Genomic DNA, 56,688 nt, shown 5'->3' with positions numbered 1-56,688 from the left:
CCGCGAGCCAGTTGTCGGGGTCGTGGAAGACGACGACCTCGCCGCGCTCGGGCTCGGAGCCGAACCACGGGGTGAGCTTGTCGACCAGGACGCGGTCACCCTGCTGGAGGGTGTTCTGCATCGAGTCCGAGGGGATCGAGAACGCCTGCACCAGGAACGTCTTGATCAGCAGCGCCAGTACCAGCGCGATGCCGATCAGGATGGGCAGCTCCTTCCAGAAGGAGCGCGGCTTCTTCGCCGTGGGGGTCGGGTCGCCCGGCCCCTGGGTCCCGGACCCGCTCCGCTCGTCCGCTGTCATGCCGTCGCCGGCCGCCCCGGAGTCACTCCCGGGGGTCACGGCGCTGTCCGCGGCCGGGACAGCTGCTTCCACGGGGCGCCCGCGGTCCTCGCCGTCTTGCCCGGACCGTGCGCCAACCGCCACATCCCCCACGCCAACTCCTTACTCTGTGCCGCCGCCTGCCCCATGCGCGGCGCAGGCCCACCACTCCCATAACGAGCGGGAGTTCCGCAGGGGTCGGGAGTTGGATCGTTCCGTTCGGATCGTCGGGTGCAACCCTATGCGACAGCTGGGGAGCCGCGGTCGACCCGGACGTCGAGTCGGACACGGAAGCGTATGTATTTGGTTCGTCCAGGCTGTTCCAGTGGTTGAAGGGCCAGGCGATGACCATGGCCCGGCCCACCACCTCGTCCTCGGAGACCGTGCCGCCGTAGTCCTGGTCCTGGTGCGAGCGGGAGTCCGCGGAGTTGCTCCGGTGGTCACCCATCACCCACAGCCGTCCCTGCGGGACGGTGATGTCGAACTCGGCCTGGGACGGGGCGTTCCCGGGATAGAGGTAGTCACTCTCCTCCAGGGGAACGCCGTTGACGGTCACCCGCCCTTGCGCGTCACAGCACTTGACGCGGTCGCCGCCGACGCCGACGACCCGCTTGATGAGGTCCTTCTCGTTGTCGGACGGCAGCAGGCCGATGAAGGTGAGCCCTTCCTTGACCTGCTTGACGACGATCGGGTCTTCCTTCTTCGTGGTGGTCTGCTCGTCCTGGAGCCAGCCACCGGGGTCCTTGAAGACGACGACGTCACCGCGCTGCGGCTTCGACCCGAACCACGGGGTGAACTTGTCGACCAGGACGCGGTCGCCGATCTGGATCGTCTGTTCCATCGAGCCGGACGGGATCACGAAGGCCTGGACGAGGAACGTCTTCAGCACGAGGGCTATGAGGACCGCGACTCCGACGAGGAGGGGTATCTCCTTGACCGCGGAGCGCCTGCGGCGCCGCTTGACCTTGCGCTGGAGCTTGCGCCGCTCGGCGCGGGTCCGGCCGCTGCCCGCACTGGCGGCGCGCCGGGAGCCGGTGGGCAGCAGGTTGTCGGCCGCGTGTCCGGAGACACCGCGCGGCCTGCCGCGGTTACCCATGGGCGCCCTCCGCGGCGGGCACACGCGCGTAGGCGTCGGGGCGGTGCAGTCGGATGGCGTGTCCGGCGGGCCAGACGATCCAGTCGGCCCGGCCCACGACGTCGTCCACGGGGATCATGCCGCCGCCCGGTGAGCCGAGGTGGTCGCGGGAGTCGCTGGAGTTGCTGCGGTGGTCGCCGAGGACGAACAGGGTGCCCTCCGGAACGGCGACGTCGAAGGACACCGTGGACGGGCTGTCGCCGGGGTACAGGAACGACGACTCATCGACCGACCGGCCGTTCACCACGATCCTCCCCTTCTTGTCACAGCAGACCACGTGGTCTCCCCCCACACCCACAACGCGTTTGATGTAGTCCGCGTCCCCGAAATACCCGGTTCCGTCGAACACGATCACATCACCGCGGCGCGGCTGAGCACCGAAACGGTACGCCAACTTATTTACGAGAACGCGGTCCCCGATCCTCAATCCGCTCTCCATGGATCCGCTGGGAATCTGGAACGGCCGCACCACGAACGCGTTGAGCAGGAGCAGAAACAGCAGGCAGACGAGCAAGGTCAGGCTGATCCGACCGCCCGGGAGCCAGTCGGCGATCCACGACACCAACGCGAAACGCGACCGTCCCTCCTGCCCTTCTGTGTCCGAGATCTCCTCGGAACCGTCCGAGTTGTCCTCGGCAGCGTCCGAGCTCTCGGATTCGAAAGGGTGGGAGGAGCGGTCGCGCTCCGTCTGCTGTGCTTCGGTGTCCATCGGGGCCAGATGCTATCCGGCCCCGCTGTGACCCCCGAGAAGCGCTCAGTTCTCGCGCTTCTCCTTGATCTTCGCGGCCTTGCCGCGCAGGTCGCGCAGGTAGTACAGCTTGGCGCGGCGCACGTCGCCCTTGGTGACGAGCTCGATCTTCTCGACGATCGGGGTGTGCACCGGGAAGGTGCGCTCGACGCCGACGGAGAAGGAGACCTTGCGGACCGTGAAGGTCTCGCGGACACCGGCGCCCTGGCGGCGGATGACGACGCCCTTGAACTGCTGCACACGGGAGCGGTTGCCCTCGATGACGCGGACGTGGACGTTCACGGTGTCACCCGGGCGGAAGGCCGGGATGTCGGTGCGCAGCGACGCGGAGTCGACGGTGTCGAGCAGGTGAGACATTTCGTCTGCTTTCCTCGCTGATGCCACAGGTCATCAACGGAAACTAGGTGTTCTGAATGAGAGCCGTGCTCGTCGGGGCGGGCGTCGTGTCCCCCTGTGGCAGGGGCGCACGCCGGACGGCGCACAGCAGCGGCCTATTCTTCCACGGCCTCCGGCCTGCGCCAAAATCGGCCGTACGGCTCCCCCTCCGGATCGGGCATCCAGCCCAGGATGGAGAGCATCTCGCGGTCCTTCTTGTCGAAGGCCTTGGGGTCACAGCGCTCGATGAGGTCGGGCCGGTGGGCCGTCGTACGCTTCAGCGCCTCGTCCCGGCGCCAGCGGGCGATCTTTCCGTGGTGCCCGCTGAGCAGCACCTCCGGGATCTCCCGGCCGCGCCACTGGGGCGGCTTGGTGTAGACGGGCCCCTCCAGGAGGTTGGCCATGGCGCCGGGCGCGAAGGAGTCGTCCCGGTGGGACTCGGCGTTCCCCAGGACGCCGGGCAGCAGGCGTGCCACGGCTTCCGTGATGACGAGCACGGCCGCCTCGCCGCCCGCGAGGACGTAGTCGCCGATGGACACCTCGTAGACGGGCATCCTGGTCGCGTACTCGTCGATGACGCGGCGGTCGATGCCTTCGTAGCGGGCCGGCGTGAAGATCAGCCAGGGGCGCTCGGAGAGTTCGACGGCGAGTTCCTGGGTGAAGGGGCGGCCGCTGGGCGTCGGAACGAGGAGCGCGGGGGCGTGGGAGCCCGTCTCGTAGCCGTCGGCCAGGGCGGAGTCCAGGGCGTCGCCCCAGGGCTCGGTCTTCATCACCATGCCGGGGCCGCCGCCGTACGGGGTGTCGTCGACCGTGTTGTGGCGGTCGTACGTCCAGGTCCGCAGATCGTGCACGTGCACATTCAGCTGTCCACGCGCGCGTGCCTTGCCGACGAGGGAGACGTTCAGGGGCTCCAGGTACTCGGGGAAGATCGTGACGACGTCGAGCCGCATCAGGCGTCGTCCCGGGACGAGACGATCTCCGCCTGATCGTCGATCAGACCGGGCGGCGGGGCGATGACCGCGCGCTGCTCCTCCAGATCGATCTCGGTGACGATCTCCTCGACGAAGGGGATCAGCACCTCGCTGCCGTCGGGGCGCTCCACGATGAACAGGTCCTGCGAGGGCAGATGGGAGATCTCGGTGATCCGGCCGACCTCGGTGCCGTCCTCGGTGACCACGTCCAGGTCCATCAGCTGGTGGTCGTAGTACTCGTCCTCGCCTTCGGGCAGTTCCTCCGGGTCGATCTCGGAGATCAGGAGGGTGTTGCGCAGGGCCTCGGCGCCGCTCCGGTCGCGTACGCCCTCGAAGCGCAGCAGGAGGCGGCCGCTGTGCACCCGGCCCGTCTCGATGGTGAGCGGGCCGGTGGAGGCCGGTTCGGTGGCCAGGACGGCGCCGGGGGCGAGCCGGAGTTCCGGTTCGTCGGTGCGTACCTCCACGGTGACCTCGCCCTTGATGCCGTGGGCACGGCCGATCCGTGCGACTACGAGCTGCACTGTGCTTGATCTCCTGTCGGAACTGCGAGTCTGCGACGGACTCATACGACTACGGGCCGGGGACGGCCCAGTGGCCCTCCCCGGCCCGAGCCGGTGTTGCTGTTTGGCGTCAGCGGACGTGGTCCACGTCGACCAGGTCGACGCGGACACCGCGGCCGCCGATGGCGCCCACGACGGTGCGCAGAGCGCGTGCGGTACGGCCGTTGCGGCCGATGACCTTGCCGAGGTCGTCGGGGTGGACCCGGACCTCGAGCACGCGTCCGCGGCGCAGGTTGCGCGAAGCGACCTGCACATCGTCAGGGTTGTCGACGATGCCCTTCACGAGGTGCTCGAGAGCCTCCTCGAGCATGCTCAGGCCTCGGTCGACTCGGACGCGGCGGGAGCCTCGTCCTTCTTCTCAGCCTTCTTCTTCTGGGTGATCGCCTCACCCTTGCCCTCGTCGTCGCCGCCGAGAGCCTCGAAGGACGGACGCGCCGCCTTCTCGGCCGGCTGGAGCAGCGGCGCCGGGGCGGGCTCGCCCTTGAACTTCTGCCAGTCGCCGGTCTTCTTCAGGATGGCGAGCACGGGCTCGGTCGGCTGGGCGCCGACGCCGAGCCAGTAGGCCACGCGCTCGGCGTCGACCTCCATGCGCGACGGGTTCTGCACCGGGTGGTACAGACCGATCTCCTCGATCGCACGACCGTCACGACGGGTGCGGGAGTCGGCGACGACGATGCGGTAGTGAGGCGAACGGATCTTGCCCAGACGCTTCAGCTTGATCTTGACTGCCACGGGAGTGGGTTCTCCTGGATTTGACGTGGTTGGGCACGGCGAGATGGCCGCGTGGGGTTGCGGTACCCGAGTGCCCGATGGACGCGTCAGCCGGAGGAGAGAGGGGTCCTGTGCGGCTGTCGAGTACAGCTAGCCATTGTGCCATACCCTGCGGGCCGCTTCGGACCGACGGTGCATGTGCCCGGGCAGGCCGGACCGGCACCCGGCGTCGGTCGCCTACGTCGGGTGCACGGCGCGGCACGGCGGGGCGGCGAACTGGGTACGGCTGCCACGAGCAGCCGTCGTCTCAGCTCGCTACCGCGCCCACCACCTCCGGGATCCGGAACGGCTTTCCGCAGCCGCCGCACACGATCGGTGCCTGGGCCAGTACCGACGGGACGACCCGGACGTTGCGACCGCAGTCGCATACCGCCTTGACCCTGACGCCGCCGCCCGAGGAGCCGTGGCGGGCCGCCGGGCCGCGGAAGGTGCTGGACGTGTCCGCGGACGTCGCTGCCGTATGGGCCTTCAGGGCGCGCTGGAGGCGCTCGATCGTCGGGCGGTAGCGCCGCTTGGCCTCGGGGTTGAGCGCGACCAGGGAGAAGCCGCTGCTCGGGTGCGGTTCCTCCGGGTGGTCCAGGCCCATCTCCTCGGCGATCGCGAGGAATCTGCGGTTGTGGTAGCGGCCGGCGCGCGAGGTGTCGCGAATTCCGCGGGCGGCGGCGATGCCGTGGACTGCCTCATGGAGCAGTCGCTCGAAGGAGAGCTCGTGCCCGCAGGCGGACGACGACTCCCCGATCAGTGACTCGGGCGCGGCAAGATCCGGCAGCTCGGGGTGGTACCGCTGAATGTCGGCCCACGCCTGCGCCAGTTCTGCGGCGAGAACAGGTGGTGTCTGTGTCGTGCTCACGTAATGACAACGAGCCAGGGTGCCGCTGTGTTCCTATTCCGGGGCATCCCAAATAATTTGCACGTACCCGTCAGTTGCCGCTGATGCGTCCGGACGAGGGCGGGTGCGCTGATCTGCGGAGAAGCCTCGCAGCTCACCACAAGCCGGTACGTAGGCTGACGTACGACCCGGCGCGTAGACGATGTCCGCGCGCCGGGGCACGTGAGTTCGCGCGATGCGCAAGGGGCGTTTCGGTCGCCTGGACCCATGCCTCAGTAAGCGCGTGCGACGATCGCGACGTTACCGGGTGCGTCATCGGCGTGCGGCACCGACCCGTCCTCGGCGACCAGACACCGTACGGTCACCGCGTGCTCACCCAGCCTGGCCTCGCCTTCTTCGCCGAGCGTCGCCCAGGGGATGCGCGCCCAGCCGCCGGCGGCCGTCGCTTCGACGGCCTCCTCGACGGTCGACACATCGGCCGTACGGGACTCACGGCGCTCGCGGGACTGGGTCAGCAGCAGCGCCTGATCCTCTTCGAGGATCGTGGGGAGAATCCCTACGACCGACTCGATCGCCACCGGCTCCTTGCCACCGGGGATGCGGCGGACCAGCATCGCGGTGCCGTTCTCCAGGTCACGGGGGCCGACCTCGATCCGTACGGGCACGCCCTTGAGCTCCCAGTCGACGGCGCGGCGCCCGAAGGGGGTGTCCGTGCGGTCGTCGACGTGGACGCGGATGCCCGCCGCCTTCAGCTGGTCGCCGATTTCGCGGACCTTGGCCAGAACCGCGTCATCGCCCTTGATCGCGAGGACGACGGCCTGGATCCGGGCCAGGCGCGGCGGGACCCGCAGTCCGTTGTCATCTCCGTGAGTCATCACCAGGGCGCCGATCATGCGGGTCGTGGACCCCCAGGACGTCTGCCAGACGAGCTCCTGCTTGCCGTCCTTGGACAGGTACTGCGTCTGGAACGCCTTGGCGAAGTTCTGGCCCAGCTCATGGCTGGTGGCCATCTGGAGGGCCTTGCCGTCGCCCATCATCGCTTCGAGGGTGAGGGTGTTGACGGCGCCCGCGAAGCGCTCCTTGAGCGTCTTGCGGCCGGGGACGGAGTCGATGGCGAGGACGTTCACCATGAAGTCCTCGTAGACCTTCCGGTGGATGTGCGCGGCGAAGTCGCGGGCGTCCTCGTACGTGGCGTGCGCGGTGTGGCCCTCCTGCCACAGGAACTCGGTCGTGCGGAGGAAGAGCCGGGGCCGCAGCTCCCAACGGACCACGTTCGCCCACTGGTTGATCAGCAGGGGCAGGTCGCGGTAGCTCTGCACCCACTTCGAGAAGTAGTCGTTGATGATCATCTCGGAGGTGGGGCGGACCACGGCCGGCTCTTCGAGGTCCTTGCCGCCGGCGTGGGTGACCACGGCGAGCTCGGGCGCGAAGCCCTCGACGTGCTCGGCCTCCTTGGCGAAGTACGACTGCGGGATCAGCAGGGGGAAGTACGCGTTCTGGGTGCCCGTCTCCTGGATGCGGGCGTCCATCTCGGCCTGCATGCGCTCCCACAGTCCGTACCCGTACGGTCGGATCACCATGGTGCCGCGCACCGGGCCGTTGTCGGCCAGCTCGGCCTTGGTGATCAGATCCTGGTACCAGCGGGGGAAGTCGTCCGCCCGCGGTGTGAGAACGGGTGCCTTTGCCATGGCGCGATGGTACGGGCCCATGTTGCTGGGACGTGAAATCTTTTCGCCCGCCCGGCCAACCCGCAAGACAGGCCCGGCAACCCACTGGACGAGCGGTCGAGTGCGGAGTTTCCTGGCATACGGGGGGAGAGCGAGCGCGCGTCACGGGGGCTACGGAATCGGGCACAGTGGCAACTCTCGGCGGATTGGGGCGCATTCGATGACACCTACGCTCGTGCGGCAGCACCTGTCTCCAGGGGGACTCGGGTCCCGCGTGGATCTGTGTGCACGCGCGCGTGACTGGTCCGAGATCCAGGAGCGGATGCTGGTACCGCTCTACGAAGCCGCCTACCGGCGACTGGACGTGGGCACCGGCACCCGGCTCCTCGGCCTCGGCTGCGGATCCGGTCTGGCCCTGCTGCTGGCGGCCTCCAGAGGCGCCGCCGTCACCGGTGTCGAACCCTCGTCCCCGCAGCGGCTCGCCCTTGCGCGGGAGCGGCTGCTGCCCGAGGCGCCGGGCGCACGCGCGCGTGCGGGCACCCGGCTCGTCGACGGCGCACCGAAGGACGCGGCCGACGCGGAGACGCCCGCGTACACCCTGGTGACCGCTTTCGAGCCCATCGGGTGCCTTGCGGGCGACTCGGAGGGGCTCGGCGAGCTGCTCGAGGCAGCGACACCGCTCGCCGAGCGGGGGGCGCCCGTGGTGCTGGCCGGCTGGGGTCCGCCGGAACGCTGCACCACGTCGTCCGTACTGCGGGTGGCCGCCAAGCTGGCGGATCCGCTGCGCAGCACGGGCAGTTGGCGCCCCGCCCTTCGCGACGACCTGGAGGAGGTCGCCCAGCGTGCGGGCCTCAAGCCCGACGGTTCGGGCCGGGTGGCGTGTCCCTTCGGGTACGCCGACATGGACAGCGCGCTGCGCGGACTGCTGTCCACGGGGCTCTTCGACGCGGCGATCACCGCGACCGACCAGGCGCAGGTGGACAAGGAGCTGACGGAGGCCCTGCATCCGTATCTGCGGCCGGACGGCACGGTGTGGATGCCGAACGTGTTCCGCTATCTGATCGCCCGTACGCCCTAGGCGTCCGTTTCCTTCGCCAGTCGCGGGATCCCCGCGATCCGGTACGCGTCCGCCTCCTCCAGCGTCTCGTCCGCCAGCAGGGCCTGGGCGAGGGCGTCCAACTGGCCGCGGTGGTCGACGAGTTTGCGGCGCGCCTCGGCGTAGCACTCGTCGACGATCCGGCGCATCTCGTCGTCGATCACGTCGAGGGTGTGCGGGGCGGCGGCGAGCCCGTACGCCTGCTGGGCGTCGCTCGGCAGGGCGGAGAGCCGGCCGACGCGCTCGCTCATGCCCCAGCGGGCCACCATCGCGCGCGCGATGTTGGTGACCTGTTCGAGGTCGTTCTCCGCGCCCGTGGTGACGACGCCGTAGACCACCTCTTCCGCCACCATGCCGCCCAGTGCGCCGATAATGCGGCCGCGCAGGTACTCCTCGGAGTGCGCGTACCGCTCCACCTCGGGCGTCGACATCGTCACCCCGAGCGCCCGGCCGCGCGGCACGATGGTGATCTTGCGGACGGGGTCGGCGCCGGGCTGAAGCATGCCGAGGAGTGCGTGTCCGCTCTCGTGATAGGCCGTGCGCCGGCGGTCCTCCTCGGGCATCACAAGGGTGCGCTCGGCGCCCAATTGCACCTTCTCCAGGGCCTCGGACAGGTCCGAGGCGGTCACCTGCTCCTGCTTGCGCTTGACCGCGAGCAGAGCCGCCTCGTTGGCGAGGTTGGCCAGATCCGCACCCGTCATGCCCGGGGTCGTACGGGCCAGCCGGGTCAGATCCACGTCCTCGGCGAGCGGGATGCCGCGGGTGTGGATCCGCAGGATCGCCTCGCGTCCGCCGCGGTCCGGCGGGGAGACGTTGACCACCCGGTCGAAGCGGCCGGGCCGGGTGAGCGCCGGGTCCAGGATGTCGGCGCGGTTCGTCGCCGCTATGACGACCACGCCCTCCGAGCCGGAGAAGCCGTCCATCTCCGTGAGGATCTGGTTCAGCGTCTGCTCCCGCTCGTCGTGACCGCTCACCGACGCGCCGCCGCCGCGTACCCGTCCGATGGTGTCGATCTCGTCGATGAAGATGATCGACGGCGCCACCTTGCGGGCCTCGGCGAACAGTTCCCGGACCCGGGACGCGCCGACTCCGACGATCATCTCGATGAACTCGGACGCGGACGCGGAGAAGAAGGGCACCCCCGCCTCGCCCGCCACCGCCCGCGCCAGCAGGGTCTTGCCGGTGCCGGGGGACCCCGCGAGCAGCACGCCGCGCGGCATCTTCGCGCCCATCCTGCGGTAGGCGTCGGGGTGCTCCAGGAAGTCGACGACATCGTCCAGCTCGCCCTTGACCTCGTCGATGCCGGCCACGTCGGCGAACGTCGTGCGCTGGGTCCCCGGTCGGAGCTCGACCGGCTTGGGCGGCGCCCTGCGGCCGAGCATGCGCCCCGCACCGCCCCCGGCCATCCTCCGCGAGATGAAGATCCACGCCACGACGAGGATCACGATCGGCACCAGGGAGATCAGCGCGTTGGACAGGAGGCTGCGCTGCTGCACGACGGGCCGCGCGGTCACGGTGACGTCGTGACTGCTCAGGTTCCGCCAGAGGTCGTCGTCCGCGAAGGCCGGGCGCTGTGTCCTGAACTTCGTGTAGTCGCCGCTGCCCTCGGGGTTGTCCCGGGCGTTCTTGAGCTGGCCCTGGATCGCGTCGCCCTTGGAGTAGATCTTCGAGACGTTGCCGTCGTCGACCTGCTTGCTGAACTCGGTGTACGAGATCGTCGGCTCGTCGCCCGCGCCGAGGTACGTCAGCCCCACGTAGGCCAGCAGGAACACGATCGCCGCGGTCAGGAGCAGGCCCCACCAGCGCGGGCGTATGCGTCGGCCACCGGACCGTCCGGTCGGCTCGTCCGGTGTGCCCTCGGTGCGCCACGGCTGGTCAGGTGCCTTGCGTGGTGGCGCGGCATTGCTCATATCTGGACGTTAAGGCAGATGTCGAGCCATGGCACGCGCTGAGGGCACCTCCACGAAGAGAGGTGCCCTCAGCGACGTACGCGACGAGATTCTCGTACGGGAGAGTCGTCAGCCCATGAACTTCTTGAACTCGTCCGGCAGCTCGAAGTCCTGCGCGCCCTGCTGCGGCACACCGAACGCGTTGCCGCCCTGAGCGGCGGCGGCGCGGCGCTCGGCCTCCTCCTGCTCCTGCTGCTTGCGCTTCATCGGGTTGCCGGAGCGCTGCTTGCCCTTGGCCTTCTTGGGCTGCTTCTTCGACCGGCCGGGGCCGCCGCCCATGCCCGGGGCTCCCGGCATACCGGGCATGCCGCCGCCCTGGGCCATGCGGGACATCATCTTGCGGGCCTCGAAGAACCGCTCGACGAGGTTCTTCACCGCGCTGACCTCGACACCGGAACCCTTGGCGATACGGGCCCGCCGCGAGCCGTTGATGATCGTCGGCTCCTGGCGCTCGCCCGGCGTCATCGACTTGATGATCGCGGCCGTGCGGTCGACGTCACGCTCGTCGAGGTTGTTGATCTGGTCCTTCATCTGGCCCATGCCGGGCAGCATGCCGAGCAGCTTGGAGATGCTGCCCATCTTCCTGACCTGCTCCATCTGGGCCAGGAAGTCGTCCAGGGTGAAGTCCTGGCCCTTCTTGGACGCCAGCTTGGAGGCCATCTTCTCGGCCTCTTCCTGGCTGAACGTCTTCTCCGCCTGCTCGATCAGGGTGAGCAGGTCACCCATGTCGAGGATGCGGGAGGCCATCCGGTCAGGGTGGAAGGCGTCGAAGTCGTCGAGCTTCTCGCCGTTCGACGCGAACATGATCGGCTTGCCGGTGACCTGGCGGATCGACAGCGCGGCACCACCGCGGGCGTCACCGTCGAGCTTGGAGAGCACCACGCCGTCGAAGCCGACGCCGTCGCGGAAGGCCTCGGCGGTGTTGACCGCGTCCTGGCCGATCATCGCGTCGACGACGAAGAGGATCTCGTCCGGCGAGACCGCGTCCCGGATGTCCGCGGCCTGCTGCATCATCTCCTGGTCGATGCCCAGGCGGCCGGCGGTGTCGACGATCACGATGTCGTGGACCCTGGACTTCGCGAAGTCGATGGAGTCCTTGGCGACCTTCACCGGGTCACCGACGCCGTTGCCGGGCTCCGGCGCGAAGACCGCGACACCGGCGCGCTCGGCGACGACGCTGAGCTGGTTCACGGCGTTCGGACGCTGGAGGTCGGCGGCGACGAGCAGCGGCGAGTGGCCCTGCTCCTTCAGCCAGTGGCCGAGCTTGCCCGCGAGGGTCGTCTTACCGGCACCCTGGAGACCCGCCAGCATGATCACGGTGGGCGGCTGCTTGGCGAAGCGGAGACGACGGGTCTCGCCGCCGAGGATCGTGACGAGCTCCTCGTTCACGATCTTCAGGACCTGCTGGGCCGGGTTCAGCGCCCGGGAGACATCGGCACCGAGGGCACGCTCCTTGACGTTCTTGATGAACGTCCGGACGACAGGCAGCGCCACATCCGCCTCGAGCAGCGCGATCCGGATCTCGCGCGCGGTGGCGTCGATGTCCGCCTCGGAGAGCCGTCCCTTGCCGCGCAGGTTCTTGAAAGTCGCTGAGAGGCGATCGGAGAGAGTATCGAACACGGCGCTCGCGGTCCTCAGGGTCGGTGGCTGGCTGATGAATCGCCCTCCAGGGTATCTGGCCGGGCGCGGTGGGGTCTCCACCCGTGCGGGAGACCCTGGTCATGACCGACCTCAGCCCCTCAGCGTCTCCTCCAGCTTCCGCGCCACGGACCCCGCGTCCTCGGTGGGCAGGGGCGCCCCTTCCGACCCGGTCACGTAGAACGCGTCCACCGCGTTCGCGCCCAGCGTCGACACATGCGCACTGCGCACCCGTACGTTCGCGTCCTCCAGCGCCCGACCGATCCGGTGCAGCAGACCCGGGGCGTCATGGGCCCGGACCTCGATCACCGTGGCGAGCCGGGACGCGGCCGGGGCGACGGTCACCCGGGCCGCGGGCGCCACCACTCCCCGGCGTCGCGGATAGGCGGCGTCCCGCTCGGCCAGGCGGCCGGCGATGTCCAGCGATCCGTCCAGCGCCCGTACGAGATCGGCCCGCAGCCGGGCGGCCTGCGGCAGTGAGCCGTATTCGGCGGCGACCCGCCAGTCCAGCAGCAGCACTGACCCCTCGACGCCGTCGGGCAGGTCCAGGGCGCGCAGTTCCGCGGTCCGTACCGTCAGCCGGTGCATCGCCAGCACACCGGCCACGGCGGGCAGCACGCCCTTCTGGTCGGGGACGGCGATGAGCAGTTCCACACCGAGCGGCTCCGGATCGCCGGACGGCTGGTCCTCGGTCGGCGGCTCGGTCTGCGCGCGCAGCGACAGCACCGGGCTGCCGGTCGCGATCGCCTCGATCGCCAGCCGCTCCTGCTCGGCGGTGGGCGCGCCCGCCTCCGGCTCCTCGGGAACGTCCCCGGCGAGCACGGCCGAGACCCGCTTCACCAGGTCGGCGACCAGGGAAGCGCGCCAGGAGGACCAGGCGGCCGGGCCGGTGGCCAGCGCATCCGCCTCGGTCAGCGCGTGCAGCAACTCCAGCGTGCCCTGCGTCCCGACCGCCTCGGCGACCGCGCGCACGGTGGCCGGGTCCTCCAGGTCGCGCCGGGTGGCCGTCTCGACGAGCAGCAGGTGATGCCGTACGAGCGAGGCGAGCACGGCGACCTCCTCGCGGTCGAAGCCGATCCGGCTCGCGACGTCCCGCGCGATGATCTCGCCCGCCACCGAGTGGTCACCGGGCCAGCCCTTGCCGATGTCGTGCAGCAGCGCGGAGACCAGCAGCAGGTCGGGGCGGCTGACCCGGCGGGTGAACTCGGAGGCGCGGACGGCCGTCTCGATGAGATGCCGGTCGACGGTCCAGATGTGCACGGCGTTGCGCTGCGGGCGGCAGCGGACCCGCTCCCAGTCGGGCAGGAGACGGGTGATCAGGCCTTCGGCCTCCAGCGCCTCCCACACGTCGACGGTCGGGGGTCCGGAGCCCAGCAGGGTCACGAGCTGTTCGCGCGCCTCGGCGGGCCAGGGCGTGGGGAGGGGGCGGGTGGTGGCCGCCAGGCGCCGTACGGCGTGCAGGGAGAGCGGGAGGCCGGCCTCCGCGGCGGCGGCAGCGGCGCGCAAGGGGAGCACGGGGTCGCGTTCAGGGCGCGCGGCACGGGCGAGCACCACCTCGCCGTCCTGCTCCACCACGCCCTCGGCGAGCGGAGAACGCTCGGCGACCGGCTTCCCGCCACCCAGCATGGCGCGCAGCCTCGGCCGCACGGCGCGCGACCGCAGCACGCGCCCCACTTCACGCCAGGTGACATCGCTTGCATACGACACGACACGCGCCGCCTCGTACACCTGCCGCAGGAGGGTGTCGGCGTCGAGGAGCCCGAGCTCGGCGGCGACCTGGTCCTGCTCCTGGAGGGACAGCCGGTCGGTCGCCCGTCCCGTCGCCAGATGCAGGGCGTCGCGTACGTCGAGGAGACGCCGCCGGGCGTCGTCGAGGCCCTCGCGCGGGGCGTCGGCCAGCCAGGAGGCGGCGACGGCGCGCAGCGCGGTGGCGTCACGGAGGCCGCCGCGGGCCTCTTTCAGATCGGGCTCCAGCAGGTACTGCAACTCGCCCTGGCGCTCGGCGCGTTCGAGACACAGCTCTTGGAGTTCGGGGAGACGTTTCGGCGCCTGGTTGCGCCAGTCGGCCAGGATCGCCGTGCGTAGTCCGGCGGTCAGGCCGAGGTCGCCCGCGAGGTGCCGGGCGTCGAGCAGACCGAGCTGGACCTTGAGGTCCTCGCCTGCGGTCTTGCGGGCCTCGGCCGGCGTACGGACCGAGTGGTCGAGGGCGAGGCCGAGGTCCCAGACGGGGTACCAGATGCGGTCGGCCAGCGCGGCGATCGCGTCGGAGTCGCTGCCGTCGTGCAGCAGGAGCAGGTCGAGGTCGCTGCGTGGGGACAGCTCGCCGCGGCCGTAGCCGCCGACCGCGACGAGGGAGACGCCCTTGAGCCCGTCGGCGCCCGCGCCGAAGAGGCCCGACAGCCAGTCGTCGGTCAGTTCGGCGAGGGCCGCACGGCGCGGCGGCCCGGACCGCGCCCCCTCCTGGAGGAGGCGCAGCCGGGCCGCCGCGTAGCCGCTGGGTCCCGAGTCCTCTGCTTCTTCCCGTACACCCGTACTCGTCACCCAGCGACTCCTGTTCCTTTTTCTTTTAGAGCGCGTCCGGGCCGCGCTCGCCGGTCCGGACCCGTACGGCCGTCTCGACCGGGAGGGACCAGACCTTGCCGTCACCGATCTTGCCGGTGCGGGCCGCCTTGACGATGACGTCGATCAGCTGCTCGGCGTCGTCGTCCTCGGCGAGAACCTCGATGCGGATCTTGGGGACCAGGTCCACGGTGTACTCGGCACCCCGGTAGACCTCGGTGTGGCCCCGCTGACGACCGTAGCCGCTCGCCTCGGTGACCGTCAGACCGTGCACCCCGAAGGCCTGGAGGGCTTCCTTGATCTCGTCGAGCCGGTGGGGCTTCACGACGGCGGTGATGAGCTTCATGCGTCCACCTTCTTCGCGTCCGCGGCCGGGGTCGGGACGGCGGTGCGGGCAGCGCCGCCGCCGGCGCCACTGAAGTCGTATGCGGTCTCGGCGTGCTCGGCCTGGTCGATGCCGGCGACCTCTTCGTCCTCGGAGACCCGCATACCGATGGTCTTGTCGATGAGGAAGGCGAGGATCGCGGAGACGATCAGGGAGTAGGCGAGGACCGCGCCGACACCGGCGAGCTGCTTCCACATCTGCGTCATGCCGCCGCCGTAGAAGAGGCCCTCGACCTCGGACTGGCCCTTGCCGCTGGCCAGGAGGCCGATGAGCAGGGAGCCGACGACACCGCCGACGAGGTGGACGCCGACGACGTCGAGCGAGTCGTCGTAGCCGAGCTTGTACTTCAGGCCGACGGCCATGGCGCACAGCAGACCGGCGACGACACCGACGACGATCGCGCCGATCGGGGAGACCGCGCCACCCGACGGGGTGATGGCGACCAGGCCGGCGACCGCACCGGAGGCGGCGCCCAGCGTGGTGAACGCGCCGTGGCGGATCTTCTCGTAGATCAGCCAGGAGAGCATCGCGGCGGCGGTGGCGACCTGCGTGTTGACGAACATCAGCGAGCCGATGCCGTCGTCGTTGCCGAGCCAGGAGCCGGCGTTGAATCCGAACCAGCCGAACCACAGCAGACCGGCGCCGAGCATGACCAGCGGGAGGCTGTGCGGGCGCATCGGGTCCTTCTTGAAGCCGACCCGCTTGCCGATGACCAGGATCACGCCGAGCGCCGCGGCACCCGCGTTGATGTGGACCGCCGTACCACCGGCGAAGTCGATGACGCCCAGGTCGAACGCCCAGCCGCCCTCGCCCCAGACCCAGTGGGCGACCGGGAAGTACACGATCGTGGCCCACAGGGCGACGAACAGCGCCCAGGCCGTGAACTTCACGCGGTCCGCGAGAGCACCGCTTATCAGGGCGGGAGTGATGATCGCGAACATCAGCTGGAAGACCAGGAAGGCGAGCACCGGGATGTTGTAGGTGCCCCACAGGTCACCGGTCCCGATGCCGCTGAGTCCGACGTAGTCCGACGTCCAGCCGATGATGCTGCCGTTGTCCGTGCCGAAGGCCAGGGAGAAGCCGTACAGCACCCACAGGATGGTGACGATGCCGATGCTGATGAAGCTCATCATCAGCATGTTCAGGGTGCTCTTGACCCGGACCATACCGCCGTAGAAGAAGGCGAGACCGGGGGTCATGAGCAACACCAGGGCCGAACAGATCAGCATGAACCCGGTGTTGGCGGCAGACAGCGTGGGAGCGTCTGCGGCTAGCGTGATGGCGGCTGGTGCCATCGGCGTCTCCTCGTCGTTGGTACGGCCCCGTGCGGGCGAAGCCTTGAGCGGATTTGAGGCGTGGGCCGGTTTATGCGCCATGAGATTGGCGCAGCGCGGTTTCGGTCGAAGCCCCTAGTTGTTTCACCGCCGTGACGAAGGCGCCCTGCGTGTTACGCGTTGATGAACTGCGAGATGTCCGGCCAAGCGATCGTTATCGTGGCGCAACCTTCAGGTCCGGCCGCGGTCGGTCCTCCGATGACCTGGCATGGGGGAGCCGAGTCGGGCTGTTCGGGAGGGCCGGCCGCGGCCGGGGTTCTGGGGTGTCAGACCGCTTCGGCGGTCTCGGGCAGCTCGATGGCGAGCCGGTCGGTGAGGTCCACGACCTCGGCGAGATCCCCGAAGTCGCGTACGGCCGTGTCGACCGTCTTTCGAATACGAGTGTTCACGCGCTCGGAGCGGACCTTCTTGGCGATCCGCATGGCGTCGGCGGCGAGCACCGAGGCCTGCTCCGGTTCCCGTCGGAGCAGATGGACGGTGGCCATCCCGATCGCGTTCAGCGCATACGACCGCTGGTGCTCGGTGTCCTTGGCGAAGAGGTCGACGGCCCGCTGCATCAGGGGCTCGGCGAGGGACGCGTAGGTGGGGCTGCGGCCCGCGACATAGGCGAGGTCGCGGAAGGAGTGGGAGTTCTCGCCGTACAGCTCGGCCTCGGAGAAGAAACGGATCCAGTCGGGGTCGGGATCGTCCCACTCGTCGGCCTCGCCGAAGGTGTCCTCGGCCATCCGCACCGCCCGCTTGCACTTGCCTGGCTGGCCCATATTGGCGTAGGCCCGGGCCTCCATCGCATACAGCATCGACTGGGTGCGGGGGCTCGCGCAGTCCCGGCTGCCGTACTGCGCGAGGTGGATCAGCTCCAGGGCGTCCTCGGGCCGCCCGAGGTGGATCATCTGGCGGCTCATGCTGGACAGGATGTACGAGCCGAGCGGCTTGTCGCTCGCTTCCTTGGCGGCGTGCAGGGCGAGGACGAAGTACTTCTGCGCGGTGGGCTGGAGTCCGACGTCGTACGACATCCAGCCGGCCAGCTCGGCCAGCTCGGCGGCGACCTTGAACAGGACGCGGGTGGTGGCCCCGGGCTGGGGCTCCTGGAGGAGGTCGGTCACCTCGTGCAGCTGGCCGACGACGGCCTTGCGGCGCAGGCCGCCGCCGCACTGGGCGTCCCACTGGCGGAACATCACGGTGGTGGACTCGAGGAGCTCCAGCTCGGGCTTGGACAGCCTCCCCCGCGCGCGGGAGGCCGGCACCGGCTCGCTCTCCTGCTGCGCGGCCTGCTGCGCCGGCACCAGCCAGCGCTGCATCGGCTCGATGAGGGACGGGCCCGCGGAGAGGGCCAGCGAAGTCCCGAGGAAGCCGCGCCGCGCCAGCATCAGGTCGCTGCGCGAGAACTCGCTGAGCAGGGCCACGGTCTGCGGGCCCGTCCAGGGCAGGTCGACTCCGGTCGTGGACGGTGCCTGGCGGGCGGCGCGCAGACCGAGGTCCTCGACGGAGACGACACATCCGAACCGCTCGGAGAACAGCTCGGACAGGATCCTGGGGATCGGCTCGCGCGGGTTCTCGCCGTCCAGCCAGCGGCGCACCCGCGAGGTGTCCGTGGAGATGTGGTTGGCTCCCAATTGGCGTGCCCTGCGGTTCACTTGCCGCGCGAGCTCACCCTTGGACCAGCCGCTGCGCACGAACCACGAGCCGAGCAGCTCATTGGGGCGCTTGTCCGTGCTGGTCGCGGTCGTGCCGCTGCCGCCGTTGCCGCCCACTGGAACGCCCCCATCCCTGAGACCACTTGTCGCCGAGTGCGCCAAGCCCTATCAGAATGCCGGTAAATACGGCCGTCCGTCCGGTAGTTGTCACCCTTCGAACGGAAAGCCGAGTTGCCTCCGGCATACCCACGAGTGCATGTGCCCCCAGGACTCGTGCACTCACGGTAATCCTACGATCACGCCTCCAGCCATGGCGATCCCGGAAACGCCACCATTCGCCACCCCTTCGAATGAACTCATGGTCGCTCGTACGCGATTCACTTGACATAGGACGGCCAGAAGTGGGCGGAGCGGAGCACTCGGGGGCGCAAGAAACCGAGCGCACCACCCGAGACGCTCGAAGGCGCCGGTTGCACGGAAGCGAGGACACGGTCAGTCACATTTCGGGTGGTCTCGTAACCACCGGCGCGTCGGACCCGTTGGAGGGGGCATGGGCTTCACGATCGGCAGCAGTCGGGGCATCCGCGACATCCGGTCCGGCTCGCGCCGCCGCGGCCGCACCTCGGACTGCACCGCCGTGGCCGAGTTCACCGGGCTCTGGGGCTGGGACGTGGTGCCGGGCGCACGGGCCGCGGCGGGCGCCTGCTCCTGCGGCCACTCCGACTGCCGGGCACCGGGCGCGCACCCGCTGGACTTCGCGCCGGAGGTGCCCGCCGGTGCGACCCTCGACGAAGTGACCGAGTCCTGGGGTGAGTTCCCCGGCGCCTCGGCGATGCTGCCGGTCGGCCGGACGTTCGACGTCATCGAGGTCGCCGAGCCCGCCGGGCGGCACGCCCTGGCCCGGCTGGAGCGCATGGGTCTCCCCGTCGGCCCGGTGACCGCGACCCCTGAGGGCCGCGCCCACTTCTTCGTCGCCCCCGGCGCCGCAGCCGAACTCCCCGAGCTCCTCTATCGCATGGGCTGGGACGACCCGACCTCCCTCGACCTGCACGGCCTGGGCCCGGGCGCCCACGTCACGGCCCCACCGTCCGACCGGGGCGGCCTGGGCCCGGTGCGCTGGCTGCGGCCCCCCGAGCTGGACTCGGCCACTCGGCCGCCGGAGGCGCGATTGCTGCTGGGCACGCTGGCTTACGTGGCACATCGCTCGCGGGCGTGAGCCGGAAAAGCCGAAGCGCCCGTCCCCAACTGCATCCTGGGGGCGGGCGCTTGTCCGTGGTTGACGTGTGACTCACTCTCCGATAAGCGCATCCACAAACGCCTCCGGCTCGAACGGCGCCAGATCGTCCGCACCCTCACCGAGGCCGACCAGCTTGACGGGCACGCCCAGCTCGCGCTGCACCGCGACGACGATGCCGCCCTTCGCCGTGCCGTCCAGCTTGGTCAGGACGATGCCGGTGATGTCGACGACCTCGGCGAAGACACGGGCCTGTACGAGCCCGTTCTGACCGGTGGTCGCGTCCAGCACGAGCAGCACCTCGTCCAGCGGAGCGTGCTTCTCGACGACGCGCTTGACCTTGCCGAGCTCGTCCATGAGGCCGGTCTTGGTGTGCAGACGCCCGGCGGTGTCGATGAGGACGACGTCGGAGCCCATCTCCTTGCCCTCCTTGACCGCGTCGAAGGCGACGGAGGCGGGGTCGCCGCCCTCGGGCCCGCGCACGGTGTACGCGCCGACCCGTTCACCCCAGGTCTGGAGCTGGTCGGCGGCGGCTGCACGGAAGGTGTCGGCGGCACCGAGGACGACGCTGTTGCCGTCGGCGACGAGGACGCGGGCGAGCTTGCCGGTGGTGGTGGTCTTGCCGGTGCCGTTGACGCCGACGACCATCACGATGCCGGGCTTGCGGTCCTCCGGCTCGGTCTTCACGGTGCGGTCCATGTCGGTGCCGATCAGCTTGAGCAGCTCCTCGCGCAGCAGGCCGCGCAGCTCCTCGGGCGTGCGGGTGCCCAGCACCTTCACACGCTCACGCAGCCCCTCGACCAGCTCCTGGGTGGGCTGCACGCCGACGTCCGCGGTGAGCAGGGTGTCCTCGATCTCCTCCCAGGTGTCGTCGTCGAGGTGCTCGCGCGCGAGCAGCGTGAGCAGCCCCTGACCGAGCGCGCTCTGGGAGCGGGAGAGTCGGGCGCGCAGACGCACGAGGCGCCCCGCGGTGGGCTCCGGGACCTCGATCTCGACCGGCGGGAGCTCTTCGACGGTGGCCGGGGCCGAGCCGTCAGGGAGGTCCACCTCCTCTATGGTCCGGCGCGGTTCGTCGCGCGGGGTTTCGGCCTCGTCGCCGACGTGCGGCTCGGCCGGAGGGGCGGTGATGTCGGGCGCGGCGGGCGGGGGCGGGGGCAGCGACTTCTTGCGTCGGCTGCCGATGACCAGCCCGCCGAGCGCGCCGATCACGACCACGGCGATGACTACAGCAAGGATGACGATTTCCATAACCCGTCCAGTATCAGCCATGGGCCTCGGCCGGACCCAGCTTGTGTTTTCCTCCAAGGAACATAAGTCATGCCAGAGGAGGGATCGGACCGACGCACGATCGCTCCCCATGAGCGCCACCGGCCCCACACGACGATGCCCCGGCGCCGAACCCCTGGCTGTCTGACGCCCCGTCAGCTACCGTCCCCCTTCGCAGCCACCGGCAAAGGGGGACTTCCCATGCCCGTCACGGTCGTACGTTTCAACCTCGTCGAGCCCGGCGCGACCCCAGCCTCGCTCAGCGCCCGCTACCGGGCGGCGCTGGAGATGGCGGCGTACGCCGACGACCGCGGGATCACCACCGTGCAGACCGAGGAGCACCACGGCGCCGCGAACAACTGGCTGCCGTCGCCGTTCGTCTTCGCGGGCGCCGTCTTCGGCGCGACCAAGCGCATCGCGGTGACGGTCTCGGCGATCATCGGCCCGCTGCACGACCCCCTCCGGCTCGCCGAGGACATCGCCGTACTGGATCTGCTGAGCGGCGGACGGCTGGTGACGGTCGCCGGAATCGGTTACCGGCCCGAGGAATACGCCCTGTTCGACGTGGAGTGGAAGCGGCGCGGGCGGCTCCAGGACGAGCTCCTCGAAACGGTCCTCAAGGCCTGGACCGGCGAGGAGTTCGCGTACCGCGGCCGTACCGTACGGGTCACCCCGCGCCCGTACACGGACCCGCACCCCCTCCTCCTGGTCGGCGGCTCCTCGCAGGCCGCCGCCCGCCGGGCCGCCCGGCTCGGCCTGCCCTTCTTCCCCAGCGCACATCTGCCGGAGCTGGAGGCCTACTACAAGGAACGGCTCGTCGAGTACGGCACCGAGGGCTGGACCATGATGCCCGCGGCCGAGCAGCCGCTGCTGCACATCGCCGAGGACCCGGAGCGGACGTGGGCGGAGCACGGCCGTCACTTCCTGCACGAGGCACGGACGTACGCCTCCTGGCAGTCCGGCGCCATCCGGTCCGCGGTGAAATCGGCGGCCACGACCGTGGACGAACTGCGCACCGAGGGCGTCTACCGGATTCTCACGCCGGACGAGTGCGTGGCGCAGGGGCTGGACAACTACGTCCTGCATCCGCTGTCGGGCGGGATGCCGGTCGACGAGGGGTGGCGCAGCCTGCGGCTGTTCTGCGAAAACGTACTGCCCCGACTGGGTGGCCTCGAGGGCTGAGCCGGGGCAGTACGTCTCTTACGAGTACGGGGAGAGGAGCAGCGGGGACTTGGCTCTTCTCCCCGAGTTCATCGGGGGCCGGGTCAGCCCATCTCCTCCAGCGCCTTGCCCTTCGTCTCCTTCACGTACTTGAGGACGAACGGGATGGAGAGCGCCGCGAAGACCGTGTAGATCACGTAGGTCACGGAGAGGTTCCAGTCGGCCAGCGACGGGAAGCTCGCGGTGATGGCCCAGTTGGCGATCCACTGCGCGGAGGCGGCCACACCCAGGGCGGCGGCACGGATCTTGTTCGGGAACATCTCGCCGAGGAAGACCCAGACGACCACACCCCAGGACAGGGCGAAGAAGAGGACGAAGATGTGGGCGGCGATCAGGGCGATCCAGCCCTGCGTGGCCGGCAGCTTGCCGTCGACGAGGTTGAAGGAGAACGCCCAGGCCTCCAGCGCGAGACCGATCACCATGCCGACGGAGCCGATCAGGGCGAGCGGCTTACGGCCGACGCGGTCCACGAGGAGCATCGCGATCACGGTGCCGATGATGTTGATGATCGACGTCGTGAAGGAGTAGAAGAACGAGTCCGTCGGGTCGACGCCGACCGACTGCCACAGGGTCGAGGAGTAGTAGAACGCGACGTTGATGCCGACGAACTGCTGGAAGACCGACAGCCCGATGCCGACCCAGACGATCGGCTTGAAGAAGAAGCCGCCACCGCCGAGCAGGTCCTTGAACGTCGACTTGTGCTCGCTGTTCATGCCGTGCTCGATCTCGGTGATCCGGGCGCCGAAGTCGACGTCCGTGCCCTCGACCTCGGCGAGCACCTCGCGGGCCTGCTCGTGCTTGCCGACGGAGATCAGGAAGCGCGGGGACTCGGGGATCACGAAGGACAGCAGGCCGTAGATGACGGCCGGGATCACCATGACGCCGAGCATGACCTGCCAGGCTTCCAGGCCCAGGATCTGGCCGCGCTGGTCGCCGTCGGCCGCGTTGAGGAGACCCCAGTTGACGAGCTGCGAGACGGCGATGCCGATGACGATCGCGGCCTGCTGGAAGGAGCCGAGCCGCCCGCGGTACGCGGCAGGGGCGACCTCGGCGATGTAGGCCGGGCCGATCACGGAGGCCATGCCGATGGCGAAGCCGCCGACGACGCGCCAGAAGGCGAGGTCGTACAGCGCGAAGGGCAGCGCCGAGCCGACGGCGCTGATGGTGAACAGCACGGCGGAGATCTGCATGCACCGGATGCGGCCGATACGGTCGGCGATCCGGCCCGCGGTGGCGGCACCGATGGCACAGCCGATCAGCGCGATGGCGATGACCTGCGCCAGCGCCGCGGAGCCGATGTCGTAGCGGTCACGGATGGCCTCGACGGCGCCGTTGATCACGGAGCTGTCGTAGCCGAAGAGGAATCCGCCCATCGCGGCCGCCGCCGCGATGAAGATGACGCGCCCGAGATGTTCGGGATGAGCCGTTCCGGCTCCTGACTTGGGTGCCTGCGCTGTGCTGGTCACGTGTACTCCTCGGGCCACCGGCAACGCTGCCGGTTGGGGTCAGCCCTTCGAGGTCCACCAGAAGGTACCTGAAGGTAAAAGCAACGTTAGTCAGGCTATGCCTTCAAGTTTCGAAGTCAATATGACGTTGTTAAGAAAATGTACCCCCCAAGCGAGGGGCATGCGTTCAAGAGTTGAATGGATGGTTCCCAAACCGCTGGTCAGAACCGGTGTAGGTGGCACGCATCTAGCGCAGGCGCTGAGAGATGACCTTCGACACACCGTCGCCCTGCATGGAGACGCCGTACAACGCGTCGGCGACCTCCATCGTGCGCTTCTGGTGGGTGATCACGATCAGCTGCGAGGCCTCCTGCAGCTCCTGCATGATGCGGATCAGCCGCTGGAGGTTGGTGTCGTCGAGCGCCGCCTCGACCTCGTCCATCACATAGAACGGGCTGGGCCGCGCCTTGAAGATCGACACCAGCATCGCGACCGCGGTCAGCGAGCGCTCACCACCGGAGAGCAGGCTGAGCCGCTTGACCTTCTTGCCCGGGGGACGCGCCTCGACATCGACGCCCGTGGTGAGCATGTTGTCGGGATCGGTGAGGATCAGCCGTCCGTCGCCGCCCGGGAAGAGCCGGCTGAAGACCCCTTCGAACTCACGGGCCGTGTCCCTGAAGGCCTCGGTGAAGACCTGCTCCACACGCTCGTCGACCTCCTTGACGACCTGGAGCAGGTCGGCGCGGGTCTTCTTCAGGTCCTCCAGCTGCTCGCTGAGGAACTTGTGCCGCTCCTCCAGCGCCGCGAACTCCTCGAGCGCGAGCGGGTTCACCTTTCCCAGCTGCTGATAGGCCCGCTCGGCCGCCTTCAGCCGCTTCTCCTGCTCGGCCCGGAAGAACGGCTTGGGCTGGTTGCGGGGATGCTCGGGATCCTCCGGCAGCACCTCGCCCTCCGCGGGGAGCGAGGGCGGGACGAGCTGATGCGGGCCGAACTCGTCGACGAGCCCGGCCGGCTCGACGCCCAGCTCCTCCAGCGCCTTGGTCTCCAGCTGCTCGATCCGCATCCGCTTCTCGGCGCCGAGCACCTCACCGCGGTGGACGGAGTCCGTCAGCTTGTCGAGCTCGGCCTTGAGATCGCGCCCCTCGCCCCGGGCGACGGTCAGCTCCTGCTCGCGCCGCGCCTTGGCGGCCTCGGCGGCGGTGCGTTCCTGGTCGGCGCGGGTGAGGGAGACCTCGACATGGGCGAGCAGCTGCCGGGCACCTGAGGCCACGGCCTCCGCGACGGCCGCCTCGTGTCTGAGACGCGCCCGCCGCTGCTCGGCACGCGCGCGTGCCTCACGTTCCGCGCGGGCGGCGCGGTCGAGGGAGTCGGCCCGGCCGGCCAGTCCCTTGACGCGCTCCTCGTGCGTACGGACCTGGAGGCGGGCCTCCATCTCGGTCTGCCGGGCGTTGGCCCCGTCCGCGGCGAGCCGATCCCGTACGGACGTGTCGGGCTCCTCCTCGACCGGCATCTCCTCGGCGACGGCGAGCCGCTCGGCCAGTACCTCGGCCTCCTCCACGGCCTTGTCGAGCGCGTCCTGCGCCCGCGCCGCAGCCGCGGCGGACCGCTCGGCCTCCCCGGCGGCGCCGCGCGCCTGCCCGGCGAGCCGCCCGAGCTGCTGTGCGACGGCCGACTTCTCCCGGTCGGCGGACCTGCGCCGCTCCCCCACCTCTTCGACGAGCGCGGCACACTCCTTGCGCCGCGCGGTCGCCGCGTGCTGCGCCTCGGTGAGTTCCTCGCACCGTACGGCCAGCTCCTCCAGCTCGGCGGCGGCCTCGTCCACGGACGCCTGCACTTCGAGCAGACTGGGTGCCCCGGCGGAGCCGCCGTGCGCGAAGTGCGCGCCCAGCAGGTCGCCTTCGGCGGTTACGGCGGTCAGCTCGGGGCGCGCGTATACAAGTTCCTCGGCATCTTCGAGGGTCCCGACGACGACGATCCCGCGCAGCAGCCGTCGTACGGCGGGCATGAGCTCGGCGGGGCCACGGACGAAGTGCGCCGCAGGGGGAGCCGATTCGGGAAGTCGAGCGTCTGCGGGTTCAACGTGGCTGGTCGCGCCGTTTCCCGCGCCCCTTTGGGGCGCTTCCGGCTCCCCCGCCAGCAGTAGGGCCGCCCTCCCTGCGTCCTGTTTGCGCAGCAGTCGGATCGCCTGCGCCGCGGCTGACGGGGACGTCACCGCGATCGCGTCCGCCGCCGCACCGAAGGCCGCCGCCAGCGGTACCTCGTAACCCGGCGTCACCGTCAGCAGCCCTGCCGCCGGGCCGAGGAGGCCGGTGAGCCGGTCCTTTGCGCCCAGCAGCGCGCCGGTTCCGTCCTTTCGCCGGAGTCCCAGAGACAGCGCCTCGTGGCGGGCCTGGGTGGCGGCGCGTTTGCGTTCCGCGGCTGTGGCCGCCTCGCGGGCTGCCGTCAGGGCCGCCTCTGCCTCGGCGAGCGCTGTCTTGGCCGCGTCGTGCTGTTCGGCGAGTTCGGCGTCGTCCGCGTCGAGGCCGTCGACCTCGGCCTTGAGGGTTTCGTACTCCTCCTGGGCGGCGACGGCCCGCTCCTGGGCCTCGTCACGGGCCGAGGCCAGCCGGTCGATCTCGGCCTGGGCGGAGGCGGCGCGCGAACGGGCGGCGTTGACCTGGCCGTTCAGCCGGGCGAGTCCTTCCCGGCGGTCGGCGATGGAGCGGGCGACATCCTTCAGCCGCCGTTCCTCCATGGCCAGTTCGCGCTCCAACTCGGCCCGGTGCGCGACCGTGTCCTCCAGCGCACGCTCGGCCGCCTCCAGGGCCGCTTCGAGCTCGGCCTCCTGCTCACGGATGCGGAGGGCCTCGCGCTCCATGTCCTCGGGATCACGGCCCCGGCGCTCCTCGGGAGGCGTGGACGTGGCGCTCTTGACCCGGGCGTCGGCCAGCGAGATCGTGCCGCGCACCCGCTCGGCGAGCTGGGACAGCTCGTACCAGGTCTGCTGGGCGCGCTGAAGGCGCGGCGTGAGCTGCCGTACCTCGTCCTCCAGGAGAGCCTCCCGCTGGAGTGCCTTCTTCAGCTCCAGCTCGGCGGCTTCCTTGCGTTCCTTCAGCGCGGCCTCGTCGGCGACCTCGGCGTTGAGCGCTTCGCGCAGTTGTACGAGGTCGTCGGCGAGGAGACGGAGGCGGGCGTCGCGCAGGTCGGCCTGGATGACAGCGGCCCTGCGTGCGACGGCGGCCTGCCGGCCCAGGGGCTTGAGCTGCCTTCGGAGTTCGTCCGTCAGGTCCTGCACGCGCGCGAGGTTGGCCTGCATCGCGTCCAGCTTCCGGAGCGCCTTCTCCTTGCGCTTGCGGTGCTTGAGGACGCCGGCCGCCTCTTCGATGAAAGCGCGGCGGCCCATGGGGTCGGCGTGCAGGACGGAGTCCAGCTGGCCCTGGCCGACGATGACGTGCATCTCGCGGCCGATGCCGGAGTCGGAGAGGAGTTCCTGGATGTCGAGGAGACGGCAGGTGTCGCCGTTGATCTGGTACTCGCTGCCGCCGTTGCGGAACATGATCCGCGTGATGGTGACCTCGGCGTACTCGATGGGCAGCGCCCCGTCGGAGTTGTCGATGGTCAGGGACACCTCGGCCCGGCCCAGCGGCGGGCGGCCGGTGGTGCCGGCGAAGATGACGTCCTCCATCTTGCCGCCGCGCAGCGACTTGGCGCCCTGCTCACCCATGACCCAGCTGAGCGCGTCCACCACATTGGACTTGCCCGAGCCGTTCGGTCCGACGACACACGTGATACCCGGCTCGAACCGGAGCGTGGTCGCCGAGGCGAACGATTTGAACCCACGGAGGGTCAGGGCCTTGAGGTGCACGCCGCTGGACTCTACCTCCCGCCGGTATCTCACACGTTGAACCCTGGGGTACCCCGCGGTTTCACCCATGAACGTGCAGGGCACACCAGACGTTAAAGAGAGTGAAAGGATGCGCGGGGGCAAGAAAGAAGGGACGCCGAAGCGTCCCTTGCAAACTCTGACAACTTAGCGGTTGATTCAGGCCGCCCAACCACTGCTGTCGTTGTGTGATGCAGTGATCAGGTGAGCGCAGGCTCCGCCTGGTGTGCGTCGATGCTCTCCATGATCCTGTCGTGAGAAGCGGCAGCCGTCAGCGCGTCGTTCTCCGCCTGGATCCGTCCGAGCTCGGATTCCAGGTCCTGGACGCGCTGCTGGAGCCGTCGCATCTCGGCGAGGAGTCGAGGGTCGGAGCCGCCGACGTAACCGAGAAGCGCCTTTGCCATGATGGATGGTCCTCCACACTGAGTGACCGACCGATGCGGTGTGGGTCGTGAGGGAATCGCACCCGCGGTGCTTGGCACTTTTGAGTTTGTGCTGCCGTTCATCCATGCCAAACAGCTAAGGTGCGCGGGGCTTTCAGCGTCTCACCAAAAAGTTTGACGGTCAACACGATCACACCCTGTATTGGTGGGCATCCCGGGGGCGCGCGGCCGGGAAACGGCGGCGCTGCTGCTCCTGCGGGCCTCTCAGGGCGTGACGATCATTCTTAGGTGCGGAGCCTGCCACGACCCGCGGTTCTTGGCAACCACCAGGCCCTTTCTGCTCGGGGCAGCTGCCGGTGGCATGTCCCTCCGCTTCCGCCTGGGGCGCTTTACAGAAATCGCTCAGCGGATGGCGAAGCCGTCGTAGCCGCCGCGAGGTGTGTCCCAGATCTCGGTGACTCCGTCCACGCGCCCGGGCGTGTCGGCACCCTGAAGCCAGTCGAGGAGCCCTTGGCAGGCCCCGCGCGGGCCCTCCGCGACCACCTGGACCCGTCCGTCCTCCAAATTGAGAGCAAAACCACTCAGGCCACCGAGCTCGAGGGCCTTGGCCCGCGTGAACCAGCGAAAACCCACACCTTGGACGCGTCCACGCACCCAGGCGACCAACCGCACATCCTCGCTCATGGGTGCAACCTAACCGGCCAATGTCTCTCGAGACACTTCCTCACCCAGCGCCATGCGGTACCGTCCAGCCCCAATGAATCTCATATGAAACTCACTCGATCGAGTGAGTTGCGTTGACCGCTCGGGCGAGTCGACCGCAGAGGACGAGGAAGGCAAGGACATGGGACGCCACCGACGCTCAGCCGCCGGCCGCGCCGCCACGGGCCGCGCCACGGGGGTCACAGAAACGTACGGTTCCCGCACGGGGAGCCACGGTCCGCAGGACTCGTACGACGGACATGACGCATACGCGGGTGACCGTCGGACGATGGGCATGGCGCCTTACCTGAACACGGAGGCCTACGCCGAGACCACCGCGCGCAGCGAGCGCTACCTCTTCGCCTCGGACGAGGACTACCGCGTCGTCTTCCCGGACGCGGCATCCGGCGAGGGCGCACGACGGGCAAGCGGGCACCGCAAGAAGAAGGCAGTGCATCCGGTGCGCACCGGACTGCTCGGTGTCTCCGCCGCGGTCGCCATCGGCACGGTCGCGGTCGCCGCGGGTGTGGTGCCCGGCGTCGACAACTACAAGCTCGGCGGCGGGAGCGACGGCGGCGACAGCGTGCAGGCCGTGGACACCCCGACCAACTCCGCCACGGAGCAGGGCGGCACGTCCGGCGCCGCCGAGAGCCGCGACACCGACGAGTCGACGAGCCGTGACTCCGAGCGTTCGGCCTCGCCGACGCCGTCCGTCTCGGCCTCCTCCTCGGCACCGACCAAGACTCCGCCGAAGAAGCCTCAGGCCACGCCGTCGAAGAAGCCGAAGACCACGCCGAAGCCGTCGCGTACGGCCACGAAGGCGCCGCCGAAGGACAACAGCGCCCCGGTGACGGTCTCCGCGGAGGCCAAGGCCGAGGCCGAGGTGCTCACGCTCGTCAACCAGGAGCGGGCGAAGGTGGGCTGCAGCCCGGTGGCCGCCAACAGCGCGCTGGCCGAGCTGGCCCGGGACTTCAGCGACGCCATGGCCGAGCAGGGCTTCTTCGACCACACCGACCCCAGCGGGGCCACTCCGTGGGACCGGGCCGAGGCGGCCGGGATAACCGACCTCGGCGGCGAGAACATAGCCCGCGGCCAGGCCGACGCGGCAGCGGTCATGGAAGCCTGGATGAACAGCCCCGGCCACAAGGCCAACATCCTGAACTGCGACTTCAAGACCCTGGGCGTGGGTGTCCACATCGGGTCCGGTGGACCTTGGTGGACGCAGGACTTCGGGTACTAGCAGCGCATACGACGAGGGGCTCCCATCCGGTCACGATGACCGGTGTCGGGAGCCCTTCGTGCGTCAGTGCCTACGCGGCGACCGCGGCACGTCCCCGCGCGAACACGTCGAGCGTCGCCCACTGCACCTCGGTGATCTCGTCCACCTTGATCAGGCGCACGACAACAGGTAGGCACCTCGCTGGGGGCAACCAAAGGAACGCGCTAACTTGTAGTTAGTGCAATCTACGGGTTAGCGCTGTGCCCGAGTACGCTTGAGGGATGGACACCATTCAAGGGCGCACGGAGGCGCAGGACCTCCCGTACAACGTGTTCGACAGGGCATGCCCTTCGCGCGACACCCTGGAGCACACCACCGGCCGTTGGGGCACACTCACGCTGGGCGCCCTGCACGAGAGCTCCCTGCGCTTCAACGAGCTGCGTCGCCGCGTCGACGGCGTGAGCGAGAAGATGCTGTCCCAGACTCTGCACGCGCTGGAGCGCGACGGCCTGGTGCACCGCGAGGCCCAGCCGACGAACCCGCCCCGCGTGGACTACGAACTGACCCCGCTGGGCCGCGAGGTCGCCGAGCGCCTGCTGGCCCTCATCCACTTCGTCGAGGGCCGCATGGACGACGTGCTCACCGCACGGGCGCGCTACGACGAGACGCGCGGCGCCCGCTGACACTGCGGGCAGAAGTAGCTGGACCGGTTCATCCAGGCGCGGCGGCGCATCGGCGTACCGCACCTCTTGCACGGCAGTCCCTCGCGGCCGTACGCGTCGAGCGAGCGGTCGAAGTAGCCCGACTCCCCGTTGACGTTGACGTAGAGGCTGTCGAAGCTGGTGCCGCCGACGGCGAGCGCCTCGTTCATCACATCCCTTACGTGGCCGAGGAGTTCGGCGGTGCGGGGGCGGGTGAAGCCGGCCGTCGGGCGTTCGTAGTGGACGCGGGCGCGCCAAAGGGCCTCGTCCGCATAGATGTTGCCGACGCCGCTGATCAACGACTGGTCGAGCAGGGCCCGTTTGATGGTCGTGCGCTTGCGGCGCAGCGCCTGGTGGAAGGCCTCGTCGTCGAAGAGCGGGTCGAGCGGGTCGCGGGCGATGTGCGCGATGACGTCGGGCAGTCCTTCGGCGGTGTTGTCGTGCAACGACAGTCCGCCGAAGGTGCGTTGGTCGACGAAGCGGAGTTCCGTGGCGAGGTCGTCGGCGAATCTCACCCGGATTCTGAGGTGCTTCTCGTCGGGTGCGATGTGCGGCTGGACGAGAAGCTGGCCGCTCATCCCGAGGTGGGCGAGGACCGACTGGCCGGTGTCCTCCAGCGGCAGCCACAGGTACTTGCCGCGGCGGCTGGGGGTGCCGATGCGGTGGCCCTTGAGGCGGTGCGCGAAGTCGTCGGGGCCGGCGAGATGGCGGCGTACCGCGCGCGGGTGGCGGACCTCGGCGTCGGCGACGGTCCGGTGGGCGACCCACCGTTCCAGGCCTCGCCGTACGACCTCGACCTCGGGCAACTCGGGCATGGGATCCCCCGTAACGAGCCGGTGTACGAGCCGAGCGCCCGCCCCACGAACCGGGGCGGGCGCTCGGGTTGCGCTGTTCGTCAGGCGGAGGCCTGAGCCTCGTCGGCGCCCCCGGCGGCTTCCGCCACCTCGGGCTCGGCCGCCTCGGCCTTGGCCGCGTCGGCTACCTGCGCCGCGTCGGTCTCAGCCGATGCGGCAGTCGCAGCCGCATCGGCCTTGGCCGCGGCATCGGCCTTGGCAGCCTTGGCGCGCTCTTCCGCCGCGGCCTTGATGGACCGCCACGCGGATTCAGCGGCCTGCTGCTCCGCCTCCTTCTTGCTGCGGCCGGTGCCGGTGCCGTACGAGACGCCTCCGACGCGGGCGGCAGCAGTGAAGGTCTTCTCGTGATCGGGGCCGGTCTCCGTGACCAGGTACTCGGGCACGCCGAGCCCTTCGGTCGCGGTGAGCTCCTGGAGACTGGTCTTCCAGTCCAGGCCGGCTCCGAGGTTCGAGGACTTCTCGATCAGCGGGTCGAACAGGCGATGCACCAGTTCGGAGGCCGCATCGAGGCCCTGATCGAGATAGACCGCACCGATCACCGCTTCCAGGGTGTCGGCGAGGATGGACGCCTTGTCCCGGCCGCCCGTGCCCTCTTCACCACGGCCGAGCCGGATGAAGGAACCCAGGTCGAGGCCACGGCCGACCTCCGCCAGCGCACGCGAATTGACCACCGCGGCCCGCAACTTGGCCAGTTGGCCCTCGGGCAGGTCCGGGTGGGTCGTGTACAGCGTGTCCGTGACCACGAGACCGAGCACGGAGTCCCCGAGGAACTCCAGCCGCTCGTTGGTCGGCAGACCGCCGTTCTCGTACGCATAGGAACGGTGGGTCAGCGCACGCACCAGAAGGGCGGACTCGAGTTTGTACCCGAGCCGCCCTTCCAACAGCGTGTGGGACGAGGCCGTGTTGTCCGCCGGGTCACTCCCGCTCGCACGGGAGGAGTTCTTCTTGGGCGTGGACACAGTGCCTCTCACCAGCCGCTCAGACCTCGAGGACCTGGCGCTTGTTGTAAGTGCCGCAAGACGGGCACGCAATGTGCTGCTGCTTCGGCTCGTGGCAGCGCTCGCACGCAACCAGGGGGGTGACCGCAGCCTTCCACTGCGACCGGCGGTGGCGCGTGTTGCTGCGCGACATCTTCCGCTTCGGAACAGCCACGGCTACTTCTCCTGCTTCTCGTTGGCGCGCGCCGGTCGGGGCGCTTCGCCACTGATCTCGTCCTTCTCGCCGTCTTCGAGTGAACCGGCGAGTCCCTGCAATGCCGCCCAACGGATGTCGACGGCGTCATGGTGGTGGTCCGGGTCGTCCGTGAGCCGCGCTCCGCACTCGGAGCACAGGCCCAGACAGTCGTCCTGGCACACCGGCTGCATCGGCAGTGCGAGCACCACCGCATCACGCAGCACGGGTTCGAGGTCGAACAAGCCGTCCTCGATGAAGAGCCTGTCCTCGTCGTCTTCCTCGGCGTCGTCGGCCGGCTCCGCCTTGGGGCGGCCCCGGTCGTCGGCGTCAGGGTACGAGAACATCTCCTGGAAGTCCGCTTCGAGCGCCAGCTCCAGCGGCTCCAGACACCTTACGCACTCCCCCTCGGCCTGTGCACGGGCGGTGCCTGTGACAAGCACACCTTCCATGACCGACTCAAGGCGGAGGTCGAGCTTCACCGGGGCGCCTTCCGGCACCCCGATGACTCCCTGGATCCCGAGATCCTTGGGGGCGTCGATCTCACGGGTCAGACGCTGCAGCGCACCAGGTCGCCGGCCCAGCTCGTGCGTGTCGAACACGAGAGGGTTGCGGTGGTCCGGGCGGGCTGTCACGCCAATTCCTGCTTTCGATCTGCTGAGCTCAGAGGGTCACTGCCGGATGCAAAGACATCAGCTGTCTTCAGCTGTCTTCTTGCACCCAGGGCAGCGTTGATCGCGGACGTACACGCGACCGAAGAGCCAGGATACTGGACCTTTCGCTCTCGGCCCAATCCGGTACCGGCCTACTGACCGCGCCCCTGCTCATAGGCCCGCAGCTGCTCGGCGCTGATCATTCCGGTGTCGAACAGGCTGGTCTCGTCGAGGGCGTAGCCCTGCTGGGCCTGCTGAGCCTCCTGGGCCTGCTGCGGCACCTGGTTCGGGTCGTACGCCTGCTGCTGGGCGTCGTAGCCCTGGTAGGCGGCGTAGGGGTCGGCCTGCTGGTAGCCGTAGGGGTCCTGCTGGGCGTAGGCCTGCTGCTGGTAGCCGCCGCCGTACGGGTCCTGCTGCGCGGTCTGCTGATAGCCGTACGCCGGCTGCGGCTGGCCGTAGTCCGGCTGCTGGGGCTGCTCGGGCTGCTGCGGGGCCGCGGTGTCCTGCTCCGCGAGGGCCGCGAGGTCGGCCAGGTAGTCGGCGTCGCTGGAGTGCTGGACGGTGCTGAGGTCGTCGGCGAGGGCGCCGAGGTCGTCCGAGGCGATACGGCCGTGCAGCTTCTGCCGGCCGCGGCCGACGGCGTCCAGGGTCTTGGCGAGGACGGCCTCGAAGGCGCCCAGCTTGACGTCCACGTACTCGTCGGCGGAGCGGCGCAGGGTCTCGGGGTCGTGGCTGCGCTCGGGGGCGTCCTCGTCCTCGTAGCCCTGCTCGTCGAGGCCGGGTCCGGTGCCGAGGAGCTTCTCGCGGCCGCGGCCGACCGAGCCGAGGGTCTTGGTGAGGACGACCTCGAAGTTGGCGAGCTTGGAGTCGACGTAGTCGTCGGCCTCGGCGCGGACCTCCTCGGCCTCCTTGCGCGCCTCGGCGACGATGCGGTCCGCCTCGTTCTGCGAGCGGCGGGCGACCTCGGTGTCGGAGATCAGCGAGCCGCGCTCGGCGTGCGCGGTCTGGATGATCCGCTCGGCTTCCTGACGTGCCTGCTCGACCATCTGCTCACGGCCGCCGATCAGCTCCTGGGCCTGCGCGAGGGAGCCGGGCAGGGCCTGGCGCACCTCTTCGAGCAGCGCGAGCAGGTCGGCGCGGTTGACCACGCACGAGGCCGACATGGGCATCGACCGGGCACTGGAGACCGCGGCGACGATCTCGTCGAGCTTCTTCTGCACGTCCACCGTGTGCTCGCCACTCTCTACAGCTGTGATGGAGACGGACGGGTCGACTGTACGGCCATGGGGTGCCCGTCGGACACCGGGTGACGGATTGTCAGCTTCCGAGGGGTTTCCGGGGTGATTTCCCGAGGTGATTCCCGGGGTGTTTCGCCCGGCCCCGCGATCCGGTCGCTCAGTCCTTCTTCAGGCGCTCGGCGAGGGCGTCGAAGACCACCGGAGGAACCAGGTGGGAGACGTCTCCGCCCCAGGTCGCGACCTCCTTGACCAGGGAGGACGACAGGAAGCTATAGGTGGGGTTGGTCGGCACGAAGAGCGTCTCCACACCCGACAGGCCGATGTTCATCTGGGCCATCTGAAGCTCGTAGTCGAAGTCGCTGACCGCGCGCAGGCCCTTGACGATGGCCGGGATGTCGCGCTCCTTGCAGAAGTCGACGAGCAGGCCGTGGAATGCCTCGACCCGGACGTTCTCGAATTCGGCGGTGACCTGGCGGATCAGGTCGATCCGCTCCTCGATCTCGAACAGGCCCTTCTTGGCCTTGTTGATCATCACCGCGACGTAGACCTCGTCGTACAGCCTGGAGGCACGGCCAATGATGTCGAGGTGTCCGTTGGTGATCGGGTCGAACGACCCGGGACAGACGGCGCGGCGCACTTGTGATCCCTCGCTCTCCGGTCCGGTCATCGTGCGTCTTCGCACGTAGAGGCGGCGCGACCGTACCAAAACGTCCCTTCGCCGTAACGACGGGCCCGGATCGCGTCGAAGCGGGGCGGCCAGCTGAACTCGCCGCCTCTGGTACTGCGCTCCACGGTGACGAGAGCCTCCGGCGCGAGCCAGCCCTCGGTACGGAGTGTGAGGAGAATCTCGCGAAGATCGTCGTCCGAGACGGCGTACGGAGGGTCGAGGAAGACGATGTCGTACGGCTGTTCAGGCGGCGTTGTGCGGATGATCTGTTCCGCTTTACCTGCCCTGACCTCGGCCCCGGGGAGGCCGAGGTTCTTCACGTTCTCCCTGACGGTGCGGGCGGCTCGCGCGTCGGCCTCGACCAGGAGGACATGGCCCGCGCCGCGGGAGAGGGCCTCCAGGCCCACGGCGCCGGAACCCGCGTAGAGGTCGAGGACGCGTTCGCCGGCCAGAGGGCTGCCGAGGAGGGACTGCCAGGTGGAGAAGAGACCTTCGCGTGCGCGGTCGGAGGTGGGGCGGGTGCCATTGCCTGGCGGCACTGCGAGTCGACGGCCGCCGGCTGCGCCGGCGATCACGCGGGTCATCTTGGGTCCTTCATCGTAGGCGGCTTTACGTTCAGTGTGGCTGGTCGCGCAGTTCCCCGCGCCCCTTGGTGGGTCCCCTCTAGCCCTTTTCCAGGTACTGCTCTCTCTCGTCGTCCAAAAGGGCGTCCAGCGCTGTTCGTAGACCCGGCAGGTAGGTCAGCTCCGGGTCGGCCGCCACCACTTCAACCGCCTCCTCCCTCGCCTCCGCGATGACGTCCTCGTCCTCGATGACGGCAAGCATGCGCAGGCTGGTACGGGCCCCGGACTGGGCCTGGCCCAGGACGTCGCCCTCGCGGCGCTGTTCGAGGTCGATGCGGGAGAGTTCGAAGCCGTCCAGAGTGGCCGCCACGGCGTTCAGCCGCTGGCGGGCCGGGCTCGCCTCGGGCATCTCGGTGACCAGGAGGCACAGGCCCGCCGCCGAGCCACGGCCCACCCGGCCGCGCAGCTGGTGGAGCTGGGAGACGCCGAAGCGGTCGGCGTCCATGATCACCATGGCGGTGGCGTTGGGGACGTTGACGCCGACCTCGATGACCGTCGTGGCGACCAGGACCCGGGTCTCGCCGGCGGCGAAGCGGCGCATGACCGCGTCCTTGTCGTCGGGGTGCATACGGCCGTGCAGGACCTCGACCCCGATGCCTTGCAGGGGGCCCTTGGCGAGTTGGTCGGCCACGTCCAGGACGGCGAGGGGCGGGCGCTTCTCGGCCTCGTCCTCGGCGGACTTCTTCTTGGGGTCCACCTCTTCGTCGCCGATGCGCGGGCACACGACGTACGCCTGATGTCCCTTGCCGACCTCCTCGCGCACCCGCTCCCAGGCCCTGGCGAGGAAGTGCGGCTTGTCGGCGGCCGGGACGACATGGCTGGCGATCGGCGAGCGTCCGGCCGGGAGCTGGTCGAGGACCGAGGTCTCCAGGTCGCCGAAGACGGTCATCGCGACCGTCCGCGGGATGGGCGTCGCGGTCATGACGAGCAGGTGGGGCGGCTGCTTGCCCTTGCCGCGCAGGGCGTCCCGCTGCTCGACACCGAAGCGGTGCTGTTCGTCGACCACGACCAGGCCGAGGTCATGGAACTGCACCTTGTCCTCGATCAGCGCATGGGTGCCGATCACGATCCCGGCCTCTCCGGTGACCAGGTCGAGCAGCGCCTGGCGCCGCGCGGCCGCCCCCATGGACCCGGTGAGCACGACCACCTTCGTCGCCTGCTCGGCGCCGCCCAGCATTCCGCCCTCGGCCAGTTCCCCCATCATCTCGACGATCGACCGGTGATGCTGCTGGGCCAGCACCTCGGTGGGGGCCAGCATGGCGGCCTGTCCGCCGGCGTCGACCACGGCGAGCATGGCGCGGAGGGCGACCATGGTCTTCCCGCTGCCGACCTCCCCCTGGAGCAGCCGGTGCATCGGATGCTCGGTCGCCAGGTCGTCGAAGATCTCCTTGGAGACCTTCTGCTGGCCGTCGGTGAGGGTGAAGGGGAGGCGGTCGTCGAAGGACGTGAGGAGGCCGTCCGGCTTGGGTTTGCGGGCCACCGCCGGGAGTTGGGCGTCCGCGTGGCGGCGGCGGGCGAGGGCGACCTGGAGGACGAAGGCCTCGTCCCACTTGAGGCGGGAGCGGGCGTCGGCGATGTCCGCCTTGGTGTGGGGGCGGTGGATCTTGAGCAGGGCCTCGGGGAGCGGGACCAGACCGCGGCCTTCGCGGAGCGCGTCCGGGAGGGGGTCGAGGGCCTCCTGGGCGCTGGGCAGCACCGTCTGGATCGCCTTGCCGATCTTCCAGGACTCCAGCTTGGCGGTGGCGGGATAGATGGGGATGAGGGCGCCGGCCCACGTCTCGACGGTTTCCTCCGCGTCACCACGGAGCAACTCGTATGCCGGGTGTGCCAGTTGGAGGCGGCGATTGAAGACGGAGACCTTGCCCGCGAACATCGCGCGTGTGCCCGGCAGCAGTTCCTTGTGGGGCTTGTGCACGCCGTGGCCGAAGAAGACCAGCTGGAGTCGCCCGCTGCCGTCCGTGATGGTGACTTCGAGGCGCTGGCCCTTGCCCCGGGGCGCCTTGGACGAGGCGAAGCTGTGCAGACGGGCGTCGGCGACCATGGCGACCACGGTCACGTGCTCGTCCAAGGGGAGGTCGGCGAGGTGGGTGAGCTGACCCCGCTCCTCATATCTGCGCGGGTAGTGGTGCAGGAGGTCACCGACGCTGTGCAGGCCGAGGTGCTCGGCCATCACCTTCGCGGTGGCGGGGCCGAGCACTGACTTCAAGGGTTGATTCAGTGGTTCTTCCAGTGCGGGCACGAGATCCATTGCACACCACCGCACTGACATTGCCGTATACGTCTCGGGAAACCCCTGGTCAGACGCGTCGTTCGGGTCATAGGATGACGCGCTCCGGCCATCCTTCCGCGGTCACCGCCTCACCGGGACCGCCCGACCCCGCGCCGTCGACAGTCCCCCCACCGGCGCTGCGACGATGGACTCCCAGACCTCACAGTCATCCCAGGCACCCCAGTCACCTCATACGTTCCAGGTCGACCTGCGCGGTCTCGTGGACCTGCTCTCGCATCATCTGTACTCCAGTCCCAAGGTCTACCTGCGCGAGCTGCTTCAGAACGCCGTCGACGCCATCACGGCGAGACGTGCCGAAGAACCCGACTGCCCCGGCCGGGTACGGCTGTACGCGGAGGGCGGGACCCTGCGCGTGGAGGACTCCGGGATCGGGCTCACCGAAGCGGACGTGCACAACCTCCTTGCCACGATCGGCCGCAGCTCCAAGCGGGCCGAGGGGTTGCAGGAGGTCAGGTCCGACTTCCTGGGCCAGTTCGGGATAGGCCTGCTGGCCTGTTTCGTGGTCGCCGAGCGGATCCGGGTCGTCAGCCTGAGCGCCCGTACGCCCGGTGCGGCGCCCGTGGAGTGGACCGCGACGGACGACGGCTCGTACACCGTGCGGACGCTGGAGCCGGACGCCCGCACCGAACCGGGCACCACCGTCCACCTGGGGGCGCGGCCCGGCGTCGGGGAGTGGCTCGCCGAGGAGCGGGTGCTCGCGCTGGCGCGGGACTTCGGGTCCCTGCTGCCGTACGACGTCCGGGTCGGCGACGAGGCGATCACGGACCTGCCGGCGCCCTGGGACCGCGCGTACCCCTCCCCCGCCACACGGCGGGTGGCCCTGGCGCGGCACTGCCATGAGCTGTTCGGCTTCACCCCACTGGACGCGATCGAGCTGAACGTGCCGCTCGCCGGTGTCCGCGGCGTGGCGTACGTGCTGCCGTCCGCGGTCAGCCCGGCCCAACGGGCGAGTCATCGCGTCCATCTCAAGGGCATGCTGCTGACCGAGCGGGCCGAACAGCTGCTGCCCGACTGGGCGTTCTTCGTGCGCTGTGTGCTCGACACCGACAGTCTGCGGCCCACGGCATCGCGTGAGTCGCTGTACGAGGACGAGACGCTGGCCGCCGTACGGGAAGCGCTGGGAGAAAGGATTCGGTCGTGGCTGACGAGCCTGGCGGCCGGTGATCCGGAGCGACTTGCCGCCTTCCTGTCCGTGCACTTCCTGGGCGTGAAGTCGCTGGCGCGGCACGACAAGGAGATGCTGCGCACGATGCTGCCGTGGCTGCCCTTCGAGACGACCGACGGTCGGCTGTCCCTGGAGGAGTTCGCGCAGCGGCACCCGGTGGTGCACTTCACGCGGACCGTCGAGGAGTACCGGCAGGTCGCGCCGATCGCGTCCGCACAAGGCGTCGGGGTGATCAACGGCGGTTACACCTACGACAGCGAACTGGTCGAGGCGCTGCCGTCGGTGCGGCCCGGGACCGTGGTCTCCGAGCTGGACGCCGACACCGTGACGGCCCATCTGGACGCGGTCGACCCGGCGGAGGAGCTGGCGCTGTCCGGCTTCCTGGCGGCGGCGCGGGCCACGCTGGACCCGCTGGGCTGTGACGTCGTACTCCGTGCCTTCCATCCGCTGTCCGTGCCCGCGCTGCACCTGGACGACCGGGCGACCCGGCACGAGCAGGCCCGGGCCGAGGCGGAGGAGCAGGCCGACGACCTGTGGGCGGGCATTCTCGGCTCGCTTCGGGGCAGTGCCCCACGCGCGCGGCTGGTGCTCAACCATCTCAGCCCGCTGATCCGCAGGATCAGCTCCCTGAAGGATCCCGAGCTGATCGGCACCGCCACGGAGTCGCTGTACGGGCAGGCCCTGCTGATGGCTCAGCGGCCGCTCAGGCCCACCGACTCGGCGTTGCTGAACCGGGCGTTCATCGGCCTCCTGGAGTGGGCCACGCACAGCGAGGACGGTCAGCGATGACTGAGATCACGGACTTCGACTCCCTGCGCCACGCCATGGCGGAGAACGGCGGGCAGCCGGAGGGTCCCGCCCGCAACGCGCGCGCGGAGCAACTGCTCGCCGAGGCCGAGAAGCTGAGCATTCCGCTCGCCGTGATCGAGGCGCTCGGGCACCAGCTGAAGGTCTACAACTACAGCTCCGAGAAGGACAAGATGTTCGTCCCCTTCGCGCGTCTGCTGCGCATGTGGGACGAACACCCCGAGGACTTCGACGAGTACGAGACGCACTCGCTGCACTGGGTGTTCAAGTGGATGTCGTCCGGCATGCTCGACCAGCCGCACATCCCGCTCGCGTCCGTCGAGAAGTGGCTCGGCGAGATGGAACACCGCTACCGGCTCGCCGGCCACTCCGAACGGGCCGTGCGCAGCGCCGAGTTCAGCGTTGCCGCGCATGTCGGGGACGTCGACCGGGCCGAGCGGGCGTACGCCGCGTGGCTGGCCGCCGACCGGGACGACATGGCCGACTGCCACGCGTGCGAGCTGCACGGGCAGGGTTGGTGGCAGGCGGAGTGCGGCCGGGACGCGTCGGCGCTGGAGCTGTGGTCGCCGGTTCTGGCGGGCGAGTTCACCTGCGCCCACGAGCCGCACACGGTTCTGGCGTCGTCCCTGGTGCCCCTGCTGCGGCTGGGCCGGGTGGACGACGCCCGCGCCAACCATCTGCGGGGTTTCCGGCTCGTACGGGCCATGGAGAGCATGCGGGGCGCGTACGCCGACCACGTCGAGTTCTGTGCGCTGACCGGGAACGAGGCGCGCGGTCTGGAGTTGCTCGCGGAGCGGCCGGCGTATTTCACCGACGCCGGGCATCCGCGCAGCAGGCTGGACTTCATGAGTGTCGTGGCCCTGTTCATGGACCGGCTGACCGCGCTCGGGCTGGGCGACCAGCGTGTGCCGGGGCCGGCCGGGCGGGAGTGGACGGCCGGCGAACTCGCCGCCCACGCGCGCGTGGAGGCCCTCGCGCTGGCCGAGCGGTTCGATCAGCGCAACGGCACGGCGCACATGAGCGACCGGGCACGCGAGCGCATGGATCAACGGCCGCTGGTGGAGCGGCTGCCGCTCGGGGTGCGCTCGGTACGTCCCGCGGCGGTTCCCGTCCCGCCTGTTCCGGCGCACGATGAGGCCGTGGAGCCCGATCTGCCCGCGCTGCTGGCCGAGGCCCGGCGGCTGTCGGACACCTTGCAGCCGAACGCCGTGGAGGCGTGGGCGGCGGTCGCCCGCGCCGCCGAGGGCACCGAGCTGGACGCCCGGGACCGCGCCGAGATAGCCGACCACCACGCGATGGACCTGGGCCCCGAGGGCATCGACGCGTTCGAGCACGCCGCCGAGTTGTACGCGGAGGCGGGCGACCCCGGCGAGGCCCTCGCGGCACGCACGCGTGCGGCATACATGCGCGCCCTCGCAGGCGACGTGACCGGCGCCCTCACAGCAGTCGCGGGCCCCTACGACGAGGTACTCGCCCTGTACGCCGAGGACGCCACAGGCCTGCACCAGACGGCGTCCGTACTGATGGGACGCGCACGGATCCTGATGCGGCGAGTGCACGAGGCGGACGATCCGGCGAGCGGCGCGATGGCGCAGGACGACGCCTCGCGGGGAGTCGACGGCTCCTCGAACAGCGAGGTCGGGGCTGCGGGCTCGTCATCGGAGGGGGGTGCGGGCTCATCGCCGGAGAGGGCTATGGGCTCGTCGCCGGAGGGAGCTGCGGGCTCCTCAGGGCACGACGGCGCCTCGGCGGACGGCGAGACTGCGGCCCACGGCCAGGGGGCGGAGGCCTCTCCGCGCTCCTCAGGGCACGATGGCGACTCGGACGGCGAGAATCCAGTTCACGGCCAGGGGCCGGAGACATCCCTGCGCCCCACAAGGCACGATGGCGACGTGGACGGGGAGACTCCGGCCCACGAGCGGGGACCGGAGGCGGCCGGGGACGGCGGTTCCTCGACGGGTGGGGTCCCGGCGGACCGGGACGGCGGCTACTCGGCGGGGGGTGTCCCGGCGGCCGGCGCCTCGGGCAGCACCGTCCTCGTCGACGCCGAAGCCGCCGCGCGGGAGGTGCTTGCGTTGGTCGGTGGGCGGGTCGGGGGCGATGTGCGGCTTGCCTCGCGGGACGCGGAGGCGCGGGCGATGCTCGCGGAACTGGCCGCGCACGCCGGGGACGTGGAGGGGGCGGCGGAGCTGTTCGCGCAAGCCGCGGCGGCGTTCGTCGGGGCGGGGCTGCCGTGGTTCGCGGTGGAGTACGAGGCCCGGCTGGCCGGGCTCGCGCATCACCTCGGCGACACGGCGGAGGCCGAGCGGGCGCTGCGGGCGGCCCTGGAGCACGGCGGACCGCACCTGGAGCCGATCGGCCGTGCCCAGCTGCACCTTCAGCTCGCCGAGGTAGTGGGCGGCCGCGGCCGGTCCGCGGAGGCCGCCGAACACGCCCTGGACGCGGCCCACTGGGCCGACGAGGCGGGCCAGGGCCCGACGCTCGGCGCCTGGGCACGGCACCAGCTCGGCGGGTTCCTGCTGCGGCAGGGACGATGGGCCGAGGCCGCGGAGGTGCTGGAATCGGCGCTGCCCGATCTGACCGCCGAAACGCACGGCGACGGCGCGGTCGTACAGACGCAGTGGTGGCTCGGCGACTGTCTGAGCGAGCTCGGCGAGCACCGCGCGGCGGCCGAACGCCGGTTGCAGGCCGCCGAGATCGCCCGGCACTGGCCCGAGCAGCACGACCACGCCACGCTCGCCCATCTCGCCGCGGAGTCCCTCGGACACGCGGGCCTGCACGACGAGGCCGACCAGGCCTACGCACGCGCGGGCGACCTGTGGCGCGAGCTCGGCAACGTGCACGGCCTGGTGCGTTCCCTGCGCGCCCGCGCGTGGCTCGCGCTGCGCACCCAGGACGGGCCGGACGGGGCACGGGAGTTGATGGCGGGCGCGGTCCGCGAGTGCGCGACGGCCCTGGACACCGCGGTCGACGAGGAGTCACAGCAACGGCTGATCGCCGAACTCGGCCACACCCACCGGCAGTTCGGCGACCTGCTCGCCCGGTCCGCCACCGAGGACGCCGAGGACGACTCCATCCGGGCCACCCTCGAAGAAGCCCTGTCCCAGATGCTGGAGGCCGTCGCGGTGTTCGCCACCGCCGGACACGACGCCCTGCACGCCCGGACCGGCGCCGAACTGGCGGCCGGCTGGCTGGAGGCAGACCTGAGCCGCCCCGCCCCGGCCGCCGCACGCGCGCGTGCGGTGCTGATCGCATACGCCGGTGCCGAGGACGGCGATGGCGACGGCGACGGCGACGAGACGGCACAGGCCCGGCGCGCGGAGGCGCAGCAGCTGCTCGAGCTGATGGAGGAGCAAACGGAGGAACAGGGCCCAGAGACATAGGCCTGGAGCAGCAACGCCTATTCGACGCCGATGAGCAGCAGCGATCCTTGCCGCCCGCCCCGGTACACCACCGTGTCGACGGCAAGGTACGCCTCACGCACGCGTCCTTCGACGTGCTCGACGATGGCGTCAGGGGCTTCGTCGCCGAGGACGAGGGTCACCATCTCGCCGCCCGCCTGGAGCATGCGGTCGATGACGGTCGCGGCGGTGGTGGTGACGTCCGAGCCGATCACGGCGACGTCGCCGTCTATGAGGCCGAGGACGTCGCCGGCCTGGCAGATGCCGGCCATGGTCCAGGACTGGCGTTCGGCGACGGTCACCTCGGCGTAGCGGGTCGCGCCGGCCGCCGAGGTCATCTGGACGACGTCCTCGTCGAACCGGCGGTCCGGCTCGTGCACGGCCAGTGCCGCGATCCCCTGGACCGCTGAACGCGTCGGGATGAGCGCCACGCGGATGCCCTCCGTGCGGGCCTGCTCCGCCGCCGCGGCCGCGGTGTGGCGCAGCTCGGCATCATTGGGCAGCAGCACGACCTCGCGCGCGTGGGCCCGTCGTACGGCCTCGACGAGCTCCCCGCTGGCGGGCGGCTCCCCGGGGCGCGCGAGCACCGTGGTCGCGCCCGCCTCGGCGTACAGCCCGGCCAGCCCCTCGCCGGGCACGACGGCCACGACGGCGCGCTCGGCACGCTCCCGGGGCGGGCGTTCGGCCCCGGTGGTGTGCACGTCGCCGACTGCGAAGTGGGTGATCCTGATCCGGTACGGCCGCCCGGCCTCGACGCCCGCCTCCACGGCGGCGCCGGCGTCGTCCACGTGGACATGGACGTTCCACAGCCCGTCGCCGCCGACCACGACGAGCGAGTCCCCGAGCGCGTCGAGCCGCTCCCGCAGCCGGGTCACGGCCACGTCCTCGGCCTCCAACAGGTAGATCACCTCGAAGGCGGGCCCGCCCTCCTCCGGGTCGGCGGCTCCGTCCACGCACTCGCCGACGCTGTCGACGGCCACGCGCGCGTGCTCCTCCGACGTGACGGACACCGGCGGCACCACGGCCACGGCGGACGGCCGCTCCCCCGTGAACGTCTCCACCAGCGCACCCAGCACCGCCACCAGCCCCCGCCCGCCGGCGTCCACGACGCCCGCGCGCTCCAGGACGGCCAGCTGGCCCGGTGTAGCGGCGAGGGCGGCCCGGGCGCCTTCGTAGGCCGCCCGCGCGACCGTCCCGCAGTCCCCCTCGGCTCCCGTGGCCGCGTCCGCGGCGGCCGAGGCGACCGTGAGGACCGTCCCCTCGACGGGGTGGGCCACGGCCTGCCGGGCGGAATCGGCCGCGTGCCGAAGCGCAAGCCGCAGCCCTCGGGCATCACTGTGAGCGGTCTCACCCCAGGTCTCACCCCAGGTCTCACCCCAGGTCTCATCCCCGGTCGTCCCGCCGGGGGCCGTCCCACCGCCCGCAAGCACCTGCGCCATTCCCCGCAGCAGTTGCGCCAGAATCGTCCCGGAGTTCCCGCGCGCCCCAATGAGCGCACCGTGCGCCATGGCCTGCACGGTGTCGGCCAGCGGCGGCGCCCCGGCACCGCCCCCGACTTCGTGACCTGCGAAGACCGCCTCGACCGCGGCGAGAGCCGACTCCACCGTCAGATACAGGTTCGTGCCGGTGTCCCCGTCGGCCACCGGGTAGACGTTGATCGCGTCGATCTCCTCGCGCGACCGCCCCAGCGCCTCCAGCGCGAGACCGCACCAGGTGCGCACCGCGAGAGCATCGAAGAATGTCTGCGGCACCTGCGCCACCTGCGCCTCCTTGAGCTGCCGGACGTGGGACGCAGCGTAGACCCCGGGCCGTTGTCCACCGGAAGTGGGCCGGAGCGGGGCCCTGAGCAGCCATGGTAGTTTCGTTGTACTGGCGCAGTCGTTGTATGCTGCTCCGGTTGCCCGATCCAGATCGGGCCATTCCCCCTGGCAACGCCACTCAGATCGTAGATCTTGATTCCGGCCTGCCGGGATCATCCGTAAGTGCATCTGAAGTCTTTGGAGTGACCCGTGGCTGCCAACTGCGACGTCTGCGGCAAGGGGCCGGGCTTCGGCAACAACATCTCGCACTCGCACCGCCGTACGCCCCGTCGCTGGAACCCGAACATCCAGCGCGTTCGTACCGTGGTCGGCGGGACGCCGAAGCGCGTGAACGCTTGCACCTCGTGCATCAAGGCCGGCAAGGTCTCGCGCTGACGCTACGCGGTAGCGCGCGGCCACTGCTGGTTCGCTGCAGGAGCCGGTCCACCTCTGGTGGACCGGCTTTTTGCTGTATCCGGGCAGCCATGGAGGTGCCCAAGCCCAAGCAGCCACATAAACGCTTGCGTAAGCGCTTGCGCAAACGCTTACGCCTCGTTCCCGCTCCCCACCCTGACCCGCCACCCATGATCCACCGGCCCGATCCCCACGCCGAGCGCGAACCCGGCGGCGATCGCCCCGGTGACGTACTCCTTGGCCGCCGTGACCGCCTCCGGCACCGACTGCCCCTTCGCCAGCTGCGAGGCGATCGCCGACGCGAGAGTGCAGCCGGTGCCGTGCGTGTGCCGGTTGTCGTGCCGGGGAGCGCGCAGCCAGTGCTCCTCGGACCCGTCCGTCAGCAAGTCCACGGCATCACCGGCCAGGTGACCGCCCTTGATCACAACCCATCGTGGCCCGTACGACAGCACGGCCTCCGCGGCCCGGCGCAGATCCCCCTCCGACTCGACCCGCACGCCCGTGAGCTGGGCCACCTCGTCCAGGTTCGGCGTCGCCACGGTGGCGATGGGCAGCAGCTCGGTGCGTACGGAGTCCAGCGCGGACGAAGCCAGCAGCGAGTCCCCGTGCTTGGAGACGCCCACCGGATCGACGACGACCGGAGCGTCCGTGCCACCGATCAACTCGGCCACCGCCTGGACGAGTTCGGCGGACGCCAGCATCCCCGTCTTCACGGCCTGTACGCCGATGTCGTCGACGACGCTCCGGTACTGGGCCCGCACCGCCTCCACGGGCAGCGGCCAAGCCCCCTGCACGCCCTGGGAGTTCTGCGCGGTCACGGCGGTGATGACGCTCATGCCGTGCACACCGAGCGCGAGCATCGTCTTCAGGTCGGCCTGGATGCCGGCCCCTCCGCCGGAGTCCGAGCCCGCGACCGTCAGCACCCTGGGCGACGTCACGACTCGATGTCCCCGAAGTGGTCCCAGCCGCCCTTGCTGGTCCATGGCGCCCCGTCGACCGTCACCTGGGGCAGCGCCGAGGGGTTGAGTACCTCGCCGATGACCTTCCAGCGGGCGGGCAGTTTCACGTCCGACGGGAAGGTCGCCACGATCGCGTGGTCCTCTCCCCCGGTGAGCACCCACTGCATGGGGTCGACGCCGACGGCCTGCCCGATGTCGTTCATCTGGGAGGGGATGTCGATGGCGCCGGAGCGGATGTCGATGCGGACCTTGCTGGCCTCGGCGATATGCCCGAGGTCGGCGATCAGCCCGTCGCTCACGTCGCACATCGAGGTCGCGCCGAGACCGGCCGCGGCCGGCCCCGCGTGATACGGCGGTTCCGGGCGCCGGTGCGCCTCCACGAAGGCCCGGGGCGAACGGAAGCCGCGCGACAGCACCGCGTACCCGGCCGCCGACCAGCCCAGCCAGCCCGTCACCGCGACGAGGTCCCCGGGCTGCGCGCCGGCCCGCGTCACGGGCTCCTGGCCGCGCAGATCACCGAGTGCGGTGATCGACACCATGATCGTGTCACCGCGTACGACATCGCCGCCGACCACCGACGCCCCCGCGACCTGGCACTCGTCGCGCAGGCCGTCCATCATCTCGGTCGCCCAGGCCACCGGCAGTTCGGCCGGGACGACCAGGCCGAGCAGCAGTGCGGTCGGTACGGCGCCCATGGCGGCGATGTCCGCGAGGTTCTGGGCGGCGGCCTTGCGGCCCACGTCGTAGGCGGTGGACCAGTCGCGGCGGAAGTGCCGTCCCTCGACGAGGATGTCGGTGCTCGCCACGACCCTGCGGTCGGGCGCGGCGACCACCGCGGCGTCGTCGCCGGGTCCGACCCGGACCGCCGGGGTGGTGGTGAGACGGGAGGTGAGCTCCCTGATGAGCCCGAACTCCCCCAGCTCACCAACAGTGCCCTTCATTGCCCTTTCGCCCTTTCTCTACCTGTGCATACCCGGTCGCGCGTCATCAGTGTCCCCGATACGGTCGCAGTGACCGTCAACTACTGTCGTGCCCGCGCCCCGGCGCGCAAGCCCCGGTCCCCGCAGGTCTCCCCGCGGCGAGCGGCGACGCGATACCGTGGCGTTCCTTTTCCCCACATGATCCTCGTGGCCGCCCTGGAGGTTCCGTGGTACAGGCGTACATCCTGATCCAGACGGAGGTCGGCAAAGCGTCGACCGTCGCCGAGACGATCAGCAAGATTCCTGGGGTTATCCAGGCCGAGGACGTGACAGGACCTTATGACGTGATCGTGCGTGCCCAAGCAGACACCGTGGACGACCTCGGCCGCATGGTGGTCGCCAAGGTCCAGCAAGTGGACGGCATCACGCGAACCCTGACCTGCCCGGTCGTCCATCTCTAGTCCCCGTCTACCCTTGGCCGGTGAAGTTCTTCCGTCACCGGCACCCCACCTTCGTCGGGCCGCCCGCGATCGCTCTGTTGATCGCCGTCGCGGGCTGTTCCTCAGCAGACGACAGCGCCCGGACCGCGGTTCCCGGTCCGGGCACCGAGGTCACGAAGCTGTGCCGAAACCTGGACGCGGTCCTGCCGTCCAAGGTCGACGGTCAGGAACGCCGGGATCCCGAGCCCGCGTCAGCGCTGACGGCGGGCTGGGGAAGCCCGGCGATCATACTGCGCTGCGGTGTCCGACAGCCGCCGAAGATGATCGACCCGGACGTGGCCAACGGCAATGACAAGGACGCGCTCGCCGGCGGCGTCAACGGCGTCGACTGGCTGATGGAGAAACAGGACGACGGGTCGTACCGCTTCACCACCGCCAACCGCCGCGCATACGTCGAGGTCACGGTGGCGGAGGGGCGGGACAGTACGGGGGTGCTGATCGATCTGGCCCCGGCCGTGAAGAAGGCGATCCCCGAGGGGATCGCCGACTAGTTCAGCGCAGTCCGGTCGACCTGCGCAGGGCCGCCTGGATCAGCCTGTCCACCAACTCCGGATAGCCGACCCCGGCCGCCTGCCACATCTGCGGATACATCGAGATCGGCGTCATGCCGGGCATCGTGTTGATCTCGTTGATGACGAACCCGTCGTCGGTGAGGAAGAAGTCCGCGCGGACCAGGCCCTCGCAGGAGGCCGCCTCGAAGGCATCGACGGCCAGCCTCTGGACGTCCGCCGTCTCCTCGGGCGTCAGCGGCGCGGGGACGATACCCGGCGTCGAGTCGATGTACTTGGCCTCGAAGTCGTAGTAGGCGTGGGCCTCGGGCGACGGGATCTCGGAGGGCACCGAAGCCCGGGGCCCGTCCTCGAACTCCAGCACCCCGCACTCGATCTCACGGCCGCGCAGCGCGGCCTCGACGAGGATCTTGGGGTCGTGGCGCTGGGCCTCGGCGATCGCCTCGTCGAGCCCCGACAGGTCGTCGACCTTGGTGATGCCGATCGACGAGCCCGCGCGCGCGGGCTTCACGAAGAGCGGCCAGCCGTGCTCGCCGGCGAAGTCGACGATCTTCTTGCGGGCGGCGGACTCGTCCTGCTGCCACTCACGCGGCCGGATCACCACGTACGGGCCGACCTTGAGCCCGAACGACGTGAACACCCGCTTCATGTAGTCCTTGTCCTGGCCGACGGCCGAGGCGAGCACTCCCGAGCCCACATAAGGCACGCCGGACAGTTCCAGGAGGCCCTGGAGGGTGCCGTCCTCGCCGTACGGGCCGTGCAGCACGGGGAAGACGACGTCGACCTCACCGAGCGCCTTGGGCACCGATCCGGGCTCGCTGTAGACGACTTCACGGCTGCCCGGGTCCACGGGGAGCACCACGCCGCCCTCGCTCGACTCGGCGAGCTCCTCGACGTTGGGCGTACGGCGCTCGGTGATCGCCATGCGTTCCGGTTCGTCGGCGGTGAGCGCCCAGCGGCCGTCCTGGGTGATACCGATCGGCAGAACGTCGTACCTGGTCCGGTCGATGGCCTTGAGGACGGCGCCTGCCGTGACCACGGAGATCCCGTGTTCGGAGCTGCGCCCGCCGAACACGACGGCCACGCGCGGCTTGCGAGGCGGCTGCTCAGGGCTCTGGGAGAGGTTCTCGGTGCTCATATCGCGTTGAGAGTACCCGTTGGTAGCGCCCGGACACAGCGACCGCACCCGGCATCGCTCAGCGTCGTTCCGGCTTCGCGCTGCGCGACATCAGCTCCTTCAGGGCGACCACCGGCGGCTTGCCCTCGTGCACGATGCCGACGACCGTCTCGGTGATCGGCATGTCGACGCCGTGCCGGCGGGCCAGATCCAGCACCGACTCACAGGACTTGACGCCCTCGGCGGTCTGCCGGGTGACCGCGATGGTCTCCTCAAGGGTCATGCCCTTGCCGAGGTTGGTGCCGAAGGTGTGGTTGCGGGACAGCGGCGAGGAGCAGGTCGCCACCAGGTCGCCCAGGCCCGCGAGTCCGGAGAACGTCAGCGGGTCGGCGCCCATCGCCAGGCCCAGCCGGGTGGTCTCGGCGAGACCGCGTGTGATGAGGGAGCCCTTGGCGTTGTCGCCGAGCCCCATGCCGTCCGCGATGCCGACGGCGAGGCCGATGACGTTCTTCACGGCACCGCCCAACTCGCAGCCCACCACGTCCGTGTTCGTGTACGGGCGGAAGTACGGCGTGTGGCAGACGGCCTGGAGCCGCTGGGCGACGGCCTCGTCCGTGCACGCGACCACCGCGGCGGCCGGCATCCGGGCGGCGATCTCGCGGGCGAGGTTGGGTCCGGTGACGACGGCGATGCGGTCCTGGCCGACCTTGGCGACGTCCTCGATGACCTCGCTCATCCGCATGGCGGTGCCCAGTTCGACACCCTTCATGAGCGAGACGAGGATCGTGTCGGGCGCCAGCAGCGGCACCCACTCGGCGAGATTGCCGCGCATGGTCTGCGAGGGGATCGACAGAACGGTGAAGTCGGCGCCGGCCGCGGCCTCGGCGGGATCGGTGGTGGCCCGCAGGTTCTCCGGGAGCTCGATGCCCGGGAAGTACTCGGGGTTCATCCGGCTGGAGTTGATGGCGTCGGCGACCTCAGGGCGACGCGCCCAGAGGGTGACCTCGCAGCCCGCGTCGGCAAGCACCATGCCGAAGGCGGTACCCCACGAACCGGCGCTGAAGACAGCCGCCTTGACCGACTTGTTCACGTGCCCTGCCCCTCTTCCTGTACGGCCTTGCCCTCCGACTGCGCCCTGCTCTTGCGTCGCTGCTCGACCCGCTCACGGCGCGGGTCGTACGGCATCTTGGGCGCCTGCTCGCCGCGGATGTCCTCCAGCTGACGAGTGACGGCGGCCATGATGACCTCGGTCGCCTGCTTCAGGAGCTCCGGGGTCATCTCCTCGTCGTAGAAGCGCGCCAGGTCGACGGGCGGGCCCGCCAGCACGTGGTGGGTCTTGCGCGGAAGGAGGTTGAGCTTCTTGGCGTACGGCGGCAGCAGTTCGTTGGCGCCCCACTGGGCGACGGGAATCACCGGGCACTTGGTCTGGAGGGCGACGCGCGCGGCACCGGTCTTGGCCGTCATGGGCCACTGATCCGGGTCGCGAGTGATCGTTCCCTCGGGGTAGAACGCCACGCACTCGCCACGCTCGACGGCGGCGATCGCGGCCCGGAAGGCACTGAGCGCGTCCGTGGTTTCCCGGTAGACGGGGATCTGCCCGGTGCCGCGCATCGCGGCGCCGACGAAGCCCTTCTTGAAAAGGCCGCTCTTCGCGAGGAATCGCGGAACACGGCCGGTGTTGTACTGAAAGTGTGCGTACGCGAAGGGATCGATGTGCGAATTGTGGTTCACCGCAGTGATAAATCCGCCGTCGGCCGGAATGTGCTCCATTCCACGCCAGTCCCGCTTGATCAGAACCACCAGCGGTGGTTTGCAGAGGACCGCTGCGAAGCGGTACCAGAAGCCGATTCTGCGGCGGGGCACGCGGACACCTTCCTCTAGGGCCTGGGGGGCCGCACAAGTGTCGCCCCAGGCCGCCGGTCTGTCGAGAACACCGTACGCCCCGAGGGCACGCCCGCCAGATGCCAGGTGACAATGGCCGCGACAAGAGAGGGACGAACGCTCGTGCAGTGGACCTTGGTGATACCCCTGAAGCCTTTGGCGCACGCCAAGAGCCGGCTGTCGGACACCGCCGACGACGGGCTGCGCCCCGGCCTCGCCCTCGCCTTCGCCCAGGACACCGTCGCGGCCGCGCTGGCCTGCCCGGCGGTCGCTGATGTGGCAGTCGTCACGAACGACGCCCTGGCCGACCGGGAACTGGCCGCACTGGGCGCCCGCATCATCGCGGACGAGCCCGTGGGCGGCCTGAACGCGGCCCTGGCGCACGGCGAGAGCGTCGTACGGGGATCTCGTCCCCGAAGTGCCGTGGCGGCCCTGAACGCCGATCTTCCGTCCCTGCGCCCACTGGAATTGGCCCGGGTCCTGGATGCGGCCGCCGAATTCCCCCGCGCTTTTCTCCCGGATGCGGCCGCAATCGGAACAACTCTGCTGGCCGCCGCACCGGGCAGTGAATTGCGCCCGGAATTCGGCCTCGATTCCCGGGCCCGCCACCGCACGTCCGGCGCGATGGAACTGACCCTCGACGCGGTGGATTCCGTACGACAGGACGTCGACACCGGCCTGGATCTGCGAGCCGCGCTCGACTTGGGCGTGGGCCCGCGCACGGCGGCGATGGCAGCACGGCTGCTGATCGCGGAGCCGTAGCCGCTGTTCCAGCCCCGGAGGGGCGCTGGAACAGGGGCGCGGGGCTGTATCGATTTGCGGCTCCGCCGCGTGGGCGCGACCAGCCACGACGGCGCCGCAGTCGCTCTGCGACCCCTCGCGGCATCCCAGTGGAACGCATACGCTGCGTGCATGCAGGCCACCGCATACACCTACGACGCCGAGACCCGCAGCGGCAGTGTGTTGCTCGACGACGGCACGCCCGTCTCCTTCGACGCCGCCGCCTTCGACGCGGGCGGCCTGCGGCTGTTGCGTCCCGGGCAGCGGGTCCGGATCGAGGCGGAGGGCCCGAGGGACGGCCTGCGCATCACGCTGGTGACACTGCAAACGCTGTAGAAACGCCGCGGGCCGGACTCCACGGGGAGTCCGGCCCGGCGCGTGAGTGCCCCTGTGCCCCGCTTACTTGCGGGCGGTGGCCTTCTTGGCGGTGGTCTTGCGCGCGGTCGACTTCTTGGCGGGGGCCTTCTTGGCCGTCGCCTTCTTCGCCGGGGCCTTCTTGGCCGTCGCCTTCTTGGCGGTGGTCTTCTTGGCCGCGGTCTTCTTGGCGGCCGCGGTGGTCTTCTTCGCGGTCGTCTTCTTCGCCGTGGTCTTCTTGGCGGTCGCGGTGGTCTTCTTCGCCGCCGTCTTCCGCGCCGCGGTCTTCTTCGCGGCGGCCGCCTTGGTGGTCTTCTTGGCCGCGGCCTTCTTGACCGTTGCCGCGGCACCGCCGGTCAGGCTGCCCTTGGGCGCCTTCTTGACGGCGACCTCGCCACCGCGCGGGAGCTTCTTCGAGCCGCTCACCAGGTCCTTGAAGCCCTGGCCCGCGCGGAAGCGCGGAACGGAGGTCTTCTTGACCCGAACCCGCTCGCCCGTCTGCGGGTTGCGGGCGTAGCGGGCCGGGCGGTCGACCTTCTCGAACGAACCGAAGCCGGTGACCGACACCCGCTCACCCGAGACGACCGCGCGGACGATCGCGTCCAGTACGTGGTCGACAGCGTCGGCGGCCTGCTGTCGGCCGCCCATCTTGTCGGCAATCGCTTCTACGAGCTGCGCCTTGTTCACGTCTTCCCCTTCGGAGACATCGCCAGAACGAATGTGTTCAAGCTTTTTCGCACGTTAGGCAGATATATACCGCAAATCAAACACGAAACGGGCTTATCACCCTTGTGCCGCAACGGACTCGGCGGTCTTAAGGCTGTTCAGCGTTCCTCTTCGGGGAATCGACCCTCGTCGAGGTCGGCTGTGAACCGCTCCAGACGCCTTGTCGCATCGGCGAGATCGTGCTTGGCCGCGGCCGTAATGACCAGCAGCTTCCGGGTCAGCGCCATCCGTACGCCCTCCGGGACTTGCAGTGCGCGCACTCTTGTGTGCGCTTCCTTCAGTTGGCCCGCGACTGCCGCATAGAGCTCGAGTTGGCCGTCGTGTTCCATGCACAGATTGTGCCATCTGGGGCGAGTTGTCGCCTGCCCAGGGTGCAACTGCCGCCTCAAACGGCCTTCCGGGCATGCGCGGAAGCCGCGGCTACAAGGTTCGCGTACCCCGGCAACAACCGCTCTAACGAGGGAAGTTGACGACGCTCACCGAGCCGCGCAGGGCCGTTCGGGTGCAGACATGGCAGTACCCCCGATCGGGCTGATCGGGGGTACTGCGGGGGTGTTGCGGTGGCCGAAACTCGACTTGCCGGCGGCCTTCGGCTCAGATCTTCAGCGTCTGCGGCTTGTACGACGGCCGCTTGGCTTCGTACGTCGCGATGTCGGCCTCGTTCTGGAGGGTGATGGAGATGTCGTCCAGCCCGTTCAGCAGCCGCCAGCGGGAGTTCTCGTCCAGCTCGAAGGAGGCGGTGATGCCCTCGGCGCGCACCTCGCGGGCCTCGAGGTCGACCGTGATCTCGGCCTGCGGGTCCCGCTCGGTCAGCTCCTGGAGCGCGTCCACGACCTTCTGCTCCAGAACCACTGTGAGCAGGCCGTTCTTGAGCGAGTTACCGCGGAAGATATCGGCGAAGCGGGACGAGATGACCGTCTTGAAGCCGTAGTTCTGGAGCGCCCAGACGGCGTGCTCACGGGAGGAGCCGGTGCCGAAGTCGGGGCCGGCGACCAGAACCGTGGCGCCCTGCCGCTCGGGCCGGTTGAGGATGAAGTTCTCGTCCTTGCGCCAGGCCTCGAACAGCCCGTCCTCGAAACCGTCCCGTGTGACCTTCTTGAGCCAGTGAGCAGGGATGATCTGGTCGGTGTCGACGTTGCTGCGGCGCAGCGGGACGGCCCGGCCGGTGTGCGTGGTGAATGCTTCCATGGCTTCTCAGACTCCAGCGGGCGTACGGGTCTCGACGTCGGACAGGTCGGCGGGCGAGGCCAGGTGGCCCAGCACGGCGGTCGCGGCGGCGACCTGCGGCGAGACCAGGTGCGTACGGCCGCCCTTGCCCTGCCTGCCCTCGAAGTTGCGGTTGGAGGTGGACGCGGAGCGCTCACCGGGCGCCAGCTGGTCGGGGTTCATGCCCAGACACATCGAGCAGCCCGCGTGCCGCCATTCGGCGCCGGCGTCCTTGAAAACGACGTCCAGGCCTTCGGAGACGGCCTGGAGACCGACCCGTGCGGAGCCGGGGACGACCAGCATCCGTACGCCGTCGGCGACTTTGCGGTCCTTCAGGAGCTCGGCGGCGGCGCGCAGGTCCTCGATACGGCCGTTGGTGCACGAGCCTACGAAGACGGTGTCCACCTTGATGGAGCGCAGCGGCTGCCCGGCCTCCAACCCCATGTATTCCAGGGCCTTTTCGGCGGCGTGGCGCTCCGAAGCGTCTTCGTACGAAGCAGGGTCGGGGACGTCCGCCGAAAGCGGCGCGCCCTGGCCGGGGTTGGTGCCCCAGGTGACGAACGGGGACAGCTCGCCGGCGTTGATGAGGACCTCGGCGTCGAAGACCGCGTCCTCGTCGGTGCGCAGCGTCTTCCAGTACGCGACCGCCGCGTCCCAGTCCGCGCCCTCGGGTGCGTGCGGGCGGCCCTTGAGGTACTCGAAGGTGGTCTCGTCGGGGGCGATCATGCCCGCGCGGGCACCGGCCTCGATCGACATGTTGCAGATGGTCATCCGGGCCTCCATCGAGAGCTTCTCGATGGCGGGGCCGCGGTACTCCAGGATGTAGCCCTGGCCGCCGCCCGTACCGATCCTGGCGATGATCGCCAGGATCAGGTCCTTGGCGGTGACGCCGTCGGGCAGTTCGCCCTCGACGGTGATGGCCATGGTCTTCGGGCGGGCCAGCGGCAGCGTCTGGGTGGCCAGCACATGCTCGACCTGGGAGGTGCCGATGCCGAACGCCAGCGCACCGAAGGCGCCGTGCGTGGAGGTGTGGGAGTCGCCGCACACCACGGTCGTGCCGGGCTGGGTCAGGCCCAGCTGGGGGCCGACGACGTGGACGACGCCCTGCTCGACGTCGCCGAGCGGGTGCAGGCGAACGCCGAAGTCGGCGCAGTTCTTGCGCAGCGTCTCCAGCTGGGCCCGGGAGACCGGGTCCGCGATGGGCTTGTCGATGTCGAGGGTCGGGGTGTTGTGATCCTCGGTGGCGATGGTGAGATCGAGACGGCGCACGGGACGCCCCGCCTGACGGAGGCCGTCGAAGGCCTGCGGGCTGGTCACTTCGTGCAGCAGGTGCAGATCGATGAAGAGGAGGTCGGGCTCGCCCTCGGCGCGCCGGACGACATGGTCGTCCCAGACCTTCTCCGCGAGTGTCCTACCCATCGCTTTCCCTCCGGTCGGCAAATGTCGCGCCGACCCAACTAGAGATCTTGAGCAAGCGGCTGCCCGCGCCCCCCGTGCCGGGCGTCCGCCGCCGGGCCCGTTTGGTCTGCGGGCCACTGTGCCTGTGTCTTCCAGAGTGGCGTGTTCCACGCAAAATTGAACTTGCGTTTCACAGAGTGAGACGCGAGTATCGTTTCATGGACAACAGTAGCGGCGTCGGCGTTCTGGACAAGGCAGCCCTTGTCCTGAGCGCCCTGGAGTCCGGTCCGGCCACCCTCGCGGGTCTGGTCGCGGCGACCGGGCTGGCACGACCCACGGCTCACCGCCTGGCCGTGGCTTTGGAACACCACCGTATGGTGGCGCGCGACATGCAGGGCCGGTTCATCCTCGGCCCGCGCCTGGCGGAACTCGCCGCGGCCGCGGGCGAGGACCGTCTCCTCGCCACCGCCGGCCCGGTGCTCACGCATCTCCGTGACATCACCGGCGAGAGCGCACAGCTCTACCGCCGCCAGGGCGACATGCGCATCTGCGTCGCCGCGGCGGAGCGCCTGTCCGGCCTTCGGGACACGGTCCCCGTCGGCTCGACGCTCACCATGAAGGCGGGCTCCTCCGCCCAGATCCTCATGGCCTGGGAGGAGCCGGAGCGCCTGCACCGCGGCCTCCAGGGCGCCCGCTTCACTGCCACGGCGCTCTCGGGCGTACGACGCCGGGGCTGGGCCCAGTCCATCGGCGAGCGCGAGCCGGGCGTCGCCTCGGTCTCCGCGCCCGTACGCGGCCCCTCCAACCGCGTCGTGGCCGCCGTCTCCGTCTCCGGCCCCATCGAGCGCCTCACGCGCCACCCGGGCCGTATGCACGCCCAGGCGGTCATCGACGCCGCGGCCCGCCTCTCCGAGGCCCTGCGCCGCACCGGCTGAAGCCCGGGGACGTCTCCGGGGAGGACCCGCCTCAACGCCGCGGCAGGCCCTCCCCGATCCCCCCGGTCGGACAGTCCTCGGTTGCGCCCCCGTCGAGCGATGCGCCCCAGCAGCTCCCGGTCACCGTCCCGCGCAGGCTCCCCCGCCATGCGGAACTTCAACAGCATGACCGGGAGCCACTGGAATGGTTGGATAGTGACACTTCCCTAGGAGAGGCGCAAGAGGATGCGGCTGGCCGAGCTGAGCGAGCGCAGCGGGGTGTCCACCGCGACGATCAAGTACTACCTGCGCGAAGGCCTGTTGACGCCCGGCCGACAGATCA

Annotated in this window: 53 protein-coding genes (2 of these 53 cut by a window edge); 14 read left to right on the top strand and 39 right to left on the bottom strand. The window is 70.0% G+C overall.

Features of this window, described 5'->3' with window-relative positions:
• From lepB (ACIHFB_RS30910) to proS, 10 genes are all read right to left on the bottom strand, one after another.
• On the bottom strand, window positions 1-430 hold the beginning of the coding sequence (gene lepB, locus ACIHFB_RS30910; protein ID WP_400128683.1) for a signal peptidase I. The gene continues 551 nt to the left of window position 1, outside the view; the window shows 430 of its 981 coding nt (coding positions 1-430); the start codon lies at window positions 428-430; the stop codon falls past the left edge of the window.
• A complete protein-coding gene (gene lepB / locus ACIHFB_RS30905) occupies window positions 321-1,412 on the bottom strand; it encodes a signal peptidase I (RefSeq protein ID WP_365286388.1) in 1,092 nt (363 codons plus the stop codon). Before lepB (ACIHFB_RS30905) ends, lepB (ACIHFB_RS30910) begins: the two co-directional genes overlap by 110 nt.
• Window positions 1,405-2,160, bottom strand: a complete 756-nt coding sequence (lepB, locus tag ACIHFB_RS30900) for a signal peptidase I (RefSeq protein ID WP_365286390.1) — start codon at window positions 2,158-2,160, stop codon at window positions 1,405-1,407. Before lepB (ACIHFB_RS30900) ends, lepB (ACIHFB_RS30905) begins: the two co-directional genes overlap by 8 nt.
• Before the next feature lie 45 nt (window positions 2,161-2,205).
• Window positions 2,206-2,556, bottom strand: a complete 351-nt coding sequence (rplS, locus tag ACIHFB_RS30895) for a 50S ribosomal protein L19 (RefSeq protein WP_365286392.1) — start codon at window positions 2,554-2,556, stop codon at window positions 2,206-2,208.
• A gap of 134 nt (window positions 2,557-2,690) precedes the next feature.
• A complete protein-coding gene (gene trmD / locus ACIHFB_RS30890) occupies window positions 2,691-3,524 on the bottom strand; it encodes a tRNA (guanosine(37)-N1)-methyltransferase TrmD (protein ID WP_365286393.1) in 834 nt (277 codons plus the stop codon).
• Window positions 3,524-4,066, bottom strand: coding sequence for a ribosome maturation factor RimM (gene rimM / locus ACIHFB_RS30885; protein WP_365286395.1), 543 nt, complete (start codon window positions 4,064-4,066; stop codon window positions 3,524-3,526). The genes trmD and rimM overlap by 1 nt, the downstream gene beginning before the upstream one ends.
• Window positions 4,067-4,175: 109 nt before the next feature.
• Window positions 4,176-4,415 (bottom strand): RNA-binding protein, encoded by a 240-nt coding sequence (locus ACIHFB_RS30880; protein ID WP_003973401.1) that lies wholly within the window; start codon window positions 4,413-4,415, stop codon window positions 4,176-4,178.
• 2 nt (window positions 4,416-4,417) lie between these two features.
• A complete protein-coding gene (rpsP, locus tag ACIHFB_RS30875) occupies window positions 4,418-4,837 on the bottom strand; it encodes a 30S ribosomal protein S16 (RefSeq protein ID WP_365286397.1) in 420 nt (139 codons plus the stop codon).
• A 286-nt stretch (window positions 4,838-5,123) separates the two neighbouring features.
• Window positions 5,124-5,726 (bottom strand): hypothetical protein, encoded by a 603-nt coding sequence (locus ACIHFB_RS30870; RefSeq protein WP_365286399.1) that lies wholly within the window; start codon window positions 5,724-5,726, stop codon window positions 5,124-5,126.
• Window positions 5,727-5,977: 251 nt separating this feature from the next.
• The gene (gene proS, locus ACIHFB_RS30865) at window positions 5,978-7,393 is read right to left on the bottom strand and encodes a proline--tRNA ligase (protein WP_365286401.1); all 1,416 of its coding nucleotides are present in this window, start codon (window positions 7,391-7,393) and stop codon (window positions 5,978-5,980) included.
• A 199-nt stretch (window positions 7,394-7,592) separates the two neighbouring features.
• On the opposite strand from proS, the gene ACIHFB_RS30860 reads away from it, so the two are divergent.
• The gene (locus tag ACIHFB_RS30860) at window positions 7,593-8,450 is read left to right on the top strand and encodes an SAM-dependent methyltransferase (RefSeq protein ID WP_400128682.1); all 858 of its coding nucleotides are present in this window, start codon (window positions 7,593-7,595) and stop codon (window positions 8,448-8,450) included.
• On the opposite strand, the gene ftsH is transcribed toward ACIHFB_RS30860, so the two are convergent.
• The 6 genes from ftsH to ACIHFB_RS30830 form a co-directional block, all read right to left on the bottom strand.
• Complete coding sequence (gene ftsH / locus ACIHFB_RS30855) at window positions 8,447-10,378, bottom strand: ATP-dependent zinc metalloprotease FtsH (RefSeq protein WP_400128681.1); 1,932 nt, start codon at window positions 10,376-10,378, stop codon at window positions 8,447-8,449. The genes ACIHFB_RS30860 and ftsH overlap by 4 nt on opposite strands.
• A 108-nt stretch (window positions 10,379-10,486) precedes the next feature.
• Window positions 10,487-12,037: a signal recognition particle protein gene (gene ffh / locus ACIHFB_RS30850; RefSeq protein WP_365286407.1), complete on the bottom strand. Its 1,551-nt coding sequence runs from the start codon at window positions 12,035-12,037 to the stop codon at window positions 10,487-10,489.
• A gap of 111 nt (window positions 12,038-12,148) precedes the next feature.
• Window positions 12,149-14,596 (bottom strand): [protein-PII] uridylyltransferase, encoded by a 2,448-nt coding sequence (locus tag ACIHFB_RS30845; protein ID WP_400128680.1) that lies wholly within the window; start codon window positions 14,594-14,596, stop codon window positions 12,149-12,151.
• A 25-nt stretch (window positions 14,597-14,621) separates the two neighbouring features.
• Window positions 14,622-14,960: a P-II family nitrogen regulator gene (locus tag ACIHFB_RS30840; protein ID WP_003997576.1), complete on the bottom strand. Its 339-nt coding sequence runs from the start codon at window positions 14,958-14,960 to the stop codon at window positions 14,622-14,624.
• A complete protein-coding gene (locus tag ACIHFB_RS30835) occupies window positions 14,957-16,294 on the bottom strand; it encodes an ammonium transporter (RefSeq protein ID WP_365286411.1) in 1,338 nt (445 codons plus the stop codon). Before ACIHFB_RS30835 ends, ACIHFB_RS30840 begins: the two co-directional genes overlap by 4 nt.
• Before the next feature lie 305 nt (window positions 16,295-16,599).
• Window positions 16,600-18,084 carry a hypothetical protein gene (locus ACIHFB_RS30830; protein WP_400128679.1) on the bottom strand — a complete coding sequence of 495 codons (1,485 nt, stop codon included), beginning with the start codon at window positions 18,082-18,084 and terminating at the stop codon, window positions 16,600-16,602.
• Between the two features lie 433 nt (window positions 18,085-18,517).
• Between ACIHFB_RS30830 and ACIHFB_RS30825 the strand changes: the two genes are divergently transcribed.
• A complete protein-coding gene (locus tag ACIHFB_RS30825) occupies window positions 18,518-19,183 on the top strand; it encodes a bifunctional DNA primase/polymerase (protein WP_400128678.1) in 666 nt (221 codons plus the stop codon).
• A gap of 72 nt (window positions 19,184-19,255) precedes the next feature.
• Here ACIHFB_RS30825 and ftsY read toward each other — a convergent pair whose 3' ends face one another.
• Complete coding sequence (gene ftsY, locus ACIHFB_RS30820) at window positions 19,256-20,449, bottom strand: signal recognition particle-docking protein FtsY (RefSeq protein WP_365286417.1); 1,194 nt, start codon at window positions 20,447-20,449, stop codon at window positions 19,256-19,258.
• Between the two features lie 219 nt (window positions 20,450-20,668).
• On the opposite strand from ftsY, the gene ACIHFB_RS30815 reads away from it, so the two are divergent.
• Entirely contained in the window at window positions 20,669-21,649 is a 981-nt protein-coding gene (locus ACIHFB_RS30815) for an LLM class flavin-dependent oxidoreductase (protein ID WP_365286419.1), read from the top strand.
• A gap of 83 nt (window positions 21,650-21,732) precedes the next feature.
• On the opposite strand, the gene ACIHFB_RS30810 is transcribed toward ACIHFB_RS30815, so the two are convergent.
• The 4 genes from ACIHFB_RS30810 to ACIHFB_RS30795 form a co-directional block, all read right to left on the bottom strand.
• Complete coding sequence (locus ACIHFB_RS30810) at window positions 21,733-23,154, bottom strand: sugar porter family MFS transporter (protein ID WP_365286421.1); 1,422 nt, start codon at window positions 23,152-23,154, stop codon at window positions 21,733-21,735.
• A gap of 226 nt (window positions 23,155-23,380) precedes the next feature.
• Window positions 23,381-26,977, bottom strand: coding sequence for a chromosome segregation protein SMC (gene smc / locus ACIHFB_RS30805; protein ID WP_400128677.1), 3,597 nt, complete (start codon window positions 26,975-26,977; stop codon window positions 23,381-23,383).
• A gap of 218 nt (window positions 26,978-27,195) precedes the next feature.
• Window positions 27,196-27,399, bottom strand: a complete 204-nt coding sequence (locus ACIHFB_RS30800) for a hypothetical protein (RefSeq protein ID WP_030048901.1) — start codon at window positions 27,397-27,399, stop codon at window positions 27,196-27,198.
• Between the two features lie 381 nt (window positions 27,400-27,780).
• Window positions 27,781-28,062, bottom strand: coding sequence for an acylphosphatase (locus ACIHFB_RS30795; RefSeq protein WP_365286426.1), 282 nt, complete (start codon window positions 28,060-28,062; stop codon window positions 27,781-27,783).
• A gap of 160 nt (window positions 28,063-28,222) precedes the next feature.
• Here ACIHFB_RS30795 and ACIHFB_RS30790 point away from each other — a divergent pair, with 160 nt between their 5' ends.
• Window positions 28,223-29,320, top strand: coding sequence for a CAP domain-containing protein (locus ACIHFB_RS30790; protein WP_365286428.1), 1,098 nt, complete (start codon window positions 28,223-28,225; stop codon window positions 29,318-29,320).
• 260 nt (window positions 29,321-29,580) lie between these two features.
• Window positions 29,581-29,982, top strand: a complete 402-nt coding sequence (locus ACIHFB_RS30785) for a helix-turn-helix domain-containing protein (protein WP_365286430.1) — start codon at window positions 29,581-29,583, stop codon at window positions 29,980-29,982.
• On the opposite strand, the gene mutM is transcribed toward ACIHFB_RS30785, so the two are convergent.
• The 8 genes from mutM to recG all read right to left on the bottom strand — a co-directional run bounded on the left by mutM (window position 29,955) and on the right by recG (window position 37,453).
• Window positions 29,955-30,815 carry a bifunctional DNA-formamidopyrimidine glycosylase/DNA-(apurinic or apyrimidinic site) lyase gene (gene mutM / locus ACIHFB_RS30780; RefSeq protein ID WP_400128676.1) on the bottom strand — a complete coding sequence of 287 codons (861 nt, stop codon included), beginning with the start codon at window positions 30,813-30,815 and terminating at the stop codon, window positions 29,955-29,957. The two genes, ACIHFB_RS30785 and mutM, sit on opposite strands and share 28 nt — an antisense overlap.
• 80 nt (window positions 30,816-30,895) lie before the next feature.
• Entirely contained in the window at window positions 30,896-31,813 is a 918-nt protein-coding gene (gene rnc / locus ACIHFB_RS30775) for a ribonuclease III (protein ID WP_365286434.1), read from the bottom strand.
• 19 nt (window positions 31,814-31,832) lie between these two features.
• A complete protein-coding gene (rpmF, locus tag ACIHFB_RS30770; RefSeq protein ID WP_015657589.1) occupies window positions 31,833-32,006 on the bottom strand; it encodes a 50S ribosomal protein L32 in 174 nt (57 codons plus the stop codon).
• A gap of 2 nt (window positions 32,007-32,008) precedes the next feature.
• Window positions 32,009-32,659: a YceD family protein gene (locus tag ACIHFB_RS30765; RefSeq protein WP_400128675.1), complete on the bottom strand. Its 651-nt coding sequence runs from the start codon at window positions 32,657-32,659 to the stop codon at window positions 32,009-32,011.
• 170 nt (window positions 32,660-32,829) lie between these two features.
• Window positions 32,830-33,903, bottom strand: coding sequence for an ATP synthase F0 subunit B (locus ACIHFB_RS30760; protein WP_365286437.1), 1,074 nt, complete (start codon window positions 33,901-33,903; stop codon window positions 32,830-32,832).
• A gap of 169 nt (window positions 33,904-34,072) precedes the next feature.
• Window positions 34,073-34,552: a pantetheine-phosphate adenylyltransferase gene (gene coaD, locus ACIHFB_RS30755; RefSeq protein WP_365286488.1), complete on the bottom strand. Its 480-nt coding sequence runs from the start codon at window positions 34,550-34,552 to the stop codon at window positions 34,073-34,075.
• A 26-nt stretch (window positions 34,553-34,578) separates the two neighbouring features.
• Entirely contained in the window at window positions 34,579-35,166 is a 588-nt protein-coding gene (gene rsmD, locus ACIHFB_RS30750; RefSeq protein ID WP_365286439.1) for a 16S rRNA (guanine(966)-N(2))-methyltransferase RsmD, read from the bottom strand.
• Between the two features lie 79 nt (window positions 35,167-35,245).
• Window positions 35,246-37,453 carry an ATP-dependent DNA helicase RecG gene (gene recG, locus ACIHFB_RS30745; RefSeq protein WP_365286441.1) on the bottom strand — a complete coding sequence of 736 codons (2,208 nt, stop codon included), beginning with the start codon at window positions 37,451-37,453 and terminating at the stop codon, window positions 35,246-35,248.
• A 166-nt stretch (window positions 37,454-37,619) separates the two neighbouring features.
• Between recG and ACIHFB_RS30740 the strand changes: the two genes are divergently transcribed.
• Window positions 37,620-39,449, top strand: coding sequence for an HSP90 family protein (locus ACIHFB_RS30740; RefSeq protein WP_400128674.1), 1,830 nt, complete (start codon window positions 37,620-37,622; stop codon window positions 39,447-39,449).
• Window positions 39,446-42,850: a tetratricopeptide repeat protein gene (locus tag ACIHFB_RS30735; protein ID WP_400128673.1), complete on the top strand. Its 3,405-nt coding sequence runs from the start codon at window positions 39,446-39,448 to the stop codon at window positions 42,848-42,850. Before ACIHFB_RS30740 ends, ACIHFB_RS30735 begins: the two co-directional genes overlap by 4 nt.
• 17 nt (window positions 42,851-42,867) lie before the next feature.
• On the opposite strand, the gene ACIHFB_RS30730 is transcribed toward ACIHFB_RS30735, so the two are convergent.
• Complete coding sequence (locus ACIHFB_RS30730) at window positions 42,868-44,628, bottom strand: DAK2 domain-containing protein (RefSeq protein ID WP_400128672.1); 1,761 nt, start codon at window positions 44,626-44,628, stop codon at window positions 42,868-42,870.
• A 249-nt stretch (window positions 44,629-44,877) separates the two neighbouring features.
• Between ACIHFB_RS30730 and rpmB the strand changes: the two genes are divergently transcribed.
• Window positions 44,878-45,063, top strand: a complete 186-nt coding sequence (rpmB, locus tag ACIHFB_RS30725) for a 50S ribosomal protein L28 (protein ID WP_004924906.1) — start codon at window positions 44,878-44,880, stop codon at window positions 45,061-45,063.
• A 149-nt stretch (window positions 45,064-45,212) separates the two neighbouring features.
• On the opposite strand, the gene thiD is transcribed toward rpmB, so the two are convergent.
• Both thiD and ACIHFB_RS30715 read right to left on the bottom strand, forming a co-directional pair.
• Entirely contained in the window at window positions 45,213-46,019 is an 807-nt protein-coding gene (gene thiD / locus ACIHFB_RS30720) for a bifunctional hydroxymethylpyrimidine kinase/phosphomethylpyrimidine kinase (RefSeq protein WP_400128671.1), read from the bottom strand.
• On the bottom strand, window positions 46,016-46,981 hold the full coding sequence (locus ACIHFB_RS30715; RefSeq protein WP_365286451.1) for a thiamine-phosphate kinase: 966 nt from the start codon (window positions 46,979-46,981) through the stop codon (window positions 46,016-46,018). Before ACIHFB_RS30715 ends, thiD begins: the two co-directional genes overlap by 4 nt.
• A gap of 206 nt (window positions 46,982-47,187) precedes the next feature.
• On the opposite strand from ACIHFB_RS30715, the gene ACIHFB_RS30710 reads away from it, so the two are divergent.
• Window positions 47,188-47,421, top strand: coding sequence for an Lrp/AsnC family transcriptional regulator (locus tag ACIHFB_RS30710; RefSeq protein ID WP_003997603.1), 234 nt, complete (start codon window positions 47,188-47,190; stop codon window positions 47,419-47,421).
• 20 nt (window positions 47,422-47,441) lie between these two features.
• On the top strand, window positions 47,442-47,951 hold the full coding sequence (locus ACIHFB_RS30705; protein WP_365286453.1) for a DUF3515 domain-containing protein: 510 nt from the start codon (window positions 47,442-47,444) through the stop codon (window positions 47,949-47,951).
• Window position 47,952: 1 nt separating this feature from the next.
• Here the strand turns inward: ACIHFB_RS30705 and ACIHFB_RS30700 are convergent, their stop codons facing one another.
• Genes ACIHFB_RS30700 through ACIHFB_RS30690 form a run of 3 tightly spaced genes read right to left on the bottom strand, consistent with a single transcriptional unit; the run spans window position 47,953 to window position 50,949 of the window.
• Window positions 47,953-49,107: a D-alanine--D-alanine ligase family protein gene (locus tag ACIHFB_RS30700; RefSeq protein ID WP_365286455.1), complete on the bottom strand. Its 1,155-nt coding sequence runs from the start codon at window positions 49,105-49,107 to the stop codon at window positions 47,953-47,955.
• Window positions 49,108-49,165: 58 nt separating this feature from the next.
• Complete coding sequence (locus ACIHFB_RS30695) at window positions 49,166-50,176, bottom strand: NAD(P)H-dependent glycerol-3-phosphate dehydrogenase (RefSeq protein WP_365286457.1); 1,011 nt, start codon at window positions 50,174-50,176, stop codon at window positions 49,166-49,168.
• A complete protein-coding gene (locus tag ACIHFB_RS30690; RefSeq protein WP_365286459.1) occupies window positions 50,173-50,949 on the bottom strand; it encodes a lysophospholipid acyltransferase family protein in 777 nt (258 codons plus the stop codon). The genes ACIHFB_RS30695 and ACIHFB_RS30690 overlap by 4 nt, the downstream gene beginning before the upstream one ends.
• A 141-nt stretch (window positions 50,950-51,090) precedes the next feature.
• Between ACIHFB_RS30690 and cofC the strand changes: the two genes are divergently transcribed.
• Together cofC and ACIHFB_RS30680 are read left to right on the top strand one after the other, a co-directional pair.
• Window positions 51,091-51,729, top strand: a complete 639-nt coding sequence (cofC, locus tag ACIHFB_RS30685; protein WP_365286461.1) for a 2-phospho-L-lactate guanylyltransferase — start codon at window positions 51,091-51,093, stop codon at window positions 51,727-51,729.
• Window positions 51,730-51,879: 150 nt separating this feature from the next.
• Window positions 51,880-52,083: a hypothetical protein gene (locus tag ACIHFB_RS30680; protein WP_365286463.1), complete on the top strand. Its 204-nt coding sequence runs from the start codon at window positions 51,880-51,882 to the stop codon at window positions 52,081-52,083.
• 63 nt (window positions 52,084-52,146) lie between these two features.
• Here ACIHFB_RS30680 and ACIHFB_RS30675 read toward each other — a convergent pair whose 3' ends face one another.
• The 4 genes from ACIHFB_RS30675 to leuC form a co-directional block, all read right to left on the bottom strand.
• Entirely contained in the window at window positions 52,147-52,788 is a 642-nt protein-coding gene (locus ACIHFB_RS30675) for an HU family DNA-binding protein (RefSeq protein WP_365286465.1), read from the bottom strand.
• Between the two features lie 137 nt (window positions 52,789-52,925).
• Window positions 52,926-53,156, bottom strand: coding sequence for a hypothetical protein (locus ACIHFB_RS30670; protein ID WP_365286467.1), 231 nt, complete (start codon window positions 53,154-53,156; stop codon window positions 52,926-52,928).
• A gap of 265 nt (window positions 53,157-53,421) precedes the next feature.
• Window positions 53,422-54,015: a 3-isopropylmalate dehydratase small subunit gene (leuD, locus tag ACIHFB_RS30665; RefSeq protein ID WP_365286469.1), complete on the bottom strand. Its 594-nt coding sequence runs from the start codon at window positions 54,013-54,015 to the stop codon at window positions 53,422-53,424.
• A gap of 6 nt (window positions 54,016-54,021) precedes the next feature.
• Window positions 54,022-55,452: a 3-isopropylmalate dehydratase large subunit gene (leuC, locus tag ACIHFB_RS30660; RefSeq protein ID WP_400128670.1), complete on the bottom strand. Its 1,431-nt coding sequence runs from the start codon at window positions 55,450-55,452 to the stop codon at window positions 54,022-54,024.
• 197 nt (window positions 55,453-55,649) lie between these two features.
• On the opposite strand from leuC, the gene ndgR reads away from it, so the two are divergent.
• Both ndgR and ACIHFB_RS30650 read left to right on the top strand, forming a co-directional pair.
• Entirely contained in the window at window positions 55,650-56,366 is a 717-nt protein-coding gene (gene ndgR, locus ACIHFB_RS30655; RefSeq protein WP_007384919.1) for an IclR family transcriptional regulator NdgR, read from the top strand.
• 225 nt (window positions 56,367-56,591) lie between these two features.
• Window positions 56,592-56,688, top strand: partial view of a MerR family transcriptional regulator gene (locus tag ACIHFB_RS30650; protein ID WP_365286474.1) — the start only. The gene runs 557 nt beyond the window's last position; only the first 97 of its 654 coding nucleotides appear in the window; it begins with the start codon at window positions 56,592-56,594; its stop codon lies off the right edge, out of view.

The sequence above is a fragment of the Streptomyces sp. NPDC051963 genome, from assembly GCF_044593495.1.
GTDB lineage: Bacteria > Actinomycetota > Actinomycetes > Streptomycetales > Streptomycetaceae > Streptomyces.
The sequence above is the reverse complement of the archived record's forward strand: the minus strand, read 5'-3'. Positions and strand labels throughout refer to the sequence as shown.

Excerpts from the sequence above, each read along its gene's own strand:
- ACIHFB_RS30860 (WP_400128682.1), top strand. The coding sequence starts at position 7,593 with ATGACACCTACGCTCGTGCGGCAGCACCTGTCTCCAGGGGGACTCGGG.
- ACIHFB_RS30700 (WP_365286455.1), bottom strand. The coding sequence starts at position 49,107 with ATGAGCACCGAGAACCTCTCCCAGAGCCCTGAGCAGCCGCCTCGCAAG.
- ACIHFB_RS30790 (WP_365286428.1), top strand. The coding sequence starts at position 28,223 with ATGGGACGCCACCGACGCTCAGCCGCCGGCCGCGCCGCCACGGGCCGC.
- ACIHFB_RS30815 (WP_365286419.1), top strand. The coding sequence starts at position 20,669 with ATGCCCGTCACGGTCGTACGTTTCAACCTCGTCGAGCCCGGCGCGACC.
- lepB (WP_365286390.1), bottom strand. The coding sequence starts at position 2,160 with ATGGACACCGAAGCACAGCAGACGGAGCGCGACCGCTCCTCCCACCCT.
- ACIHFB_RS30715 (WP_365286451.1), bottom strand. The coding sequence starts at position 46,981 with ATGAAGGGCACTGTTGGTGAGCTGGGGGAGTTCGGGCTCATCAGGGAG.
- lepB (WP_365286388.1), bottom strand. The coding sequence starts at position 1,412 with ATGGGTAACCGCGGCAGGCCGCGCGGTGTCTCCGGACACGCGGCCGAC.
- ACIHFB_RS30785 (WP_365286430.1), top strand. The coding sequence starts at position 29,581 with ATGGACACCATTCAAGGGCGCACGGAGGCGCAGGACCTCCCGTACAAC.
- ftsH (WP_400128681.1), bottom strand. The coding sequence starts at position 10,378 with ATGAGCAATGCCGCGCCACCACGCAAGGCACCTGACCAGCCGTGGCGC.
- rsmD (WP_365286439.1), bottom strand. The coding sequence starts at position 35,166 with ATGACCCGCGTGATCGCCGGCGCAGCCGGCGGCCGTCGACTCGCAGTG.
- ACIHFB_RS30800 (WP_030048901.1), bottom strand. The coding sequence starts at position 27,399 with ATGGCAAAGGCGCTTCTCGGTTACGTCGGCGGCTCCGACCCTCGACTC.
- recG (WP_365286441.1), bottom strand. The coding sequence starts at position 37,453 with ATGGATCTCGTGCCCGCACTGGAAGAACCACTGAATCAACCCTTGAAG.
- ACIHFB_RS30670 (WP_365286467.1), bottom strand. The coding sequence starts at position 53,156 with ATGGAACACGACGGCCAACTCGAGCTCTATGCGGCAGTCGCGGGCCAA.
- ACIHFB_RS30680 (WP_365286463.1), top strand. The coding sequence starts at position 51,880 with ATGCAGGCCACCGCATACACCTACGACGCCGAGACCCGCAGCGGCAGT.
- leuD (WP_365286469.1), bottom strand. The coding sequence starts at position 54,015 with ATGGAAGCATTCACCACGCACACCGGCCGGGCCGTCCCGCTGCGCCGC.
- mutM (WP_400128676.1), bottom strand. The coding sequence starts at position 30,815 with ATGCCCGAGTTGCCCGAGGTCGAGGTCGTACGGCGAGGCCTGGAACGG.
- ACIHFB_RS30735 (WP_400128673.1), top strand. The coding sequence starts at position 39,446 with ATGACTGAGATCACGGACTTCGACTCCCTGCGCCACGCCATGGCGGAG.
- trmD (WP_365286393.1), bottom strand. The coding sequence starts at position 3,524 with ATGCGGCTCGACGTCGTCACGATCTTCCCCGAGTACCTGGAGCCCCTG.
- ACIHFB_RS30740 (WP_400128674.1), top strand. The coding sequence starts at position 37,620 with ATGGACTCCCAGACCTCACAGTCATCCCAGGCACCCCAGTCACCTCAT.
- ftsY (WP_365286417.1), bottom strand. The coding sequence starts at position 20,449 with ATGGAAATCGTCATCCTTGCTGTAGTCATCGCCGTGGTCGTGATCGGC.
- ACIHFB_RS30825 (WP_400128678.1), top strand. The coding sequence starts at position 18,518 with ATGGGCTTCACGATCGGCAGCAGTCGGGGCATCCGCGACATCCGGTCC.
- ACIHFB_RS30880 (WP_003973401.1), bottom strand. The coding sequence starts at position 4,415 with ATGCTCGAGGAGGCTCTCGAGCACCTCGTGAAGGGCATCGTCGACAAC.
- rplS (WP_365286392.1), bottom strand. The coding sequence starts at position 2,556 with ATGTCTCACCTGCTCGACACCGTCGACTCCGCGTCGCTGCGCACCGAC.
- ndgR (WP_007384919.1), top strand. The coding sequence starts at position 55,650 with ATGGACAACAGTAGCGGCGTCGGCGTTCTGGACAAGGCAGCCCTTGTC.
- ACIHFB_RS30840 (WP_003997576.1), bottom strand. The coding sequence starts at position 14,960 with ATGAAGCTCATCACCGCCGTCGTGAAGCCCCACCGGCTCGACGAGATC.
- leuC (WP_400128670.1), bottom strand. The coding sequence starts at position 55,452 with ATGGGTAGGACACTCGCGGAGAAGGTCTGGGACGACCATGTCGTCCGG.
- ACIHFB_RS30795 (WP_365286426.1), bottom strand. The coding sequence starts at position 28,062 with ATGAGCGAGGATGTGCGGTTGGTCGCCTGGGTGCGTGGACGCGTCCAA.
- proS (WP_365286401.1), bottom strand. The coding sequence starts at position 7,393 with ATGGCAAAGGCACCCGTTCTCACACCGCGGGCGGACGACTTCCCCCGC.
- ACIHFB_RS30835 (WP_365286411.1), bottom strand. The coding sequence starts at position 16,294 with ATGGCACCAGCCGCCATCACGCTAGCCGCAGACGCTCCCACGCTGTCT.